Below are 57,671 nucleotides of genomic sequence, written 5' to 3'. Positions count from 1 at the left end.
AAAAACCCGAATGGTCTTATATTAGGAACACCAGGCAGTGGTAAATCTTTCAGTGCAAAGCGAGAGATCACCAATGCCTTTTTAATAACAAATGATGATATTGTTATATCAGATCCTGAAGCTGAGTATTATCCACTGGTAGAGAAATTAGGTGGACAGGTCATTAAGTTATCACCTAACAGTAAAGACTATATCAATCCACTTGATATCAATCTCAATAACGGTGAAGATGATCCAATTAGAGATAAGTCTGATTTCATAATTTCTTTGTGTGAACAAGTTGTTGGAGGTCGATATGGTCTTGATGGTGAGGAAGTTTCTTTAGTAGATCGTTGTGTTAGAAACATGTATGAGAAGTACATGGAAAATCCAACAAAGGAAAACATGCCAGTTCTAGAAGACTTCTATAATATCTTATTAGATCAAAAGAATGAGAAGGCCACTGGTATTGCAACAAGACTAGAGATTTATGTTTTAGGTTCAATGAATGTATTTAATCATAGGACCAATGTAAATATAGATAATAGAATCGTTTGTTTTGATATTAAAGAGCTTGGATCAACATTAAAGATGCTTGGTATGTTAATCGTTCAAGAGACTGTTTGGAGTCGTGTTGCTATTAATAGAAACAATGGTAAGTCAACGAGGTACTACATTGATGAGTTTCATTTACTTTTAAAAGATGAAGCTACTGCAAAGTATTCAGTGGAGATCTGGAAAAGATTTAGAAAATGGGGTGGTATTCCTACTGGTATTACCCAAAATGTTCAAGATTTCTTAGCCAGTAGAGAAGTGAGTAATATTGTCGGAAACTCTGACTTTATCTATATGCTTAATCAAAATGCTGAGGATAGAGCGGTATTAGCTAAACAACTAGATATATCGAAGCATCAATTGTCTTATGTAACCAACTCTAATGAAGGTGAAGGCTTATTGTTCTATGGAAATGTCATAATTCCTTTTATTGATAAGTTTCCAAAAGAGACGATGCTTTATAGTATTATGACAACAAAACCAGAGGAAATATCAGGATAAATAATGTAGAAATTGAAGAATAAAAAGGTGGTGAGTGATTGGCCAATAAAAAGTTTAATACTAGGCATCAGAGGGACTTAAGAGAAGATCATGTTAGAATGTCTAGCCTTGATAGTCAATCACTTAAAAAAGGTGATTCGATTTATAATAAATCATCGAAGAATGATGTTGTTGATAAAGGTGAAAAGAAATCAAAGCAGAATAAATTACAGAAAGAAGGATTTAGAAATCATGATTCTTCAGAAGCTGAAAGCATTTTACCTGATGATGTTCAACAAGAAGATTCACTTGAAAGTACAGCTAATCAAATTCATGAACCTTTAATTAATGTTGAAAAGACAAATGCTAGTCGTGTAAATGAACATATTAACTTCAAGAGTAAGAATAAGACATCTACTAAGCATAAATTTTATCATTCAAAACAAAATAAAAGTCGTAATGAGTCTGTTAGAAGTAATCGGCTAGAGATTAAAGACGATAAAGGATTCTCAGGTAAAAAAAAGGCTTCTTCAAAAAAGGATAATGGTAACAAAGAAACTATTAAGAATAAGTCTAGCAGCAAGTCGAGACAAACAAGTACAAAAGATCCAGGTATTGGACATGAAAAATCAAATAAAAGTTTACCAAAGGACAGACATAATCAAAAGAAAAAGATTGTCAGAGATTTTGATAAGAAACAAACAGCAGAAAAAATAAAGAATACTTCTTCTAGAAGAAGTAAATTGTCTCATGCAAGTAAAGATGTTCACTATAAACTAGCTTATACAAGTCATAAAATGACCCAGTTTGAAAACCGAAAAGAGTCAGAGGATAATGCTGCAGTTATGGCTGCAGATGATAGTGTAGATTTTGTAAGAAATCAAATACAGTTAGGTTCAAAGAAAAGGTCTTCAAAATTACGGTTTGAATCCACAACAAAAGGTATAGAAAGTAACCTCAAAAGCAGAACATCAAATAAAAGAAAAGGTACTAGTAAGACTTCTAAATCAATTCAGAAAAAGAAGATTAAAAGAACGTATAATGTAAAGAACCGATCTCAAGTATCTGGCGTTAAAGCTAGATTAAAAGGTGCTTTAAAAAAAGTAAAAGAATGGGGTATTGGTGCTTTAAAGAAGATTGGTATTTATATGATAGGACCGGTTCTGTTATTAGTTGTAGTAACGATAATGATGCTATCGTTTGTACAAGCTGTATCTGGTGGTATTAGTACAGTGGTAACAACTTCCTATCAGTCTAGTGACGTAAATATCACAAATTCACATTTGATCTATACAGGTCTTGAAGCGGATTTGAAGTATGCCATCCAAAATGTAGAAGAAGATCATCCATCTTACAATGAATTCAGATATAGCCTAGATAACATAAGTCATGATATGCATTTGTTAATGGCATATTTGACTGCAAAGTTTGGAAACTTTGAACCGAATGATGTAAGAACTGAACTCAATAGTATATTTAGCCTTCAATATGAATATACTTTGACAAGAATTGTCGAGGTTAGATATAGAACTGTATGGCAATCATCATATGATCCTGTAACAGGAGCTTCTTACTCATGGTCTACACAAGAGCCATATAATTGGTACGTTTTACAAGTGACGTTGAAGTCTAATGATCTTGAGTCAATTCTACAATCTAAAATGAGTGATGATGAAAAAGAACTTTATACAGTACTTGTAGAAACCAAAGGTAATTTTAGGAGTATGCCTAGTCCCTTTAATGAAACTTGGATAAATAACATTTCAAGTCATTTTGGTTATAGACTAGACCCAGTGTCTGATGAAGTAGCCTTTCATTCAGGTATTGATATTGCAAAGCCAACTGGTACAGAATTAATTTCGATTATCGATGGCATTGTAGCAAAGATTGGATACGATGGGGATGGTCTTGGCCATTACATTATTATAAAAGGTGAAACAGACGAAAGTATTCTATATGGTCATTGTTCTAGTATTCATGTCAGTGAAGGTGATGAGATAATAATAGGAGATAAAGTTGCACTAGTAGGATCGTCAGGTAAATCTACTGGTCCACATGTGCATTTGGAGATTAGGGATTCTAGTGGTAATAAACTAAATCCTTTTTTTTATTTAACAGAGGAGTAAAAATGGATAAGAGATTAGAAAAAACACTTAAAGAAGAAATAAAGTTAAAAGAACAGCTGAAAGCTTTACAGGATAGAATTAATGAAGTTGAAGAAAAGCGTGAAGGTTTTGAGAAAGAAACTCTTTATAAGACATTTAAAGAAACTGAGATTTCTTTAGAAGAATATCAGATGATTGTTAGATCTGCAGTAAATGATTATAAAGGACTTAATGATGTGCAAGTAAAGGGAGAACATTTAGATGAAAAAGACATTTAGCATTTTACTAATAGGTTTGATTCTTACATTGGGATTTGCCTATGGTGAAGAAACTGAGAATAATCCTGTAGACGTAGATAATCAAGAAACTAATGAAACTGATGTAAAAGTTAAGGAAGAATCAGAATCTCAAGATGACTCTGAAGTTGTTCCAGATGATGATGAAGAAAATACAGATGAAGTTATATCTAGTACGGAAGAAGAAATTGAAAATAACTTTGTAAGTAAAGAGTACGAGGTAGATGGTAAAGATAAAGATAATTACTTAGTTGAAGGTGGAAATGAGAAAGCTGTAAATACTTTGGCTACTAAACAGCATAATGCCAATGGTACAGTTATAGAGAGTGTCAACGCTTCAGGTCTTCCTTATGATTTAACCATGTTAACTGAGGAAGAAAAAGAAGCTATGAAGGGACTTGAGCTTAGACAGTTCATTTCTTTTGAGACAAAGTCAGGTAAGGTTTTTCATCTTATAATTGATCATAGTAAATCATCAGATAATGTTCAAATGCTTACAGAAGTTAGTGAACAAGACCTATTAAATCTCATTGAAGAGAATGCGGAAGTAGAATTTATACTAAATGAAACTGCAACCGAAGAAGAACCTAAGTCTACTAGGACAAGAACAGTTACCATTTCAAATGATTCAACAACTCAAATAGAACAAGTTCCACTAAACATTAATCTAATTGTTATGGTAGCAGCTAGTATTATAACTTTTATTGCTGGTTGGTATTTTAAAATCTACAAACCAAGAAAGCAACTAGCTTATGAAGATGATGTGGATGAGGCAGATTATATTGATGAGGAAGATACTATTAATGAAGATGATGAAGAATAACTTATGGTCAAGTTGACCATAAGTATTCAATTATACTCTTTTGAATATAATTGAACTTAATGGGCCGATGGTTTTATTTTCTAAAAATTGAACTGGCACATGCAAAAGGAATTATTTTCTATATACTGTAATATTTATTAGTGGTAAAATTAAATTAGGATATGAGAATGCGATTTATGATAAGTGAGGAATGAGGTTATGATATTAAGTTCGGAAGTTAAGTATTTATCAGCACTTGCATTATTTAAATCATTGTATGAAGCTGATAAAAAAAATATTTATGATGTTATTGAAGAGTTTTGTATTCAGTTAATTATAACAAAAAAGAAAACTACTTTCTCAAGTAGAGACATGAAAATTTTATTATCAAACGAATTTGGCTTTAATATTCCTGAAGCAGTACTTAGAACAGTATTCAAAAGAGCGGAATATATTACATTGGAAAACAGAATATATACTGTTAGTTATGAAACATTAGGTGTTGACATTACTAGTTTTGAGAAGAATTTAAAAGTAGTAGAAAGTGATAATAAGAAGATTGTTGAAAGACTCATATTCTATTGTAAAAAAGAGTTGGGAAATGATGTGGATGAGGAACAGATTACTAAGAACTTGTATACTTTTTTAGTTGAAGGAAAAGAAGCTGGTACAAAGTATTCATCATTAATAAGTAAATATATTGTTTCAAAAGAAAATGATGAGGATTTTATTGAAAAACTTGATCGAGTTAGAGAAGGGGTTATAATTCAAGCTGGTTTATCATATAACTCTGATATAAATCATTTTGGGAGTTTAAAGAAATCGATGAATCTCTATTTGACAACAGAACTGCTTTTCTCTTTAGCAGGTTATAATGGAGAACTATTTAAATCATTAGTAACAGAATTATATGATTTGATTGTTGAGATAAATGTTAAGTCTACAAGTAAGAGAAAAAAAATATCACTATGGTATTTTAGTGAGACGGAAAAAGAGATAGACAGTTTTTTCAGCAAGGCCTGTGATATTGTAGATGGAAAATATATTCTTGATCCATCTAATTTAGCTATGGCTTCAATAGTTAAAGGATGTAGTTTAAGTAGTGAAGTTATCGAGAAAAAAGTTAGATTTAAGAAATTACTTTCTGACAAAAATATATATTTACATGAAAAAACAGATTTTTATAGTCCAGATAATCATAAGTATAATCTTGAATCACCAGAATTACTTAATAAGTTACAGAGGGATTGTTCACGAAATGGAGATTTGAAAAGCTGTGAAACAGGGTTAAAATTCGTAAATTATATAAATATCCTAAATAAGGGAAAAGGCAGTAGAGATTTTGAAAGTGTTATGAACATTTTAATTACAATGAATAGTAATTATCTACGAGTAGGATTTAGTAAGCATTTAAAGAAGAACGGTTGCTTTCCGAATGTAACGGATTTAGGTTTTGTTACAAATCGATTGTGGTTTAAGTTAAACAAAGGTTTTGGAAAGATGAACAAGTTTAAGTCATTTAGTGTAGTCGCTTCAGCGCAAGTGTTGGTAGCTAATATGCTAAATGCATCGGTATCAAATACATTTGAGGATTTAACTGATAAACTTGTTAACGATGAAATCACAGAAGAATCAGCTCAGCAAATAATGATAGAACTTAAAAATGTAAGTGTATTACCTGAGTCTATAGATGCCTCTACTATTGAAAGTGTTTATGAGTTTATCAATGAAAATTCATTAGATAAAATGATAATTCAGATTGAGAATAAGAAAATTGAACTTGAAAACATCAGATGTGCTAATGAAGAGCTTACAAAAATTGCAAAACATGAATCTATGGAAAGAGAAAAAATTGAGAAAAAATTAGAAAATGTTAAAGATTCATTTGAAAAATCAGAAAAAGACAAAAATGTTTTGCAAAATGAGTTAAATGAGACCAAATTAAGGGTGAATCAATTAGAGGACTACTTTAATAACGAAGAAGAAAGAAGAAAAAATAAAAGGAACAAAAAGATTAAAATAAGAAAAGTAATTTTTAATATCTTATTCGTTACTTTTCTAATAGGAATGTTCATGTTATGTGTATGGTCATATGAAAGTGAAAACTTTTATCTGATTGCATTGTTTGTTGTGTTAAGTTTTTTTCCAACCATTAATGTAAAGAAAATAAAAAATAAAATGATAGAATATAACTTAGATTAATCGTGAATGCAGTATTATAGATTTTGTTATAGGATTATTTGAGTTAAATGTATAAGTGAAACAATACTTATTGAGATCAACAGAACATTACGTTTTGTTGATTTTTTTATACAACTTTTGATCAAGTTGACCAAAAGTTAAGAAAGGATGGTTAAATGAATAATATAAAATTTAATAGCGTGGAACATGAAATGTTTTATGGTGAAATGTTAAGTCGTGCTGGTCACGATGATGTTTACTATAGAGCATTTTTTTATTGTATGGGCATGTGTCCCACTACAAGAAAGAACATTGATGATTTGTTTGATTTTAATGAAGGCTGTATTTTACCTGAGAATATTCATCAGCCTTATCAAACTGGGACAAGTTATCAAGTTACCAGGATGGCCTTTAACTTGTGGAATGGCTATATAGAAGAAGGTTATGAGTCTTCTACTACACCTTCATCCTTATTTGCATGTGAGTATGCTAGTGAGTTTACAGAAGCCTTAAGAATCAGATATTCTGTGTATTTTAAGAATCAGGAACTGTATAAATCAAGTTTACGACAGACTATTAATGAACTTAGATCAAACGAAGTAAGAAAGTCTACTGATAAGAAATCAGATCATGAGAGATAAAGAAAGTGGGTTGAAATGAAGTTAGTTATTGCTGAGAAACCAAGTGTTGCAAGGTCTATCGCTGATGTACTTGGTGCATCGAATAAAAAAGATGGCTACATAGAAGGTAATGGTTATATCATAACTTGGTGTGTGGGCCATTTAGTAGGTCTTGCAACACCAGAAATGTATGATGAGATCTATGCTAAATGGAACTATGATCATCTACCTATACTACCGTCACCATGGAAGTATCAAGTAAAAGATAAAACAAAGAAACGGTTTAAAATCATAAAAGATTTGATGCATGATGATCGAGTAACTTCTTTGGTTGAAGCTACTGATTCAGGACGTGAAGGAGAACTGATCTTTAGATTAGTTTATGACAAGGTAGTATGTACAAAGCCATTTGAACGGTTATGGATCAGTTCTATGGAAGATAGTGCAATCAAAGCAGGCTTTAATGATCTAAGAAAAGGTTCGGATTATGAAAACTTGTATCAGTCTGCTTTGGCTAGAAGTCACGCTGATTGGATTGTAGGTTTAAATGCTACACGCTTATTTACTACAAAGTACAATGCAAAATTAAGTGTTGGACGTGTACAAACGCCTACACTAGCTATGATTGTAGAGCATGATATGAAGATTACAAACTTTATTAAAGAAAAGTTTTATCACGTAAACCTTGATTTAGGGACTTTTAGTGTTAAGAGTGACCGCATAGATACCATTGAATTAGCTGATAAGATTATAACTGATTGTAAAGACCGTCAAGCAGTAATATCAGAGGTCATTAAAGATGTAAAGAAAAATAAAGCTCCTAAGTTGTTTGATTTAACGACACTACAAAGAGAAGCCAATAGGTATTATTCATATACCGCAAAACAGACCTTAGACTATGCTCAAAGCTTATACGAGAAAAAGTTGATTACCTATCCAAGGACGGATAGTCGTTTTATTACAACTGATATGAGAGAGTCTGTTAGTGATCTTGTAAGTAGAATGGACTTAGTAGATACGCCTAATGTTGACAGGTTAATCAATGATAGCAAGGTTAGCGATCATCATGCCATTATTCCAACTACGTCTTCATTAAATATGGATGAGACTAAAATACCTGTTAGCGAGTTAAGTATACTAAAGCTTATAAGAATGAAATTAACAACTGCAGTGTCTTTAGACTATGTGTATGAAGAAGTGTCAGTTTCAGTTCTTGTAAATAATCATGACTTTAAGGCTAAAGAAAAGACATGTATAGAAATGGGGTTTAAGGCTGTAGAAGATGAATTTAAGATTAGCATAAATGATAATGATAAGTTAAGAGATAAATCAGATGCAGTTAAACTTATCAAAATAAATCAAGGTGATAAATATAGTATTGTTGATATTAAGCGATCAGAGCATTTTACTTCACCACCAAAGCATTATACAGAAGATACTCTATTATCTGCCATGGAACGTGCAGGTGTAGAAGAATTGGATAATTCTTTAGAAGTTGAGAAAAAAGGTTTAGGGACCCCTGCCACTAGAGCTGGTATCATAGAAAGACTTATCCAAGTTGGATATATAGAAAGAAAAAAGAAAAACATTCTTTCAACCAGTAAAGGTGTTGAACTGATTAAGATTGTACCTGAAAGGATAAAGTCACCAACATTAACTGCAGAGTGGGAAAATCGATTAACTGAAATCTCAAATGGCAGCTTTAACGCTGATCAGTTTATGGGTGAGATTAAGCTGGAAATCAAAGAGCTGGTTAAATCTTATTCTGATATGGCTGTGACTTCTACCTTTGAGTCTACTAAGGAAGTTATAGGTAAATGTCCAAGGTGTGAAAGTGATGTCTATGAAAGTAAAAGTAACTTTTACTGTTCTTCAAAGGATTGCAAGTTTAGTATATGGAAAGAAGATAAGTTCTTTTTATCTAAAAAGAAGAAGGTAACGAAGACAATAGCCAAAGGACTTCTAACTAAGGGCAAAATAAAGGTTAAAGGATTGTATTCTGAAAAGAAAGATAAGACATATGATGCCACAGTGGTACTTAATGATACAGGTACATGGGTGAATTATAAATTAGAGTTTAAATAAGGATGTGATGAGATGGATAACACATATGAAATATATCAAGTTAAGTCTGGTAAAGACTATAGAAATTTTAGATTTGAAAGTATAGATAGTCTAGAACACTTTGGATTAAAAGTAGATTACTCGAATTATGATTTTGTTTATAAAGGCAGCTTAGATGAAATGACTTTAGAAGATATATTCAGGAAGTTTAATCATGAACACCCTGAAGACTATAAAGGCAGATCACTTTCGGTAAGTGATGTGGTTGTACTTAATAAAGATGGTAAGACAACTGCTAACTTTGTCGATAGTTTTGGTTTCAAAGAAGTGAATGAATTTATACTTCAAAGAAATCAAGAATCACATAAGGAGTTTTCTGTGCTGAAAGCTCTAAAAGACAACAAATCGAAAGTAGAATCTAGTGATAAGAAAAAGAATGACATAAAACAAGATATAGGTGAAAGATAGGAGGGTGACATGGCAAGAGCTGAAGATGTATTTTCATTGTTAGTAAAAAAAGAAAATGAGATAAGATCCAGTGGTCAAGCATGGTTGGATTTCCTGAAATCAAGCGCCTATACAGGTAAATATAGTTTTAATGACCAGTTACTTATTTATGCCAATAGACCGGATGCTAGAGCATGTGCTAGTATGGACTTCTGGAATAAGCGTTTTAAACGATGGGTTAATAAGGGGTCTAAAGGTATACCATTAATGGATATAAGACCAGATGGGACCTATAGAATAAAGTATGTATTTGATATTTCTGATACTCATGCAACGAAGAACACTGTACATGATGTAGAATTGTTTTCATTTGATGAAAATATGCACTTGGATGCACTAGGCGAAGTAGAGAGACAAGCTGGTTTAACAGTATCAAATGATTTAGAAACAACTTCACGAATAATGCTATTGGCTGATAAGTATGCATCTTTCTATAATGATGATATGGCAGCAGATATTAGACAGTTAGCTGAAGGAACATATTTAGAAGAATTGGATGAATTAAACATTGATAAGATCTCAAAAGAATTACTAGCGAATTCAGTTGCTTATCAAATAGCTGAAAGATTAAATTTAGAGCCTGCCTCTATCTTCAGTGGCATGGACTTTGGCGATATAACTGACTTTAATGATACAAGTTTAGTATCTGTTTTGGTTACGACCATCAATGAAGCAACAGTTGATTTTATTACTGATTTAGATAGAGAGATCACCAAAATAAAAACTAGACAAAAAAATGTCTTGAATAATATAGAAACTTCAAATGAAATGTTGTACAATGAAGATGTAACAAATAAGACAAAAATGGTGTCTGAATTAAAAGGAGGTCATGATGATGAAAATAGAGACAATGGCAGGGATAGAATATCAAGTGGAGAACGGCATCTACAATCCAGTGATCAAGACATCAACATTCGAGAAGGAGGGGGGAACCTATCTTTTAGACGGGGAAATCCTGATACCCAACTTGAAAGTAGCGATGGATCAGGAGCCAGTCGTGGGAATATACGCAAGAGCGAGGAAGAGATACTTAGAGGAGAACAAGAAGGCTATGTACTCAATCATGATCATCAAGGGAACGCTACAGAGTCATCTACTGGAAGTAGAACAACGAGCACAGAGATTATTGGAGATGGAAACACCAAAAATGATGAAACAACTTCAAGTGACAGAAGACCTGAAGAAACAAGATCAGATGAAGTGGGTGGGTATTATGAACAATATCAAGCAGACTATCGAGGAAGAGATTTACAAGGAAATAGTCTTCAACTAGATAAACCGATACAATTAAGTTTATTTCCAACTGAAGAAGAACAAATAGAAATTATTGAGGAAACAGTAGATGATGAAACTACTGTTTTTTCTTTTGCCCAAATGGAGATTGATGAAGAACTTAAGCGAGGTAGTGGTTTTGAAAATGGGAAACTCAGAATTTATGAGTTCTTTTTGGATGAACCTACGAGAAAAGAAGCTGCAGATTTTCTGAAAAACGAGTATGGTGTTGGTGGTCGTTCAGGATCAAGAGATCCAATGAAAATTACTTCATCTAGTCATGACTCAAAAGGCATTGTTCTGACTAAAGGTGGTTATGGTGAAGATAGGGTTGATAAGCTTATCAAATGGTCCGAAGTAGGTAAACGTATAAGACACTTGATTGACAATGATGATTACTTAACTGATGAACAAATGGCCCAATATGAAGAACAGGAACATAAGAAGCTAATGGATGATCCTACTTTACTAATGAATGATGCCATGAAAGCTGCTACACCAGGTATGTATGAAACTGAAAGTCTAGCATTAAAAGATAAAACTGTTCAAGGTATATACTTTGTGCCTTTTAGAAGTAGTTGGACCTGGTATCTAGTTGAATACGATGATAATACAGGAGATGCTTTTGGTTTAGTTGCTGGTGATGCTGTCGAGTGGGGTTATTTCAATGTTAGAGAACTTCATGCATTAGGCGCACAAAGACTAATCAGTCATAAGCCAAGAACGTTTGAAGAAATCAAGGATACCGAATTAAAGAATCAGTTAACTTCATTTGAACTATTAAATGCGTTTAACGGGGAATTGCGATTTAAGGCAGATGAAATTAAGGTTGATGAAAGTATAGAAATTGTAAATATTCAGTCTGAAGATGAGATGGAAGCTTTAGGTGAAGTGCTAGAAGATACTTCTGGTCAAGTTGACCAAAAGTTGAATATTGAAAAACTGGACTTTAAAATTACAGATTATGATTTAGGCATAGGTACAAGTCTTGAAAAACTAAGAAATAACATTGATGCTATTAAAACACTTAAATATATAGAAAGCCAAGATAGATTGGCAACAAGTGAAGAACAAGAAGTTTTGTCTAAATATATCGGTTGGGGTGGCATGCCTGAAGTATTTGATAAAGATACCAATATCACTTGGGCAAGAACAGGATATTTCTCTCTATTAGAACTTCTGAATGAAGATGAGTATAGATCAGCAAGAGAATCAACATTAAATGCTCATTATACCTCACCAACTATTATAGAAGCCATGTATGATGGTTTAGGTATATTAGGATTTGAAAAGGGGAACATTTTAGAACCCTCTTGTGGTACTGGTAACTTCTTAGGTATGTTACCAGAATATTTTTCTGAGAGTAAGTTTTATGGAGTTGAACTTGATAGCATTTCAGGAAGAATAGCCAATCAGCTCTATCAAAATGCAGATATAAAGATTGATGGCTATGAGAATACGACATACTCAGATAGCTTGTTTGATGTTGCTATCGGCAATGTACCGTTTGGTGATTATAAGGTTTATGATAAAAGATACGAAAAAGAGAACTTCTTAATACATGATTATTTCTTTGCAAAGTCTCTAGATAAGGTAAGAGAAGGTGGTATAGTTGCCTTTATTACTTCAAAAGGAACACTTGATAAGAAAAACTCAAAGGTTAGAAAGTATCTGGCTGAAAGAGCAGAACTTTTGGGTGCTATTAGACTACCTAATACAGCATTTAAAGCCAATGCTGGTACTGAAGTAACCAGTGATATCATATTCTTGAAAAAGCGTGAAAGGCCAATGGCCATTGATGAAGATTGGGTACATCTAAATGTAAATGAAGATGGTATCAGTATGAACCAGTACTTTATTGATCATCCTGAAATGGTCCTTGGTAAGATGGATATGGTCTCTTCAAGGTTTGGTAAGGAGAGTGCTTGTCTAGCGATAGAAGGAAGCAGTTTAAAAGATCAACTAGCTGCTGCTATGAATAACCTATCAGGTTCTATTGGACAATTATCAATAGAGCATCAGATTGAAAATGACAATGATGAAATACTAGCTGATCCAACAGTGAGAAATTATAGCTTTACAATTGTTGATGGTGAAGTTTATTTTAGAGAAAATTCAGTTATGATTAAACCTACAATCAAAGAAAATGATATTCCAAGATTAAAAGGTTTGATTGGTATTAGAGATGCAACAAGAGAGCTTGTAAGACTTCAAATGGAAGATCATTCAGATGAAGAAATTAGAGCTGGGCAATCTACCCTTAATGAGAGATATGATCATTTTACTGAAGGATTTGGGGTAATAAACGATAAGAAAAACGCTAAGTTGTTTAATAATGATGTATCATATGCCTTGATTTGTTCATTAGAAAATATAGAACATGATACTGGTAGAGTTACTAAAGCAGATATGTTTTCAAAACGTACTATCAAAAAGAGAACAGTACCAGAAAAGGTGGATTCACCAATAGAAGCTTTAGCTTTATCTATTACCGAAAAAGCAAAAGTGGATATGGCTTACATGGCTTCTTTAACAGGTTTAACTGCAGATGAAGTCTTTGAAGATTTACAAGGTATAGTATTTAAAAATCCATTGTATTATGAAGGTGGCTATGAAGAAGAATTTATTAATGCTGATGAATATCTTTCTGGTAACGTCAGAGAGAAACATGAAGTAGCTGTTAATGCTGCAGTTGAACAACCAGAAGTTTATAGTATAAATGCCAGTGCTTTAGAACTGGTTATTCCAAAAGATTTAGAAGCTACAGATATAGATGTACGTCTAGGAGCCACATGGCTGCCTGTAAAAGATGTAGAAGACTTTATATTTGAAACATTAGATACACCTGGTTTTGCCAAGTGGGATATCAATGTTAGATACTCATCATTTTCAGCTAATTGGAATGTTGAAGGTAAATCAAAAGATAGAGACAATATCAGAGCAAATATGACATTTGGTACAAGTAGAGTTAGTGCCTATAAGATTATAGAAGATACCTTAAACCTTAAAGATACAAGGGTATATGATCGTGTTACAGATGTCGATGGTAAGGTCAAATCTGTTTTAAATAAGCATGAAACCATGTTAGCTGGTCAGAAACAAGATGCTATAAAAGAAGCTTTTAAATCTTGGATATGGCAAGAACCATCAAGAAGAAATAGACTGGTTAAAATGTATAATAAAAAGTTTAATTCTACACGACCAAGGGAGTTTGATGGCTCACATATTGCCTTTGATGGTATGAATCCCAGTATTTCTTTAAGGGAACATCAACGTAATGCCATTGCTCATACCTTATATGGTGAAAACACGCTACTAGCTCATGCTGTTGGTGCTGGAAAAAGTTTTGAAATGATTGCAAGTGCAATGGAAAGTAAAAGGCTTGGCTTAAGTCAAAAATCACTATTTGTGGTACCTAATCACTTAACAGAACAAATGGGCAGTGAATTCTTAAAACTTTATCCATCAGCTAATATTTTGGTATCAACTAAGAAAGACTTTGAACCTAAGAACCGTAAGAAGTTTTGTGGAAGAATTGCTACAGGTGACTATGATGCTGTAGTTATTGGTCATTCTCAGTTTGAGCGTATACCTATGAGTGTAGAAAGGCAGCAGTCTGAAATTGAAAGACAGATTGATGCTATTTCAGATGGTATAGCAGATCTTAAGGCAAATAACGGTGATAACTTCTCTGTAAAGCAATTAGAGAAGACCAAGAAGTCTTTGTCAACAAGGTTATTAAAACTAAATGATCAGTCACATAAGGATGATGTGGTGACGTTTGAAGAGTTAGGTGTTGACCGTCTAATAGTAGATGAGGCACATAGCTACAAAAATCTCTTTCTTTATACTAAGATGCGTAATGTAGCTGGTATTGGACAAAGTGAAGCTAAGAAGTCTTCTGATATGTTTATGAAGTGTCGGTATATGGATGAGATTACTAATGGCAAGGGCATTATATTTGCAACTGGAACGCCCATAAGCAACTCCATGACTGAACTTTATACCATGCAGAGATATTTACAATATGGTTCACTACAAAAGCAACGATTAGAGCATTTTGATGCATGGGCATCTACATTTGGTGAAACCAATACAACTATAGAATTAAGTCCTGAAGGTACAGGCTATAGACCTAAAACAAGGTTTTCAAAGTTTTATAATCTTCCTGAACTTATGAACATGTTTAAGGAAGTTGCAGATATTAAGACAGCAGATATGTTAGAGCTTCCTGTTCCTGAAGCTGAGTTTGAAACGGTGGTTATTCAACCCAGTGAATTTCAACAAGAAATGGTAGCAAGTCTATCTGAACGAGCAGATGCCGTTAGAAATAAGATAGTTGATCAATCCACTGATAATATGCTATTAATAACAAATGATGGTAGGAAACTAGCTTTAGATCAAAGGCTTATGAACTCAATGTTACCCAGGGATGATCAAGGTAAGGTAGCGACTTGTGCTAATAATGCATTTGATATCTGGCAAGATACAATACCTAAGAAATCAACTCAATTAATCTTCTGTGATTTATCGACACCTAGTGGAAAGAGTGATTTTAATGTTTATGATGATATCAAAGAAATTTTAATTGATAAAGGTGTGCCTAGTTATGAAATAGCATTTATACATGATGCAAAGAATGAAAAACAAAAGGATGAAATGTTTGCTAAGGTTAGATCAGGTGATATTAGAGTACTTTTAGGCTCTACGTTTAAAATGGGAGCTGGTACAAACGTGCAGGATAAGCTTATTGCAACACATGATCTTGATTGCCCATGGAAACCTTCAGATCTGGAGCAACGCGCTGGGCGACTGATTAGACAGGGGAATGAGAATGAAAAAGTGAAAGTGTTTCGTTATGTAACTGAAAATACATTTGATGCGTTTTTATGGCAGCTTGTAGAGAATAAGCAGAAGTTCATCAGTCAAATTATGACTAGTAAATCACCCGTTAGAAGTGCTGATGATGCAGATGAAAATGCTTTATCTTATGCTGAAATAAAAGCTTTAGCTACTGGCAACCCATTAATAAAAGAGAAGATGAATCTAGATGTACAGGTTAGTAAATTGAAGATGCTTCACTCTAATTATTTGAGTAATAAATATGCCTTAGAAGATAAGATTATAAAGTATTATCCTAATGAAATTAAAAGACTTGAAACGCTTATCAGAGGTTATAAAACTGATATTGATCATGTAAGTAAACATACCAAAACCGGTTTAGAAGGTGAGAAGATATTTAATGGTATGACTGTGACAGGAATAACTTACGGTACTTTAGACAAAGAAGCTGCAGGTCATGCGATACTTACTGCTTGTAAGTCAGTTAAAGATAGTAAGGAAAGTGAATTTGGTAGCTACCGAGGGTTTGATTTAGCAATCAAGTATGATGTGTTTTACAACAACTATTATGCACATTTGAAGGGCAGCAGAGATCATAAAGTTGAATTAGGTTCTGATGTATATGGTAATATTGCTAGAATGGACCACGTACTTGATAGTATGGATGCTAAATTAAAAGATGCAGAACTTAAGCTAGATGCAGTTAGAGGACAACTTAAAAATGCAGAAGTTGAAGTAAAGAAACCATTTGATAAGGATAAGGAGATGAAAGAAAAAGTGACCAGACTGTCTGAACTTGATCAAAAACTTAATTTAGCTGAAAACGAAGCTTTACAAGCACCAAGTGAATTGGACCGAGCTAAAAATTTAATACAGGATTATCTAGAAAAAGAGTATGAAGAAGAAAGGGAGCCTTTTGACTTTGATGATCTAGAAAAAGTTGATATAGCCTATACAACCACTGAAGATGAAAAGCATGAAATCCAAGCATCAGTGGACTTGATTAACTTCTCAGTTAACACTTATATAGATGATACATTAGTCAATAAAGAGCAATATGGCACTCTTAAAGAACTTAATGATTATGCCTTAGAACATTTAGATTATGCTTCACTAGTATTTGTGGAAGACGAAGATATAGAACGAATTGAGGATTTAATCATTGATAAAGATACAGATGTAGATGGTGTAATTGATAGATTTGACGTTGATCCTACAGATTCTATTGCTGTAACTAATGCTGATATTGAAGAGAACCCCCTCTCAGATAAAAGACCTTCAATACTAGGACAATTAAGAAAAAATCAAGAACTAATAAAAGGAAATACAATAAAGGATGAAAGAAATAACAATGTGATTAGCATGTAAGTTTCTGAACCTCCCCAACTATCAATTAGAGATATTTGGGGAGGTTTTCTTTTAACGAATTTTAGAATTGCTAAAAGTTTAACTTAGAGATTGTAAAAAATTAGAAATGATATTGTTATCTACTGTTAGTTTGGAGTAAGATAAACTAAGAAGAAGTTGATGAATAAACAACTGAAAGGAGGAAAAATGAGTAAAATAGGTCGTAATGACAAGTGTTATTGTGGTAGTGGTAAGAAGTACAAAAAGTGTTGTCTTGATAAGGAAAAAAATCATATGATAAAAAGTAGTTTTACAGACCAAAATGATGTTTTTCCTAATGTTCAAAATAATGTTGTTAAACTGACTGATATTTTTTTGAAGTATGATCTGAGTGATCTTGTCAAAGCAGTTTTCTGTATTAATATTTGCTCGTTAAATAGGTCTGCTTTAGAAATATCAATATCATTAAATCAATGCTTAATGGGAATTGATAAATCAGGTTCTAAAGAAATTAAATCTTATATGGATTTTGAGTACTTTTTCTCTGAGGTTAGTGAATGTCTTCAGGTAACATCGTTAGATGATTATACTATGCAAGATTTTGGTGAAGTTAGAATAAGTTACAAAAATAAATCATATAGAGTTATACTTGGTAATGGTTACGAAAATGTCTATGGTGTTCTTCAATTTATGGAGCAGGCAGCTGCAGTATGTAAAATGGAACCACTTTTAAATAGTATGTTATATTATTCATCTAATCAGATTGATTATTTCTATGATATTAACAGATTTGATGAGGATTTTAAGGTGAAATTCGTATTACCATCAAATCAGTTGTTTGAGAGAGTTCATCAATATTTTAATGAAGTCTATTCAATAGAGTCAATTATCAACCTAGCAGACGCATTTAAAGAATATAGTAAGGATGCATCAAAGTCTCATTTTACTGAAAAAGAAGGAACTATTTGGCCAATATTTAACACATCTATTTTAGTTGATTTTTATGGCTTAATGGTTCAAAAAATGACTAAAAATGATGCTATTAGTACTGTTGAAAAAACTATCGCATATAAACTACAGAGTTTATCATATTTAGAAGATGATGCAAATCCTTCACTTTTATATCCTGTTGGTCTTGTTGACAGTGCTAAGTTTATATCAAAAGAATATTATTCGTTTATCTTATGTGGCAGGAGGGGAGTCGTTATAGGAATAAATGGAAGTAAATATAGTAGCTCATTAGAACTTGATGAGGAAATAAAAAGAATTAAGGATCTGTATAATAGTAATCAATTGAGCTTGGCTGAAATTGTTCAAAGAAAATCAAATGGATATAAGGGGGTACAGGTACCAAATCATTTAGGCTTAAAGATTTTGGTCTTTGATGATTTATTGAACCTACACCAAAACCAGTTGTTGCTAAAAAATGGTAAAGACGCATATCATAGTTGTACTTCAGCTGATGTTATATACTTTTTATCTTTCATGAAAAATATAGATGAGTTGTATAGATACCTTGAATATGAAGAAGAGGATAAACAAGGCAAACTTCTTTCTTTTGGAGGTGTGGCTACAACTTACTTGATGTGGAAGGAATCAGGTGAAGTAGTTGAAAAGGGAGCTATCGAGTATTCGTTGATGTCAATCGAACATGGGTATGCAGATTCATATGTTAGAGATTATTTTGTAGATAAATTAAGTAGCTACCCATTTGAAGTCAAAACAGAACTTTTTAGCGACTTTTCAAGATGGAACATTCGTCGAATGGATAGAAGTGATTACTATGAGTACTCATATAAGATGAGCAATTCGTATGGTGGTATAGGACGATTATTTTCTAATAACTCATTTGTTTTTTTTGCACATAATATTACAATGTATAGTACTGAAGACTATTCTGATGAGTTAATGAATTTAATTTGCCTTATAGATGATTTAAATATGAGAAACACAAGTTTATATGGTCATTTCTATGAAAAAAACAATTGTTTTAACGGGTTATCTATTCATTATATTCATTTGCCATTTGAATATGCAAAAGAGCATGACATAACTGGATATACACAAGATGCTGAAAAGAAATATGTCTATAGTGAAATTCATGTTGATAGTGATGGGATTGCAATTAGATTTGCTGTAAATAGTGGAAAACTGCTAAGTGATTTAGAAGAAGCTAAAGATAGAGAGGTGGAGACGACATACTTTATGGAGTTGAACTCCACGTTAAAAAAATATTTTAGTGAGGAATACAATGAATTAGTTGATTTAATATCAGATAGTATTCATTTGCCTGGAGGTGTTGGTGTGTTCAGCATGAATTTGAGCTATCTTTATAATGATAAACATCCAGGCTACCGAGTCTCAGATAAATCATATCATAATGTTCGAAAATCAATAGCAATGATTTGTAGTGAAAAAGACATTATAACAGGAAGATATGAAGGGAAAAAAGCAACCAAAATCATTAGAATAATGCAGAGTGAGTTAATATCATATTTTGAAGATTGCATATCAAAATATGATCGTAAATCATTACATCTTCAGCTGTTGGAAATCTATTCTAAAATAGTTCATGAGGTGAATATTCATAGAGCGAGATATAACTCCTTTAATGATATTGAAGAAACGGAAAAGGATTATGTTAAACAACGCATAGTAAACTTAAGAGAGGAAGCTAAACATCACCAGAGATCTATGCAGTATATTTTAGAAACCAATTTAAACTTGGAGAATAATCGTAAAGTATGCCAACCTACTGATGATGAAGTCCAATATTTGTTAGCATTTGCAAACTGGCTTGTTGTTTTACAAGATGCAGCTGATATATGCTTTAATAGTAAACTTGAAAAATCAATTGAAGTAAATCATGACTATGTGGTAGATATAATTGACTCTGAAGATATGATAAAAAGAATTAAAGGATTAAGTAAGAGAATATATGAGAACAAAGATTATTCCGTAAAGATGGATGAGATTGATAAGTCTTTTTATGAAGAATATATTGCAGCTTTTAATGATGATTTCGGATTTGATTTTCAATTATTTATGGCTGTAATGGAAATATTACAACTTGGTCATGAATCGACTTTTGCGACTAATGTTGGTATTAATGTGTATAAGTTTGATTTTGAGGCTTTCAAGCAAGACTTTCTAAATGCATACGATGTTGAATGTTCTGATCAGGAATTAAAGAATGTGATTAATTTTCTGGTGTGTGATGTAAAAGCACTCAAATTTTGGAGAGGTGAGTATCGTACATTTCTGCCTATTAATGAAAGAGTGAATCGGAATGTAAGATTCGAAGTCTGTCCACTCATATTGTTTGAAAATGAATATTATTTTTCACCAGTTGCAATTTTTGATTTAATGAACAAGTGGATAAGTGGTGTTTTAAGTTTTTATCCACCATTTGAGATTGGAATGAAAAAAGTGATGAAAGTCTTAACTAGATGGAAGAAGAGATATGAGGATGACATAGTAAAAGATATAGTTAAAATTTTTAAGGATCATAGTACTCGGTTAGTATGGCCAGAAGCTAAATTACACAAACTTGATAAAACTAGTATTCATCCTGAAGAACTTGGTGATTATGATGTAATTGCATATGATGATAAAAGGAAAGAGTTATGGATAATTGAGTGTAAGGTACTAAGTAAAGTTGGCTCGAATCATGAAGTTTATATGCAACAATTCAACTTTTTTTTAGACAAAAAATATGACGAGAAGTTTCAACGTAGAATTGATTATTTGTCGAAGTACTACAAAGAGTTTCTACATTCACAGGGGGTTGATGATGTTGAGGATTTAATTTTAAAACCTTATATGATAACTAATAAAGTGCTATTTTCTAGATATAAAGATCTAGATTTTGAAATAATATCGATGTATGAGTTTGAACTTCTACTAAATGATTCAAATAAACTTAGTGTAAATAAATCTGTGTAAACCAATAAAATCCTCCACTTAATAATCTATACAATAGTTTATTTATTAAGTGGAGGATTTCATAAATTTTAAAATGCTATTCTAATTAAAAGACTGTTTATTTGATCGTCATTCCATATAGATTGCACAGCTATTTGGGGGGCATTAGGTTTTGCATTTTGAAGTTGCAGGTAGTGCCAGAGCATCATCTAAATATAAGTCTAAGTTATTTTTAAGATCGTTGATTTCTTTAAGCTTATCTTTCTGTTGAGAGAGTATTTTTTTTGCATTAGTAAGATCATCTAGTAAAGATCCGATTTGATTACTTAAGTTATCCAAAGAAATAGATGTACATAGTTCATTTAGCTTCAAGTATTCATCTGCAGCAACAAATAGAATCAGTTTTCTTTCATACTGCTGAAAAAAGAGTTCAGGATCAGCAGCATTACTATAACTCTTATATAACCCTAAATGCTTATTGAAAATATCCAACTGCTTTCTATATTCTTTAATGTTAATCAGCTTTAGTTCAAGTGATTTAACACAGCTTAATTGCAGATTATATTCATCATGAACATTGCTTATAGTTTCATTAAATGAAGTCAAATCAGAAATATTTTCATTGGTAAATGTACTCCAAGTTTTTGCCATATTTTTTAAGTTTTGAAGTTTAAGCCACCTTGCAAATCCTACGGATTGAGAAGCTAGTTTATTACTTTTTATGTCGATAACTTTGTTTTTCGAGAGTCTCTTACTTGAATAGGATATTGTAGATTTTAGTCGTTTTTTTATTCGTTCTTTGATTCTTTCTTCAGTATACTCACTTCCAATCGTTTTAGCTCTGGTATATCTTTCTTGATTGTTTGCTTTAAAAGAAATATGTTTACCCTGCTTGAAGGTATAGCCATAAGAACGCATGATTCCTAAAAAGTCATCATAATCTCTTGCCTTTTTTATTGCAAGATCAATCGAATATTGAAGCTTAGCCTTATAGCTAGTTCCATTTTTCCTTTCCAAGTGTTCTTTATAGGATTGCCCTTTAACAGTGTTCTTTTCTACTTCTGACTTAGTATTGTCTACGATTGATAGTTCATAAAGCTTACATAAATCATCACTATGTTTTCTTATTTGATGGTAACTTTTTTTATTTGATAAGTATGCTTTACCATCAAGAAAACTTACATTATTAAATATAATATGATTGTGAATATGTCCCCGATCAACATGAGTAGTAATGACATATTCGTATTTTCCCTTTAGGTGTTTGTCGCATAGTTCTTGCCCAATTTGATGTGCTAGAGATGGTGTAACTTCATCTGGCATAAAAGATTGAATTAAATGTCTTCCTAAGTTTTTAGCAGAACTATTCATGAGTTCTCTTGTATTAGCAAATTGTAATGCAGCAGTCTTATGGCCACATTTATATGAGCTAATTAATATTTCTTCATCAGTTTTTTCTGAATCACATATATAATCAATACTTAAGTCTAGGGTAGTTTTGATAGGATGGATTTTAGTGATTGCCATATTTCTTCAGTCATCTCCTTAAGTTCTTGGATATCTTCTTTGTATATTGAATCTGTAGAATTCACTCTTTTAGCAATTTGATTTATGTTAGTTGAAGCCTTAGTCATTTTAGAGGAGATGTCTTGTAAGGGTGTATGATCAATTTTAAAAATACGTCCATCTATGGCCATTTTTCTCATGTATGCTCCAGTGTTTTTAAAACCAGCTACTTTTCTATTATGTTCTATTAATTGTTTTTCTTCTTCAGTGACCATGACATGTATGTTAAGTGGTCTTGTTCTTTGTGCCATATTCCCAAAAATTCCTTTCATGAGTTAACCAGGGGGTTTGGGGATTTCCCCAACAAGCTTTCTATCAACCGACTACTTTAAGAGGATGGTAGAATATCGGAAGTGTGGCTACACTTCCTGTGCTTGCTACTAAAGATTTTGAATTATTAGTGAGTGTCGTTCTTGCGACACTTAAAGCCAAAATGCCAAACCATTTTTTATCAATTCCTGGAGTTCTTTAAGTAAAAATGGTATCAATGTAAAAATGATGATTAAGACATATGATATTACAATTGCAGTAAAGGATATATTATCTGTTAAACTTGCTCCTTGCAAGAATATAGATAAAACCAATAGAATGAAGCATAAGGAAATAAATCTAGACAGAATGGCAGTAGAGAATGAGTCAATAATAACAGACAAAATTACACCAACGGTTGTTATTAAATAGGCTACTACTAAAATAAATTTAATAGGGATTAAAATGATATTTCCGATATAACGCATATAAGCACCTCCAAGATCTATACTGTTATTATAAATAAGTCTTTTGAATAAAACAAGACAAATATTATGTCCTATTTTGTTTATGGCATTGTTAACTATGGAAAGTGTACATTTTATTTGTCTTGTATTAAAATAAGATAGATAGGATAGATAAATAAATGAGGTGTATGTATGAGAACAAGCAGAATGATAGAAATGATCTATTTACTGTTGAAGGATAGGCAACAAAAGGCCCAAGTTATTGCTGATCATTTTGGAGTATCAACAAAAACTATTTATAGAGATGTTGAAACATTAGCAAAAGCCGGGATACCAATTACAATGCAGCAAGGTGTATCAGGTGGTATTATTTTAGATGATCGATACATGACAAACGAAAAAAAACTAAGTGATCAAGAAGAAAAAGGTTTGATGAACGCCATTGAGAATATTAAAAGATTGCCTAACGCTCAGTTGGAGTATGCACTTAAGTTGCTTAAACAGTATTTTAATGAAACTGGAACTATGTGGGTTAACACTAATGATATTTCAATTGATATACAAACTAAGTTTCATGAACTCAAAGTGTCTATTATAGAAAAGTGGATAGTTGAGTTAGACTATTATTTGGAGGGAAACTTCTTAAGATTTTTTATTGAGCCATATGAGTTACGTTTTTCTAATGGAGTGTGGTGTCTATTAGCACGTAATATAAAAACTAATATGTTTGAAGAATTATATATTTCAAGAATGCAAAATATTGTATTAGGCAATATGCAATTTGAACGAAGAAGTATTCCAAATGAGTTCAGTAATAAGTACTCAGAAGCAATTATAGATTTAAGTTTTGAAGTTGATGTTATTTCTGATGATTTACTCAATAGATTTCCAATAGAGTGCTTTAAGTTTGGGCAAGAATCGACTGTATTGAATATAAAAGTTAAGGAATCAATAGATTTGAATTTGTTGTTAAGACGATATCCTGCTCTAAAACAAATACAAAAGTGAGTTAACATATTATAGAAATATGCTGTTTATAAGCCAGCATATTTTTGTTTTTAGATTAAAAGTTATTAAGAAAGATATTTACTTAAAGTCTAGGGAGTTCTTATCAATTACTCGGGTAGTAATAGCGTTATTGTCTTTGATTAGAATAAAATTATGTACCAAGCATTAGATTTCTACATCATACTTATCAATTCTTACAAACGTATTTATTCAAAAGTCATATTGAAATAAAATAATACGGTACATTATTAGATTATAAACAATCGATAAACATTATGTTGATTGAAATTAAAATATAATTGGACTCAAAGAGGAGAGATTAAATGCAAAAAAAAATTATGTTAAGATTGATAGGACTAATTGCTAGTGTTGTTATAATAATCGGTTTGATTATAGGAGTTAAATGGTTTACCGGCTTTGAAGATTTATCAGTAGTCGAAGATAAGATGGGAAGATATGAGTTACATGATGAAAGAAAAATGGATTATATTGCAAATGGAAATCAGACAAAACTTGATGATGAAAATATTGAGTTAATTAATAAGGAAGTACATTATGACTCTAATCCAGTTGTACTAGTTAAGAATATATTCGATTGGAAAAACAGAGAATTCAATAAAAGTCATAAGAAAGGTAGTTTTGTTGGAGAACGAACAACAAAAGATATTATTAATGAACGTTTGATTACCGGATGTCACGATGACGCATTGATAGTTTCATCAATTTTACGACACTTTGAAGTACCGTGTGTTGTTGTTGATACTGTTGGTATTCAATGGGTTTCTGATTTTAATGATAAAAGTACAGAAGATTTTAATGGACATGTTTTTGTTGAAATCTATTATGATGATAAATGCTTTCTTTTTGATCCAACTTTAGGAAAAGTTATTCTCGGTTATAATCCTGACCAACAAGCTATACCTACAACTTTTTGGCTAATGGATAAAAAAGGATTCTATGTATTGCATAAAGGGTTAGATCCTGACAATTATGGAATAACTTCATTAAAAGATTTATGTATTTCAATGAAGATGGCGGCTTTAGAACTGAAAGATATAATAGTAGAAATTCCTAGTAATGATGTAATTAGTATTAATCAAATAGTGTTCAGTAAATAAAAATTAGAATGAATATTAGATACTTAATTTTATATTTGATTATAGGGGGAATACATTGGAGAAAAAAAAGTTAAAAATAACTATTGTAATAGTAGTTTTCGTTATATATATGCTTTATAATAATTTTTTGCCAAAGGCTGAGAGTATTGAAATACCTGATGTTGAGACCATTAATTACATTCAGGTGAAGTATAATGAGACGATTAAAACGATTAGAGATAAAAATGAAGTGAACACATTCACTCAAGTTTTACTTAAGGCAAAACCTACTAGAACACTTACAACTCATGATTTACCAGTGGGGGTAGGGAGTGATTATTATTCTGTTCGATTTTCAACTGACCATGATAGAGATTATCGTTCATATATTTATATGAGAAATAATGTGTGGTATGTAGAGCAACCTTATGTTGGTATTTATAAATTAGATAAAAGTATATTGGATTTTTTAGATAATTAATGAGTATAATTTCTGATAACATTGGTTCTTGTCGGATTTGCTATAAGAATTTTACTCTGATTAAGTTGCCGACATTAGAAAAAGTGGATTGTAGTACTTCAAGAATAATAGCAGAAAAGATCTATAGTCATATGGGAATAACTATCACAAAATTTCCTATAGAAAATTTGGAATATATAACATTTTTAAGAGAATTACAAGCCTTGATATATCAATATTAAAACTAGAGACTTTATTTAAAGTAGCGGTAAGGAGAAAATATCTATGCAGTTTTACGTTGTGGATAATGCGCTAACTATATGTTACTATTCATATGTAAATGATGATTTACAAATTTTATGATATCATTATTTGTATGGTTTACTAGAACCAGCGTATATGTTTAGGTGAGAATGAAGAAAGTGTCATTGGTTATAAATCATAGTTGTTAAAATGCAACTTGATTGTCTAGACACAATTTCTTATATAATAAAAGAAAAATTTTGAGGTGACTTGTGAACATTGCGATATGTGATGATGAAAAAGAGATATGTGATTCTCTAAATACTATTATAGAACAGTACCTAGACTGGACTCAAAACAATTATAAAGTTGATATCTATTCTTCAGCAGATTCACTTTTTAGTTCAATGCTAAATAATAAATCTTATGATGTGATATTTTTAGATATAGAGATGAATGGAAAAAGTGGTATTGAGTTAGGACATTTAATCAGAGAAATAATTGAAGACGAAAGGGTAAGAATTATATATATTTCATGGACAACTGGATATGCTTTAGACTTATTTAGTGTTCGACCTTTCGATTTTCTAATAAAACCACTTAATGAGGATAAAATTAGAACAATCCTTAAGAACATTATTAGACTTCAAAACAAAGAAAAAAAATACTTTCGTTTTACATATAAAGGAGAGTGTGTAAAAGTAGTTCTTTCTGATATCATTTTCTTTATGAGTACTAATAGAATAATCACTTTATATACTGTTGATGGAAAGTATGAATTCTATTCTAGATTAGATAATATCTTTAAAGAGCTAGATAATAGAGTATTCTGGCGCATACATAAATCGTTTATCGTAAATTATGATAAAGTTAATAAGTTTGAGTATAGTAAAGTTTACATGATAGACAATCAAGTTCTTCCTATTAGTCAGAAATTTAGATCTTCAATTAGGCAAAAGCAAATGGATATGTTGTAGGAGTGGTTTAATGACTTATAGTTATGTAATTGTGAATTTGATAAGTGGTTTAATTGAGCTATATGCGAGATATAACTTACTTTATGTTTTTGTAAGCAATCCAAGATTAATAAATAAAAGGTTGCTTTATATTGTAATGAGCGTAACATTTATTGTCTCAAAATCAATGTACTTTATTTTCGATATACCACTTTTAAACTTGATGAGCACCTGTATTTCTTTATATTTAATGGGGCGATCAATGGGGCTCATTAGAAGCACTTCTTTAATAGCCATGTTAACAACCACAATTATATCTGTTTCAGTTGATGTAATTACTGCATTCATAGTCGGATACCAGAATAATTCAGTCTTTATAGAAGCAGAATATTTTTCTGTTAGTGGTATCGTTTTAATGAGTCTTATTATACTTTGGATAAGCAAACTTTTTAGAAACTTTAAGCATGTGAAAAACGATGTAGCTTTACCAGGACCCTATTGGATTACTGTACTATTATTCCCGTTTATATCAATAATTTTGGTTCTCATTTTACTTAATTCACAGCAAGGACAGAATACTAAGCTAATCATTGAAATTTCTATTATCTTGATAATGAATCTAATTGTCTTTACGTTATATGATCGCCTTATATATGAATTTGACATAAGATTAAAAGATGAGTCCATGCATCAAATTAATCTAAGCTACAAAAGGCAGCTTGAGATGATGAAGTCATCTTTAAATAGTTTAAGAGCTGTAAAACATGATTTGAATAGACATAATAACTCAATTCAGACTTTGATGGCTGATAAAAGGTATCATGATTTGGACAAATATCTTCAATCTATGCAAAAAAGTAGTTTGATTGATGAAGGTGTTTCATTTAGTGGTAATTTAGTAATTGATAGTATAGTCAACTATGAAGTTTTTACTTCGAACTTTGATACAAGTAGGTTAAGTATAAATTATAAGAATGTTCCTTCTTCTGTTAATATAAAAGATTATGATTTAACAATAGTTATTAGCAATATACTCTCTAATTCTATTAATGGTGCTATGGCAGTTGCAGGTGGGAAAGTAGAAGTGAATATTGAATATCAAAAGGGCGTATTGTTTATAAGACTAATAAATGATTTTAATGGCGTTCTAAGGGTTGTAAATAACAAACTCTGCTCATTATCATCAGATGAGTCACATGGTTATGGAATTTCTAATATAAAGGCCGTACTAAGTAAATATGATGGGAGTCTAGAACTAAATTATACTGATGAAATTTTTACTTCTGAAATAATATTGTATGAATTGTAGACATCGGTATCAAGAGAAGATTAGTCTATCATTAGTGGTAGTTTGTCGTAATTTAAGAAAAACCACTAGTTTATTTGTTGCAAAAATTAGTTTAAGAGGAGAAAAAAGATGCTTAGGAGAATTATATTTATATCATTAATTATTATAGTCATATCTTCGGTTTATTTTATATATAGTCCATTTTTAGATGAGTTAGATTCAACACTGTTAGTTGGAAATGATATTGAAGTGCATGTTTTAGAAGATTCAGTGACAATCGACTCAATTTCAGATGTATTATTTGGAAGTAGTAGAATGCTTGAATATAAAGATATTTCGTTAGATGAAATCGATCTTAGTTTATTGCATGAGAAGTGCTGGATTGATTATAAAACTAATGGTTTTATTAGACATAGCATAAGAGTTTATTATACAGATTCAACAAAATTGGATGATCAAAGCATTGAAATAAATACATTAGATCAATACGATGACAAACATTTCCTATCAGTTTATGAAGTAGATTTTCTTTTTAGAAAAAATAGGAGAGTTCTTAAACTAAATGATAATTTCTATGAAAGCTTGATAAGTCTTATTGAACATAGGACAAATTAGTTAGGGAATAAAGCATGCTAAAAAAATCTTTTAGGGAGTACAAATGAAGATAAATATTGTACTGTCAATAACTTTTTTATGCGAATGCTATTTGTTTGTATTCTAACAAGTTAATACTCATGATTAGATAGATTTGGTGCAGTTGAAATAGAATGGGTAGATTTTGTGAATGTGAATGGTTTGATGACCATAAAGTTATAATAAAACAAGAGATAATAACATTATTAAGATTCAGTAGTAGTTAGGAGAGAATACTATTTATATTCTCTTAACACGAATTAACAAAGACACTAACCTATATTACACAAATGGTGAGAAAGAATAGTGTGATGAAATATTTATTGTATGAAAAATGTACAAGGGAGAACACCGTAAGTCTTGAAGCTGTACCTTTGATGGTAATTTATCATTCATCCTATTTGCCATAAACATGTGGAACGAATGGGAACTAATAATATTCATAGCCAATAAGTTTATTTGAATCTCTCATATGAGAAGTCAGAATAAATCCACAATTTGGAGTTAATTTATGCGCAACACATTTTGATAAAGCAATTATTGACTTAAGGAAGACAGCTTGCCTTATTAGCATACGAGATACATGGAGTAGCATCAATCTAGTGCCTAAGTAAATCGTACGACATTTGGAATGCATTTAAGTAAAATAGGAAGTAAACTCCATAATATTATTTCAAGAGGAGAGTACAACATGAAAAAATATACAATCTTGATGATGATTATTTATATCCTTTCATTTAGTATTAATTTGATACCATCGATAAAACATCCAGATTTAAATCTTACTTTAATGAATCTATTAGTATCTTTGCTGTTTATGATTGCAACCGTCTTGTGGGTAAAAGCAGCAGCTGATTCAAAATGGCTTAAATTTTTAAAATCTATTATGGCAATAGGTACACTGAGTGGTTTGTTTATATTCATCATGTCTTTAGTACAACACATTACAATTGAGTATTTGATTTTAGATGCTATTTCAGGAATACAGTTTCCTTTATATGTATTATTTGTTGCACCATTATTTGGATTAAATTTTATTTTAAACATAGATTTTGGGATGTTTTCCTTAATAATGTCTTTGTACTATATGGCTCTTCTTCTATATTTGCATAGACCATTAGAATAAGAAAAGAATAATGTGGAAGTTAGATTATTACATATTAACTAATGAAAACAAACTTTATTTATATTTGTTCAGAAACAAGGCAAAACGTAAGTTTTAGCTATCTATGTAGGACATAATGGTAATGACGAAGAAGTCTGTCTTTTTAGTGTTGAAAACCACAATTTAGGGACTTATATATTCCAATTAAACATGAATGAGAAAATGCATACTGGAGACTTCGGTTTTGGACAAGACTTTAAATGATACAAAAAACAGCCGAGCTATATCATAATATGGCGATAAATAGATTAAGTGTTGTGAAATAGAGAGATACAAAGTGAAAGTTAGAGATCTGGTTATTAATGACCTGATCTTCAGTAAGAACAGACGACCAAATTCTGATTTCTAGGGAAGATTGCTTTAATCAACTCGAGCATTGGATTCTATCAGGTAACTACATCTAGAAAATTACATATGGTATAATTTGAGAGTGGAGGTTGAAATCTAATGAGAAATATACTAATGATACTACTAATGAGTTTACTCTTGATATCATGTCAGACTGAAGAGGTAAATGAGAAGTCCCTTCCTACAGAAGATATGGTCATAACTCAACACGAAAATGTAGAAAATGATGTAGAGGGGGAATCACTAGTCCAGGTAACTGAACCAGAAGAACTTCAACGGATACAGGTGGTCGTTGATGCACTTAAGATTAGACAGGAAGCAACGACTGATTCAGAACAAGTAGGTACTGTCTTCTATGGCTCTGTCTTTGAGGTTTTGGAAAAAAAGAAAGACATCAATGACGACTATTGGTACAGGATACAAGATGGTGATCAATTTGGTTGGATTGCCAGCTGGTTCTGTGAAGCTACCTTTACTGGTCTTCAAAGCTTTGATAGAGGTGAGTGTTATAGGTTGTCACTATCTAATCTTTACTACCAAGGTTCTAAGTTAGTCAAGTCAGACTTAGTGACGGGTGATGTGGATGTATACATTGATAGTACAAGGATTGAAGATGATTTTATCTTAGATTCAAAAGGCAAACATCTAGTATACACAATGCAGGGAGGAATGAAATCACCGTTATACACTATTGAAGTAATAGGTAAAGATATCTATGGGTTGTTGTATGAATCACCTGATAGTACTCTTAATGCGGTAGACTATGTCAAGTTTAAAGTAGAAGTTGATAAAGTAGAGTCAATTATCCTGTCTTATAGCGATCGTTTAAATATATGGTATGAAATACTAAAGGATAATAAGCAACTTTATCTTCCTGTTAAGTTTGATGACTTTGAAGTCATGACGAGTACTTATCAGGTTAAGGTTGCTGATAAGACTTTTACTTTTGATCGTAAAAGTAGTTTACAAGACGGATTATTAAATGGTCAATATGTACAGTTTACCGGTTATGAAAATACAATAATCAATCTGGATAATGGACACATGTATCAAACGAAGTTTGGCTATCATTTCTTAGATGACAACCACTTAGCTGTTTATCCTACCTCGGAGTACCAACTTTATGGAAAGGCAGTAGGTTTAGGTAAGGTTCAAGTAGTAGATTTATCCAAAGACAACGAGGTTGTCTATGAGTATGATAAATTATGTACAAGACTACGATCTAGAGATGATGATGGTAAATTACTAGATGAGTTGATCATTTACTCACAATCTAAAAACAACTGGCTATATGCTGATAACCAAGAGATGATAGAGCGAGGTGTTTTTGAGAAAATAAATGGCAAGTGGCAGTTAACAAGTTACCCTGAAGATATAAATGAGTTTGTCGACCGAGAGGTGACAGTCTATAAAGATTATTCTGATCGTCAGATAATAGGTAGCTACATGGTTTCTGAACTAAATCTTCGAAATCCAAGTATCATAGACATAATAGATGGTCAGTATGTTTATTGGTTTGAAGCATGGAATGGAGGCGAAGTAGTTGGTTATATCTATAGACCTAAATATGATTATGAGAAAGACAATTTTTTTTACTGGCAGGATTTCTCATTGGTCATGAATAGTGGGTTACTTTACACAGATGAGCAAGTTGGTGATGAAAGCCTTAATCGTAGGTTTCTCTTGAGTATACTTGAATCGCAAGGTTACTATACTTTAGAGTATAGTTATGAAGGTAATTACATAAAGGTTTTAGATAAAGATAATGAGACTGTGTTTGAGAGAATTGACTCTAGAATGCTGGACTTTGATGATCAGAATCGTCTCTTTGTTCTGACCATTCCTTATGGACCAGGCTATGTTGGACTAGAAATAATCAAAATCGAAGAAGGCCAGTTTATCGAGGAGTTCAAGATTGAAGATCCAGAGATATATGTTAGTGATGTTAAGATCATAAGTGACCAAGAAATATCATTTACTATAGAACATAATGACGCCTATCCAGCGCTACTCAAATATATTAATGGAGAATGGCTGATAGAAACAGACTATGAGTTCAAAAGCTTTGACTAGTATTATTCTGGATCTGGGAACTTTCTTTGGACTCAATAAGTGAGAAATCCAATAATGTACTCCCATACATATTGAAAGTTGATAGTCTGATTATTTAGAGATAATTAGACTATTTTTCAGCACTGATTCAGGCAATTAAATTCTGATACTTAGGCAACATGCATTATCCATAAAGTTATGTGATGCTTTTTACTCACGTTAACATATAGTAAAAAACAGTTAAGTTCCTTTTCTTTAATGATATAATATAAGTAGTTGTAAAAAAATGTTTAAAATGTAGGAGGTCAAAATGTTTTACAGATATGAATTAAATTATAAACTATTTGAGTTGTGTGTAGAACTTTCTAATAGTTATAGATGGAATGGTATGATGAATCTTAAAACTATTCTAACAGAAAATGAAGAACATTTAGAAGAAAACTTATTTGATTTTTTAGATTATGGAATTACTTTACTTATTGATGGTAGAAGTCCTGAAAATGTTAAACTTTTTGCTGAATGAAGAAATAGAAGTAAACAATGAATGTTCGAAGCAAAATATTATTCTTAAAGATTTTAGACTAGTAAAACAAGTAATTTCATGGATGCAATTATCTGATAATCACTCAATTCATGAGTTGGTGAACTCAATAGAAAACCAAAATTTAAGGAATCAATATAGAGATTGGTGTGAACTAAATGAGTATCAAAATAATCTTAAATTTTCAGATTCATTAAATATAACCATTGAGCAAAGAATGAAACTTATGGAATCAAATCAGATAGTTTTCAATTTTTATAGTAACAATATGTGATAATACTTAAAGGAGGCATCAGAAATGAATAAAAGTGGAACATTCAAAGTTGTTTTAAATAAATCACTAGGTCCACTGGCTTTGGGAATGAGTAAAACTGAAGTAGAAAAAATAATTGGTAAGGCCTCCGACAATTATCAAAGTACTTTTTATTACTTCAACAACAATCTACAATTAGAGTTTGACATCAATGGGTGTTTAGCATTTATTCAATTATCTAATAATCAGCATTTTATTGCTTCTTTTAAAGATTTAAACCTGTTTGACTTGAAAGATATTGAAATTGATGATTTATTTAGTTGTTATTGTACTGTAGATAGGAATGACCCTGAATATGGATATTCATACAACTATAGAAGTTTACAGTTGATATTTTGGAGAAAGAGTAATCCAGAAAATCTAAGAATTGAATTAAATGAGTTGAAAGAGACAGATGAGGATTACTCTGATCAATTAGAGTTTTACTTAGAAGAGATACAAAGATGTCAGCACTTTGACACAATCGCAATTTACGTTGAGGGGTATTATGATAATTAGATAAGAATTTTGTAACTGTATCATTCTGGGAAATATAGTACAACAGGTTTCTTATAGGAGTAATTCTGAATAAATTCTGATTTGTGTGCTAGTGTAGTATTTTTCTATTAGAAATTTAGAAGTGTAATGCATTATTCTAGCAAAGATGAAGTATGAGAATAATCAGGAAAGATATTACCAAGCGACCCATTATTTAGTCCGATTAAAAATCAAATAGTTATAGAATTTGACTCGAAATATTGGAATCGTGTTATAATACAAAAATGGAGAAAAATAATGAAAAAAATTATAAGGTTTTGCTTAACTATGCTATTCTGCATAGTTTTCATCTCTTGTGAACAAGTTTCAACTCAAAATAATCATGTAGTTGATTCAAATCCTATTAATCAATATGATAATGATGTCGTCATTAATTTTGAAGATTACGCAGGTAAAAAATTTGATTTACATGCTTTGGAAAAAAGTCATCAACATTATATAAAACTAGATGATTTTATTGACTTAGTGAATCAAATAAATAATAAAGTGAAAACTTTAAAAGAAGTTACTGCAGATAATTATCATAATGGCTGTTTTAAGTTTACACTTAGGCATGATATGAATGTCTCTGCTCCCATTATCTATGGTATTACATCTGGTGGTTTACCTTTTGAGGTTAACAATTATGAATCAGTAGGTGAAGATTTAGAGATTAGTTTAGATTTAAACAAAACTTTATTAACATATATATTGAAAGATAATGAAGTATATCTACCTTTAAATATCATAAACTCTGAAATCTTTCGAGAGTATGCAAAGTTTATTAGGATAGATGATAAAAATTATTTGCTGACATACGGATTAGGTTTCGAAGAAATGGAAATCCTCATTAAAGAGTCCGAAGCACCATATGATGATGATTATGATAGAAGTTATAAATCTCTTGTTCAATATTTCAAAGCAACGGCAGGTATAAATAGTGATTTAGGTGAAGTGTCAATTGATGATTATCCTTCCTTTTTAGCAAAATTACACGATTTGAAGGTAATTCTTAAAGATTCTCATTATATCATTTCGAGAATATATTCTTTTAATAGAGATTATTTTTCAGAAGATGATTTAAGCAAAATAGATTCGGCACATTCTGCTATATCATTAGAGAAAAATAAGGAGATTTATGAAAGTATTAGTTTTGAAGAACCGGTTAGGTGGGAAGCCCTTAATGATGAGACTATTTATGTAAGAGTCGATACTTTTATGGTTGATAATGTATTGTTCAAGAGTAGAATGAACCATTTAAAAGTCGAACTAATCGAGCAGGACTATACTAAAATAGTTATTGATTTAAGAGATAACCCCGGTGGCTATGATGCAAATGGCTCTATGCTTTTAGATTCACTTGGTCTTAGCAATTTTGACTTACGTATTGGTTATCTATATGATAACGAAATTTTTACTCAAGCGACCTATAAATTAAGTAGAATAAAAGATAGTAAGAGAGATTATGATTTAGTTATAATTCTCAATGAATATTGCTTTAGCAATTCAGTGTTATTTGCTAATATCATCAAAGACAATGTAGATGTCAAAATCGTTGGTAAAGAACCACTAGATAAAAAAACAGAACAGGTGTCTTACTATCAAACACTAGATGGTACAATAATCAGTAAGTCACAAACAAGTTATACATTGTTGAATAAGAATGGTGTCAGATATAACCACGTTCAGTTAGTAGATGAGGTTATGACAGATGATGAAATTAAGGTATATTTAGAAGAAGTCAGAGTTAGCCAATAAGGTGTACCGATAAAGTGATGTTGTAAGACCTTGATATAATTTGGTGTTTGCCAAGTGTATTAAAATTAAGGGATTGTTACATTTGCATCACACATACATATTGAAATTTACAATGTAATGTTACCAAGAATAAATGATTCTGGTACCTTTTGTGATTCACATAAGGATTTTGATGCTTCAGTGAGATTTAATTATTAATTAATGGTTTAATGTTGAGTAATTTACTATAATGGATATTGTTGTTAGTGGCATTGGTACTTAACATTTTTAACCGGTACATTTGGTTGATAATTGTAATAAAGAATTAGCATTTTTAGTAAAGTGAGTATGGAAGGTAGGTGATATTATGATGCCATTCTATTCAAGCGGAGAAACAGACTTGTTTAAAGGACCTGTATTTGAGTTGTTACTAGGTCTTATATTTATTTGTGCCAGTTTGTTATCTTTTTTTGTTATGCGAAAATATCGTAAGTCAAATAAACTAATAGACCGTATATTTCTTAATAAAGTAGAACTACTATTTACATTAATGGGATTTGGATTAATTGTAAAAGGTATGATTTTTTCATAACTATCAAACGCTGAATTATTTATTAGTGATACTGCCATTAATTAATCAAAACTATAAGAATTTCTAAGTAGAGTAAATAGTCATATATATTGAAAAAGTTTATAACTTGTTCATTAACTAATGATCAAGCTAGTTCCGTGTAGGAGTTCACCACCAACTCTGATATGTAGGGATAAGGTGCGACTAGCACTTGAAATAACAGTACAAGGTACATCTTGGGCTGTCTAAGCGATAGCTTTTGGACTACTCTATCCATATGGAGTAACTCTAACCACAGGTGCGTTGGTGGCAACACTGGGGTGCTAAGCTGTGGTAACAATGCAAATAATCTACTAGCCTAAAGTGGAGATGTTGCTAGAGTAAATATATTACTATGGTTAAATTAAATGAACTTTTGTAAGCTCCGTTAACATTAGGTAGAGAAATAGGCTGAAACTCTATGACCAAAAGGTATGAGTTGAAGATTTCAGGGTCTTGCCTTCTGAAATCATATGGATAAATCGACTCCGGAGTAAAGAAAGAACCTAAGGTAATATGAATTGGCTAAGGTGTACAACTAGGTAAGACCGATGAGCTCCCTCAAGGGTAGGCAATCTGTAAAGAGCGTACAATGTTCAGCGGTTATGGGATGCTAGAGAAAGCGAATGCTATTATGTAATGTAATAGATAGTGGTTCAGAATTTGCCACAACCTGAAAGGGTGCAGACTTCTAGCTGGTCGTTTAAAGCAAGGAAAGGTTAGAAACTTTATGAATGTAGGAAAGCCAAAAAGAGATTGTACTCGGGCATCTACAAACTATAACATTCTGTGGCAAGGTCTTAAATGGCACGAAATAGAACAAAGAGTTAATAAACTTCAATCTAGGATTGCTAAAGCCGTCGAACGAGGACGTTATAACCTCGCTAAGAAATTACAGTATCTACTGACTAATTCATTTACTGCGAAGTTATTAGCAGTAAGAAAAGTAACCACAAACAAAGGGAAGAGAACACCAGGAATAGATGGTGTTATTTTAAATTCTCCTAGTTCTAAGTACCAAACAGCAATTAGCATGACAAACAGAGGTTACAAACCATTGCCTTTAAAAAGAACCTACATTAATAAATCAAATGGAAAGAAAAGACCTTTAGGTATCCCAACTATCATGGATAGAGCTATGCAGGCACTACATCAATTAGGGTTAGATCCTATAGCTGAAACTGTTTTGGATGAATGCAGTTTTGGATTCCGGAAATATCGTGGAACCAAAGATGCATGTGAATATCTATATTAAGTTAGATGATTCGATTAAAGTACCGTTTACAAATAAATACTCCGCAGGTTATAAGAGGTTTCATATAATGATGTACTCAAACTCTATTTATTTTTTATTAGGTATTTCTATATGTATATCACCAATATTTTCTGGTGAGTATACAACTAATGTAGCTCCAATATTATTAGCATCTAGATATGGAAAAAATAAGTTGCCAATTGCAAAAATGATTTCGGTTTATTTGTTTGGATTAGTTGTTGGATTTGGGTTAATAATAATAAGCTATTTTGAGATTATGCTTTTGTGGGGGAGTACTGGAGGACGTGGTCCTTTTCAATTATTGTTTCCATTTGTACCGTATCCAATCACGATTTTTCAGGCAACTATTATCTTAGTGATTTCAATTATGTCAGCTGTTGTACTTACAATTGGGTTTACTACATTTTTGCCTTCAAAATTTAAGTCACCATTTTGGGTAATTATTTTAGTGGCATTTGTTTAATTGCTCCAATGTTTTATTGTATTTCTAATGATCATTTGTTAATAAGACAAATTGATAGCTTATTACCTGCAAATCTAATTGATTCAGAGGAAGTATTTACTATTTATTCATTTAGAATCGGTAATAAGTTTGTCAAACCATATATCTTCAAACCAGCATTCATTATTGCATTGTCTATGGTATCGATCCCTTTAACACTAAGGAACTCTAGAAAGTATAAGGCTTAGAAGATTTATGTTTATTGATGTTACTTGAAAATTTTACAATTTTAAGTAAGGTGCAGCAAAAATACTTATAACTATTCTGGTTAACTCACTCGATATTTTATATATTGAATTCTGTTTGCACATTTTCGGAGTTCAATTAAATTACCTTATATTGCGCACCTAAAGGGTATATCGATGCTGGTACCAAATGTAAAGAAAAATATATACGGAAAACTTAATGTAAATTTATCGTCAGCATATGCAATATGTTGATTTATATTATAATTATTTAATTGAAAGATGTAAACTTAAGCATAGGATTCTAAAACGAATGACTATGCTTTTTTTATTATACTGTTTCAGATAAATGATGATAGAACTCATTAGAATAAGTTAATCTATGTCTGGTGTAATAGGTTAACCCCTTTATTTTCAACATTATTTAAATGTTTTTCTACATACAGTTCAGCAGATGATAATCTTCTGGATATATATAAATAATGTTTTACATTTGGCTAGACTGTAGATTATGTAAAGGTATTTTTTAGTTTTTGTTTGTCTTGTTAATTGATGATAATTGCATATGTATCGAGTCTTACTCAATTAGATAGTTTGAATCTTAAAGCTGTATATGTTGGTGAAAATCAACATTTTTTTATTTTTTTGATGATGGTTCAAAAAAGCATGTTTCGAATTGTTGTAGTTATTGAGGAGATGAAATAAACAATCAAATACAACTTTTTATAATCTAAGCGGAAGGAGGTGATTGTATGAAACTAGCCCCTTCAAATGAGCAAATTGTCTGCATGAAATTTGATCATTATGTAAAAAAATGTTGTAGAAATGAAGCAAGAAATATTAGAAAACATCAGAAGTTTAAACGTAGAGTTGAGGTCTTAATCAAAGATTATTCAATTGTTGAAGTTGCAAGACCAAAAACTGAACTAGAATTCGCTAATTATATTTTAAGAGGACACGAAATTCTAATAATGAATCCTTTACTATTAGATGCTTTAGAATCATTGAACGATAGTGACAGAGAGTTGATATTACTTGTTTACTACCTAGGATATAAACCACGGGAATTGACAACTGAATTTAAAATAGTAGAGCGTTCAATTTATAAACGATGTAAACGAATTCTTGAAGAATTAAAGATGTATATGGAGGAACATAATAATGAGTAAGATAGATTTAACTAAAATAGCTAACAGCCATATTAAACCACTAGATTTTGATGTAATTAAGCTAGCAGTTTCAGGTGATTCTTTAAGTATGAAAAAAATCATTGAGCATTATCAACCATACTTAAAAGCGTTAGCCACAAAGAAGTTGTTTGATGAGTCTGGGAATGAATACCTTTTCATGGATGAAGATATGAAGAAACAGTTGGAGAGCAAGCTAATGTGGTCAGTATATCAATTTAAAATATAAAACCGTGATATAGGGGGCATGGACGCCCTTTATTTATGTGTTGATTGAAGCCAATATAATAATTAGTTTCAATGAGGGCATAAGCCTGGATGATCTTTGATAATTAAATAGTCTAAGCAGAAACGTTTGATAATGCGAGCTTTATAAGTTTGCTATGATGGTTTTACCTGAGCAAGTAATTCTTTGAAAATAGGAGTGGAGTCCTATCGGCCATGAAACATTATCTTATAATGATACTTTTACTTTGTCATAGCTTGAATGGTAATCAATCCATCGTACGTTTTGAGAGTAACTACTGTAGTAGGTAGAGGTGAGATTCCTATGATGCAATTTCCAGTTGCTATCTGTAAGGACATAAAATATGATTTAGGAGGAAAATAGAAGTGGAGAAGAATCTCTTGATATATCAATCTGTAGATAACGAAATATGCTTAAGTGTTGAACTAAGAGATGATATGGTTTGGCTTAATAGAAATCAGTTAGCAGAACTTTTTGGAAGAGATGTGAAGACTATTGGTAAGCATATAAATAATGCTTTGAAAGAGGAACTTAATGGTGATGTTAGCTGTGTCGCAAAATTTGCGACTCAACTAAATAAGTATGATCCTAGAACTGGTAAAGATAGAGTTAGTAATGTAAAAGTAAATTATTATAGTATGGATATGGTTTTGTCAATTGGATATAGAGTTAAATCAAAAGAAGGGATTGCATTTCGTCAATGGGCAAATAGAGTCTTAAAAGAATATATTCTAAATGGGTATGCTTTAAATGAAAAAAGATTAGAACAGCTAAAAACAACTATTGAAATAATGCGTAGGACTCACGAATCTTTGGATGCTCTTCAAGTCCTTAATGTTATTGAAAACTACACAAAAGCCCTAGGTTTGTTAGATGATTATGATCATCAGAGAATACTGAAACCTGAAGATGGTACAAGTGATATTTATAGATTGAGTTATGACGAGTGTAAGCTGCTTGTTGATCAAATGCATCAGGGGATAAATAGTGATCTATTTGGTAGAGAACGGGATGGTGGATTTAAAAGTGCCATTGCAACAATATATTCGACTTGGGATGGAGTTGAACTTTATCCAACATTTGAAGAGAAAGCGGCGAACTTGTTATATCTGTTGGTAAAAAACCATGGGCTTGTTGATGGTAATAAACGTGTAGCATCTGCAGTTTTTTTAGAGTACTTAAACAAGAATAAAAGATTAGTTTTAGATGGTGAAAAGCTTATTGAACCGAATACTTTAGTAGCAATTGTTATTATGATTGCAGAGTCAAATCCAAAAGAGAAAGATTTGATGGTTAATTTAGTGATGAATTTTTTGAATAAGAGGTGTCGAAGTGAGTGTCAGTAAATACGATGATTTACCTGAGAGTGCGAAAAGAATGTTTGATTATTGTCAGGAACTAGTGATGTTGAATTATATATATGAAAAAAAGCTAATTAGTAAGGAGATTATGTTCAAGATAAAAATGGATATTGAAGAAAGCTATAAAAAATAAAAGTATTTAGGATAGATTTCTTGATTTATAGTTTGCAGTGATATAATATTATAGGCGAGAACACTGTAGGTACACAAAGGAGAAGGCATGAAAGTTCAAGAAATCAAAGGTAACAAAACTACGAAACGTATTTCTGGAAAGCTAGTCGATAGAATGCGTGTAGCTGCTTATTGTAGAGTAAGTAAAGATGATGAAGAACAACTTAATAGCTATGATTCACAGATAAAACACTATACAAATCTAATAAATGAAAAAGACGAATGGCAATATGTAGGTATATATGCCGATGCTGCAATTACAGGTACGCAAGTTAATAGACGCGTTGATTTTCAAAGAATGATTAACGATGCTTTGAATGGTGAAATTGATATGATCATTACTAAGTCAATTTCAAGGTTTGCAAGAAATACACTAGATACATTGAAATATGTAAGAATGTTGAAAGAAAAAGGCATTGCAGTGTTCTTTGAAGATGAAAATATTAATACTACATCCATGGATGGAGAATTACTGTTAACAATCTTAAGCTCAGTTGCTCAACAAGAAGTGGCTAACATTTCTGATAATGTAAAAAAGGGTTTAAAAATGAAAATGAAGCGTGGCGAGATGGTAGGTTTTCAAGGGTGTCTTGGTTACGATTATGATAAAGTAAATAAGACTTTAAGTGTTAATATGGAAGAAGCTAAGATTATCAAATATATCTTTGAACGTTACATCCAAGGTATTGGTTGTACCTTAATTGAAAAAGAATTAAACGAAAAAGGTTATAAGACTAAACTAGGTAATGAATGGGCTCATGGTGGGGCTCTTAGAATTATTAAGAACGAAAAATATTGTGGTGATCTTCTATTAGGTAAGACATATACTTTAGATCCGATTACTAAGCGAAGGTTAATGAATTATGGTGAAGAAGATAAATATTATATTAAAGATCATCATGAAGCTATTATAGATAGAGAAACATTTGAAAAAGCTCAGGAAATATTAAATAAGCGTAGTTTCAAGAGGTTACCTAAAGGCTCAAAAGCAAGTAGAGAAAAATATAGTAGAAGGTACGCTTTCAGTAGTATGATAGAATGCGAATTCTGTAAAGATACTTTCTCCAGGAGATCTTGGCATACAGGTAATCAATATAAAAAAATAATCTGGCAATGTACAACCAACTCAAAAAAAGGAAAAACACATTGTCCACATAGTAAGGCAATTCCTGAGTATGTAATTGAAGCAGCATTCATAGAATCATACAAGCTTTTAGTTGGAAGAGATAAAAAACTTGTTGAATCATTTATTGAAAGAGTCGAGACGAGCACTAGTGTACCTGAGTTCGAGAAAATGATTACCACACAAGAGAAAACTTTATCAGGCATATCCACTAAGAAAATGGCTTTATTAGATCTTATGCTTGAAGGCGAGATTGATAAAGAACTAATGGAACTTAAAATGCTTAAGTTATCTCAAAAAGAGGATATTGAGAAAGAGAATTTAAAAAGATTAAAGTTTGAGTTGAGTAATTCTCAAGCCTTGGTTCAAAAGGTGAGAGAGATAAAATCAATATTGAGTAATGATGTTGATTTAAAGGAGTTTAATAGAAAAACATTTGAAACTCTAGTTGAAAAAATAATTGTTGGTAGAATAGATAAAGATGGAAATATAGATCCCTATCATCTTACTTTCATTTATAGAACGGGTTTTGATCACAAGATTGATGCTGAGAAATTCAGAATAGATAAGAGACGAAAAAAGAAGAAGGTATTGCAGTCATGTAGTGGTGACGAGATTAATGTATTGTCTACACAGAGTGGCAACGACACACGTTGAGACTGTTGTGAAACTATCGTTGAAATAACTGGATTATAGAAGGTGTTATAACCAAATAGTAGTAATTTCCGCCAAACTTCCGACGAAAACAAAAATGTCGGAAGTTTTTAGTTTCTTTAGTAGAATTAATGGATTTAAATAACCCTCCATTCAATCAAATGAGAATGGAGGGTTAAAGTTCTTTTAGAAAACTTTTTCAAAGATCATAGTCGCTTGGATTTTGTCGCCGCCTAAAAATCCTTTTGATCCTGAAGAAGTAGTAGAAATTGTATGTAATCTATACCCCTTTGCAGCATGCTCATTAATTGTTGATTGAAGATTTGTAAGACTTGATATTCCTGATCATGTACCCATTAATTTTTCAGTAAGAACAACTTGAATAAACTTATACATATCCCCTTTTTTGCCGCTAGCTTGTCCTTTTTGGCATTTTGATTTGCTTTCTATTATTCTCTATTTCATGTTCTAGTGTAATTTTATTGTTTGACTATATATAAAATTTTCTATATAATTCAATAAACTAGTTGAAAATATAAAAAAATATACAAACTATTTGAGAGGAGATCTAGAGGTGAAAACAAAAATGACCTATGATGCCTTCGACAAGGCATTAAAACTTCTTCAGGATAACTATACGTTGATTGGACCAGTCAGAAAATCAAAACGTGGTACTATGTCTGATACGGATTCTATTCGATATGAAGAAGTGACAAAGTTTGAACAAATTGAGTTTGAAGAAAAGGCTCAGTTCTCGGCTAAAGAAATTTTACAGCCCATTACCCAAGTCTTATTTTACTTTACGGAGGATGAATACAAGGTGCCAACAGCAGGCCAAAAACAAATCTTATTGTTTTTACGTGCTTGTGATGTACATGCGTTAGATAGAGTAGACCAAATTTACTTAGATAATGGTCCGGTGGACCCATATTATAAGCAAATTAGAGAACGTGTGAAAGTAGCCCTAATTGGATGTCAACATTCTTATAGAAATTGCTTCTGTGTGTCTATGGGAACAAATAAGACTGACCAATATGCTATTGGGGTTAAGCCGACTGATGATGGTGCTTATTTAGATATTCAAGACAGTGATTTACTAGAAGCTTTTGCAGGCTTTGACCAAGACCAAAACATTGTATTTGAAATGGACTTCGTTACTACAAATGAAACTATAGTGGATGTGCCTAAGGCATTAGATGGTCAAGATGTGGCGCAACAAGATCTTTGGAGAGAGTATGACAGCAGATGCGTGGCGTGTGGTAAATGTAATTTTGTTTGCCCATCGTGTACATGCTTCGGGATGCAAGATATTTTCTACAAGGACAATGATAATACAGGTGAAAGACGTCGTGTTTGGACTTCATGTCACGTAGATGGTTATACAGATATGGCAGGGGGCTCTGGCTTTAGAAAGAAGCATGGTGACCGTATGCGCTTTAAAACCCTTCATAAGGTACATGATTACAATAAACGATTTGGAAAGCACATGTGTGTTGGTTGTGGCCGTTGTGATGACGCTTGTCCAGAGTACATTTCTTTCTCATCGTGTGTTAATAAGTTATCAGCTATAGAGAAGGAGGGAAAATAATGGGCAACGCATATATGCCATTTGCATCGGAGATTTTAGAAATCATTCAGCATACAGATATTGAATATACATTTAGAATGGCCTACGAGGGAGAGATTGTTCCAGGACAATTTTTTGAAGTATCTATTCCTAAATATGGTGAGTGTCCGATTTCGGTTTCAGGATTTGGTCAAGGTTTTATTGACTTAACCATCCGCCGTGTTGGTCGCGTAACAGATGAATTACACAATTTCAAAACAGGTCAAAAGTTCTTCTTAAGAGGGCCATATGGTAATGGTTTTGAAATGAAAAACTATAAAGACAAGGAAGTGATTATCACAGCAGGTGGCAGTGGTTTAGCCCCAGTTAAGGGCATTATTGACATGATTCATGCAGACCAAAGCCTTGTCAAAGACTTTCACCTATTAGTAGGCTTCAAATCACCTGAAGACGTTCTTTTCAAAAGTGATTTAGCCGCATGGTCAGCAGCTGGCATGGGTCAAACCCTAACTGTTGATGGGGCAGATGAAGGCTATGAAGGTAATGTTGGCCTTGTAACCAAGTATGTACCTGACCTGAAGATTAACAACATGGACCAAGTGGAAGTGGTTATTGTTGGTCCGCCATTGATGATGAAATTCACAGTGGAAGAATATATTAAACGTGGTGTACCAGAAGAAAAAATCTGGGTTTCGTATGAACGTAAAATGCATTGTGGCTTAGGTAAGTGTGGTGGTTGTAAAATGGATGATACCTATATCTGTTTAGATGGTCCTGTATTCAATTACACAGATGCAAAGAAACTATTTGATTAGGAGGTCATAATGGATATTAACAAGAAGAAATTAACCAAAAACGCCTACCGTGTTACAAAAGAGCGTTACAAAACTGCTCTCCGTGTACGTGTACCAGGTGGAAGAATAGAAGCAAAGCATTTATTAGTTTTACAGAAGATCGCAGATGAATATGGCATAGGTGACCTACATCTAACTACACGTCAAGGTTTTGAAATTCCAGGTATTGATATGGATAAGGTAGAGGAAGTCAATGCTATGATTCAACCAGTTATTGAGGGATTAGAAATTAATCAAGTAGAGCCAGGGACTGGTTATCCAGCAGCGGGGACGAGAAATGTTGCTGCTTGTATAGGTAACAGAGTCTGTCCTAAGGCTCAGTTTGAAACAAGTGGATTCGCCAAGCGTATTGAAGATGCTATTTTTCCTAATAATTTGCATGTAAAGATTGCTTTAACAGGCTGTCCAAACGATTGTATTAAGGCAAGAATGCATGACTTTGGTATTATCGGCATGACTCTACCTGAATATGATAGGCAAAAATGCGTCTCATGTAATCGATGTGTCAAGAAGTGTCGATCACTTTCTACAGAGGCCCTTAAAATGGACAACTACAAGATTGAAAGAGACCATTCTAAGTGTATTGGTTGTGGGGAGTGTGTATTACATTGTCCAACAGGTGCATGGACACGTAACGAAAACAAGTACTATAGACTTTCGATTATGGGTAGAACTGGCAAAAGGAATCCTAGATTAGCAGAGGATTTTATTATCTGGGCAGATGAGGAGAGCGTTATTAAGATTATCTTGAATACATACGAGTATGTAGAAGAGTATATTGATAGGTCTTTACCTAAAGAGCATATTGGCTATATCGTAGATAGAACGGGATTCATTGAGTTCAAGAAATGGGCTTTAAGAGGTGTTGTCTTACCACAAATGGCACAAGTTGCTGATTACATTTATTGGAGTGGGATAATTTATCCTAAATCTATAAGATAAGATGAGAAATTACTCGTTTAAAGGGATGAAGTATAGCAAAATAGCTGCGGATAAAAAAATATATATATTGCCAGAAAAGGTCGAAATCAATAAAAAAATATATCGAATTGTTTGACAATGTATAAAATATTATATATAATCACGTTAAACAAAGCTTTGTATAAAAAACTATAGGAGGATTATATATGTGAATTATTTAACTGAAGCATTAAGAATACATGAGAATTCTATAGTTATTAATGCTCATTATGACTTACCAGGAGAAGTTTATCATCGACGTAGGAATTTCAATGAAAGATCTGTGCTGAAAAAAGTTTATCTAAGCAAGCTTAAAGAAGCTGGATATAACATAATTGTAGCTGCGGTATTTCTTGAAAACCAATATTGTGAAGAGAACGCTTACCAATATGCAATAGATCAAATTAATGAATTTTCAAAAGACGTAGAGGAAACAAATGGTCATGCAAAAATTATCAAAAGAATTGATGATTTCGAAGATGTTATAACAAACAATAAAATTGGTTTTATTTTATCACTTGAAGGTGTAGAACCAATTGGGAAGAAGCTTGAGCATTTAGATGAGTTCTATAAGTTAGGCGTAAGAGCTGTAGGATTACTATGGAGTCGTAAAAATGAAGTAGGATATCCTTGTTCTTCAGATTCAGAAGCAAATGAGAAAGGTTTATTATCCTTTGGGAAAACGTTTGTCGAAGAATGTAGTAAAAAAAATGTGCTAATTGATTTAGCACATATTAGTGAAGGTGGCTTTTATGAAGTGATTAATCATTCTGAGAAGCCGATTATTGTGTCACATTCTAATAGTAAAGATGTTCATGATCACCATAGGAATTTATCCATTGATCAAATAAAGGCCATACAGCTTAACGGTGGTGTGATTGGTGTAAATAGTTTAAGAATATTTATTGGTAATGAGGATGAACATTGGGTTATGAAGATTTGTGATCACATAGATTCAATTATAAAACACGGAAGTATCGATAATGTAGGATTTGGTTTTGATTATTGTAATGATTATATAAGATACTCTCCTTTCCTCGATGTATCAATTGAGGAGATGAAACGAAAGTATGACGTTATGGATAGTATAAATGATTCTCTGTTGATTACAGCAGAATTACTTAAACGAGGTTACAGTGAAAATGACTTAAAACAAGTTATTGGTGGAAATTTTGCACGTGTTATAAAAGAATATTTAAAAACCTAGGGGGGACGTATGGAAGCGTTAATTTCGAGTACAAGTGGTATATTGACAGTTTTTATGATTGCAATTGCGAGTTCTTTTCTTTTACAGAAAACAAGACTTAAAAGTCTTGGACCAGCAATTATTTGTATATTAATAGGTATAGGTTTGAGTAATTTTGGAATTTTGCCTTTTAAAAGTGAGTTTTATAAAGTTATATCAAAGTACTTGGTACCACCAGCAATTGCACTGATGTTATTCCAAGTAAACCTGAAAGATTTAATGAAGTTGTCTAAGCAACCTATGTTAGCAATGGGAATTGCATGTTTTAGTGCAGCTGTAGTTACAATTGCATCAGGGCTTGTTTTTGCACCTAATATTGTTGAAGGTTGGAAACTTGGTGGAATGTTTGTAGGAACATATACAGGCGGTAGTAGTAACTTAACAGCTATAGGAGTTGGATTAAACGCCTCTCCAGAAACTTTTGCTTTGGCAAATGCTGCCGATTATGTTATAGGATTACCGTTATTACTAATGTTATTTGCGGTAACACCTCTTTTATCAGTTTCTGAAAAGTTTAGCAAACTATGGCCTTATTCATTAACTGAAAAAGAGTTATCTGGTGATGATTCTGGTGAAGAATTATTTGCTAAGAAGGAATGGGCAATTTCTGAAGTTGCAATTGCATTAGCTTTAGCTTTTGTTGTTGCATTCGTTTCAAAAGGTGTTGCAGGATATTTTGGAGGTAGTTTAAGTGATGCTATTAAAATTCTAGTATTAACTACATTATCACTTGGTTTGGCACAGATTAAAGGTGTAAGAGAAATTAAAGCAAGTATGGACTTAGGATTTTTCATCTTTATGTTTTTCTTTGTTCGTATTGGTATAATGATTGACTTTGCGTCATTCACGGCGTCAGGAGCTGTAAACTTAATGTTATTCTGTGCATTTGTATTAATCGGTTCTATGTTACTACATTTAGTTTTATGTCGTGTATTCAAGATTAAGTATCAATATGTTTTTGTAAGCATGATTGCTGCGATTGGTGCTAGTAGTACTGCTTCTGCATTAGCTGCGAATAACAAGTGGAAAGCTTTAGTTCCAGTTGGTGTAATCTTAGGTGTTGTTGGTTATGCAATAGGAAACTATTTAGGTATTGGTGTTGCGTACGCACTTAAGTTTTTGATCGGCGCTTAAAGAAATCCATTTAATTTGTCTTCTAAATGTCATATAATTGTTTATAGAAACAAACTATAAACTAAAACTTTTGAAAATAATTATATGTGTTAAGGAGAAATCATGGGAAAGAACAAAGCATTAAAAAAATATTATTTAGTAGCGGATTTAATTACTAGAGCTTTTGGGAAGAATTGTGAAGTTGTGATTCATGACTTAACAACGCCCAAAAGCTCGATAGTATATATTTCAAATGGACATGTAACTGGAAAAGAGATAGGTGAAACTTTTAATATATTAATTAAGCAAGTACTTTTATCAAAGAACTTTGAAAATGATATTACAGCTAACTATTTGACAACAACTAAAGATGGCAGACGATTAAAATCATCAACTCTATTCATTAGAAATTCAAAGGACGATGTTATTGGTGCTATGTGCATAAATTATGATATCAGTAAGTTTGAAGAAATAGGGCAAATGATGGAAGCATTCTTAAAAGTAGATGAGACATTAATTGACTCTGATGATGAACCGATTGATAATGTGTTAGAAATAGCAGATTCAATTATTGATAAAATAATCGGTAAGTCAAACCCATTAGGAATGTCAAGAGAAGAAAAGTTAGACTTGATTAGATTTATGGACTCAAAGGGAATTTTCCATATTAAAGGTGGTATCGATAAAGTTGCAGATAAGTTGCATATCTCAAAAGTAACTGTTTACAGTTATCTAGACTCCATTCGAAAAGAATAGATTGATAATAAAGTGTGGAGGCGTTCAAAAATGAATGTTGAAAGTAAATTAGAAAAATTAAAATTAGAATTGCCTGAGGCACCTAAGGCTGCTGCTGTTTATGTACCGGCATTAGTAGCGAACTCTTTTGTTTTTATATCAGGCCAAACGCCTAAAAATGGAAGTGAATTACTTTACAAGGGTAAGTTAGGTGTTGATTTAGGTATTGAAGAGGGAAAAAAGGCAGCAGAGGTTGCGATATTAAGAGCTTTGAGTTTGTTAAAAGAAGAAGTGGGATCTTTGGATAAGATTAAAAGAATTGTGAAAATAACAGGTTATGTTAATTCTGCACCTGACTTTTACAATCAGTCTCAGGTTATTGATGGCGCTTCAGAGCTTCTTGAGAGTGTTTTTGGTGAAATAGGAAAACATACGAGAGTAGCAATTGGTTCTGTAGCTTTACCTGGAAATGCAGCTGTTGAAGTAGATCTTATTGCAGAAATCTAGAAGCGTGGTGAAAGTTTATGATTATAAAAGATATTAAAATAGGTTATCTTAACATTCCTTTATTAAAACCGTTTAAAACTGCACTGAGAACGGTTGAGCATGTTCAAACAATTGTTGTTCAAATTGAGACAGATGAAGGTGTTTGGGGAGTTGGAGATACGGCTCCATCACCTAAGATAACAGGAGAAACACAAGTTTCGATTACGGAGGCAATATTAAAACATATTAAACCAAATATTGTTGGTATGAACATAAGGGATTTTAGCACGATTCTATTAAAGATACAAACGAGCTTAGTTGGAAACTATTTAGCAAAAGCTGCTGTTGATATGGCTTTATATGACTTGCGTTGTAAATCTTTCAACTTACCAATGTATGAATACCTAGGCAGTGAGTCAAATAACCTAAAGACTAATAAAACCATTGGAATTGCAACGACAAAAGAAATGATAGATGCATCACTCTTAGCTGTTGAAGAAGGATTTGATGCACTAAAAATAAAAGTTGGATTGGATTCAGATCAGGATCTTGAAAGATTGATAGCTATACGTCAAGCTATAGGTGAGCAAACCGAGATAAGAATCGATGCTAACCAAGGATGGACAGTGAAAGAGGCTATAAGGAATCTAGATTTATATGAGCAAAAAGGTCTTAAAATAGAGTTGGTAGAGCAACCAGTTGTCGCAAAAGATATTCTTGGTTTAAAAAAAGTAAAAGAAAATACTAGTATAAAAGTAATGGCAGATGAAAGTATCTGTACTACAAAAGATGCGTTTGATGTATTAAGCATGGAAGCAGCAGATATATTAAATGTTAAGGTTATAAAAAATGGTGGTGTAAATAACGCATTACAAATAATTAAGATGGCTGAAGTTTGTAATATTGAATGTATGATAGGCTGTATGTTGGAAAGTAGGATTAGTATATCAGCAGCTGCATCGATTGCAATGGCAAGCAAAAATGTCACAAAATTAGATTTGGATGCTCCATTATTTTATAATGATGATATCATACAAGGTGGCGTAACATACAATAAGTCAGTGATTATTCCTTGTCAGGCAAATGGTCTCGGCATAAAAAAGATAAAAAAAATTAGTTGGATTAGCAATTAAGTAATCTCCCTTTAGAATCAGTAGTAAAAGTTATAGCTATTTTTAATAAAGGGAGTTTTCAATTTTCAATGGACTGGTTAAAGGATGTGTAATAGGTTATAGTTGACGTTTATGAACGATTTTTTTAGGTTATATATTTCAATTGAAAGAAGAGTAAAGTTGAAATCTGTGAAACATGACAAAAAAGTTGACAAGTAGAAGTAATTGAAATTATAAAAAATATAATTAAGGAGAAGGTCATGAAAAAGGAAAGCATAGTTTTTTCAAAACCTTATTTATCGAATGATATAACAATTATGGATGCGAACTTATCTTCATTTAGATATAATTTGCATGCTCATAATGATTACGCTGTAGGTATGACAATAAACGGGGAGCAATGTTTTACTTGTAATGGGGAAGAGTATGTTTCGAAATCAGGTAATATAATTCAGTTTAATCCTGATGAACCCCACAATGGACATTCTAGTGGGGCTTGTGAGTTAACTTATAAGATGGTTTATATTTCGAGAAAAGCAATTGATATTTTTTTGGAGGATACAGATAAAATTCTTCGATTCAAAGAAACAGTTTCGAATAACCAAGAATTGAAAAAATCTTTTCTTAATTTGTCTAGTGACTTGTATGAAAGAGCCAATATTGAAGATTATTCAAATAGTATTGATGAGTTTATTTATAATGTTATAAGATACAACGACTTATCTAATATGAGTTGTAACAGTAATCAAAACGACGATTATGTTAGGAACGCAATAAAATTTATAAATAATAATATAGATTGTAAACTTGAAATTGATGAGATTAGTAAACAAATTGGCGTTTCTAAATATCATTTCATCCGAAGTTTTAAAAAACAAACAAAGTTCACACCATATCAATTCATTTTAAATACGAAAATGGAGTTGGTTAAGAAAGAACTCGAGGCGGGGATCGAACCAATTATAATTGCAAATAAGTTTGGGTTTTATGATTTAAGTCATCTATTTAATAGATTTAAAAAAACGTATGGGGTCACACCGAATCAGTATCAAGAGAATATTTTAAAAACTAGATATATCTAAAAGAGCAATAATTTCCAAAACAATAAATACCTTTAAGTATATAATAATACTAAGGAGTTGATATTGTGTTGGAAATTATTTTGTTTTCATTTGGAATTATTTATGCACCAGGGCCATTAAACATTTTAAGTTTAAATGAGGGCCTAAATAAGAAATTTAAGAGCATGTTAGGTTTTTTCGTAGGAATTGGTATTGCAACATTCATACTTTTTCTTGTGATAGGTTACACTGGTGAGAAAATTATAAAACCTGAACATATGGTCTATATAAGTAGCTTTGGTGCAGCTTATATACTTTATTTAGCCTATAAGGTTTATAGTAGCACGGTAGATATAAATGAAGTAGCTTCTGTGAACTCATTAACTTTTAAAGAGGGGTTTTTAATGCAACTCCTTAATCCTAAAGCGACATTGGTAACATTACCAATCGCAACAATAAGTTTTCCAGCAAATGACATAACAGGTATTAAAGTTGTGATAATGTCTATGGTTTTAGCAACTATTGCTGGAATGGCACCTTGTAGCTATGCTTTTTTAGGAGAAAGATTCAGTAGCTTAATTTTGAACAAAAGTGTTTTAGTTGTATTTAATAAATTGATGGCTCTTTTACTTGTATTTGTTGCATTAACATTATTAAGAGAGCATGTTTTTGTTGCTTATGTGAGTTAGGGAAATTTATTTATGTAGTTTATTATAGTTTGGAGTTAATTATGCTTAAAGAAGTTGATATAGTTTTAAAAGCTAAAGAACTTGGATATGAGCAATGTGGAATAGTTCATATCGAGGAAATGAAAGCTTACGCAAAAAAATTAGATGAAAGGATTGAAAAATTTCCGGAGTTAGCAAATCACTTTGACGATTTTTATGAATTTGCAGATATAAAAGTGAACTATCCATGGGCGAAGTCTATTATAATTTGCTCTCGGTGGTATGGTAAGTATCTAATACCTGATTCCTTGAAGGGGCGTTTCGGAAAATATTATCTAACAGATGGTAGAGTTGATATTAACTCTAAGGACTATCAAGATAGCCTTGAGTTTGAAAGGTACTTAAAAGAAAACGGTATTGAAACAAAGACAGAAAGAAAGTTTGGCGTGACCGCTTTAAGATGGGCCGCTGTGAAGGCTGGTATTGGCATAGTTCGTAAGAATAATTTTATTTATACAGATAATGGTTCATGGAACTATCTAGAAGCATTCCTTATAGATAGAAAACTTGAATATGTTGTCGAGAATTCAATTAAATCATGTCCACCTAATTGTAAACTCTGTATAGATAGTTGCCCAACTAAGTCACTTGCAGAACCATACATGATGAATCGATCTACATGTATCTCATGTTTAACCACATGGGAGGGATGGGATTTAACAAAGGAACCTAATAGTAGAAAAATGGGTGAGTGGGTTTATGGATGTGATATTTGTCAAGATGTTTGTCCGTTTAATCGCAATTCATGGAATGAAATTGAAGAGTTCCCAGAGTTGTCAAAGCTTGAACAAAAACTATCGCTAGAGCAGATTGTTATTGCAGATTATGACGTTTTAAGCGAAATTGTTCAAACTAAGTTATGGTATATACCAGTAGACAAAATATGGCGTTTTAAAACGAATGCTCTTAACGCTATGCTTAACTCATTTAAACCTGACTATCTCCGAATTATACAGGATGCTTCAAAAAAAGATCCTAATAAAAATGTTCGAGATATGGCAAAGTGGGTTCTAACACAACTTAAATTAAATAACGACTAGAATGTGTATAATTATTGTATTTGTCTAGACATTAGGCACTGATTTCTATCATAAAGGTGGTGTTTTCCATGTTAAATCTTATACGTGAACTTTGCACTATTGTAATTGTTGAAACTTCTAGCATGAATGAATTGATGGATGAGTTAGAGATCAACTTTGGTACTAATAGAAAAGTGAGATTCTCAAACGACAATTTATATGGTTTACTTTCTGATGCTCAAAAAGATGAAATAGTTGTTTTATTGACTCAAAAAATGGGTGATGAAGTTAAGCAAATTGATGTAGAGTACATGATGTTAATTCCAACCAACTTAGAGCGGTTTTCTTCAAGACTAATGAATAAACCAATTGCTAAGTCATTTATTACAGAAATAAGGTTCTTACCAAAATTAATTGTAATGAGAGTTGCTGGCAACATGGACGCGACAATAAATAAGATTTCAGAAGACATTGAAGGAACGATTGAAAATACTGTTGGTGCTATCGAAAAAATTAGTAATGGAACAGTCGTTTTTATAACAGACTCTGCTTTACATAGATCTATAGACGTAAATGATATTTTTGAAAAGTGTGTTCGTACAAGCAAGTCATTTTCATCAATTATGGATTATCTTAATGCCCAGGATTTTAGGTATTTAACTGTTGGAAACTCAAAATATGAATGGACTGAATTAACAATAAAAATATATGATTCATATGGTAGATATGATTTACACTACAATCGTCTTCACTTTGTGTTTGAAAAATTAGAAATAGGAATGATTATAGGAGAAGCTTGGGGGACAGACTCAGCTAGTATTTTTCAATCAGTTGATGTCTATCAAGTCCGTTTTTTTACATTTAAGTCGCCTACTGAGATTAAAAGGATTCTAGTTGGGCTAGAGTATTTGCATAATGCAGAGCGCATCTGTGATTATGATCTATTCTATAAACGGAAAAAAATTCATTGGGATAAAGTAAGAATTGATAATGTAAAAGGCAAAGTAGAGCTGGGTGTGTATTGGCGCAGCAAGTTAATTGAAAACTTTTCAGAAAATGAAAAGATTGTTTTTATAGAGCTAGAAAATGAAATTGCTCAAAGCAAACTAAAATGAGATGATGACAATCTTTTTATTGATAAGCCGAAGTTTTTTATGAAACCATGATAGTACAATATATCTACCCCTATTGGAAAATGGCGAAATGACCTGCAAGATAATTTTTTTTTGGGGTCATTTTTTTATTGAAGTTTAAATAATGGTGGTTGTCAATAATACAGAAATGTTGTATTTAAAGGTTTTGCTTGTAATGGAATTTTGTATAACAGGGAGTAGAGAACCTACGTTATTAGATAATTACTTTTAATATCTATGAAGTATAGAGTAAGAGATGTTTATTAAGTAGCGAAAGTAGCATAATGAGACCAAGTTCAACAGGAATTTGGCCTTATCGATTACCGAGAGAGTAATATTTTTACTTATTTTACCATTAATACAATTTTGAGCAAATGATATTCCTTTTAGAAATACAGTTACCTAGAATGAAATTTTAAATTCCGTTTTCAGGGCTTTTTCGGAAGTTACTTATGCACAATGTTTTACATCTAATTTATTTAACTTTATAATTACATTGATATCTATCCTATTTATGTAGAAGGAGAGATCTCATGAAGAATAAAGGTAAGCATTTGAATGAGTTAGACAGACAATATATTGAGCATTCATTAGACAATAAAGCTTCATTAAAAGAAATAGCTACCCATTTAAGTAAAGATCCAACTACTATCTCTAAAGAAATAAAACGTCATAAGTTTATTAGGGAAAGTAGAAGTGATTTTAAAGGTGGCTGTGTAAAACGTAGTAAATGTATAAAACAACATTTATGTGGTAACAGTTATTGTAAACTGCTCTGTAAAAAGTGTAGGACGCATAATTGTTATAAAGTATGTAGAAACTTTGAATTCAAGAATTGTGATATTATCAAGAGGTTTCCTCATACATGTAATGGATGTGAACGTAAGTATACTTGTCGTTTGGATAAGCACTTTTATAGAGCTAAAGCAGCAGATTTAGGCTATAAAGAAGCTTTAAGAGAAACAAGACTTGGGATTAATTTCACTCCAGATGAACTAAAAGTAATTGAAGATATTGTAACTGCAGGCATTAAGAAAGGCCAATCTTTAAAACACATTTATGAGGCAAACATTGATAAGATTCCTTGTTCTTTAAGAACCTTATACAATCTTATAGATGCTTGTATTTTTGAGGATGTTAGAAATATCGATCTTAGACGAAAGGTTAAGTATAAGAAACGTAAGAAAAAGAAACAGAGTGTAGAACCTTCAAGACATCGTGAGAATCGCTCCTATGAGGATTATACAAAATATGTTGAAGAAAACCCAGAACTAAGTATTGTGCAAATGGACACAGTAATAGGCCGACCTGGTGGTAAAGCTTTGATGACTTTGTTCTATTTAAGTTGTCTCGATAATGTTAATCTTTTTACTTGAAAAGAAGACACAAGACTGTGTTTTAGAGGTGTTCGAAAAGCTTAATTTAGAATTGGGTACAGAGCTTTTTAATTCTACTTTCCAAATTATCTTAACGGACAATGGCTCAGAGTTTACAATGCCAGAAGCCTTAGAATCAGACTGTGAAGGCAATAAGAGGACAAAAGTCTTTTACTGTGATCCACTCGCTTCATATCAAAAGGCACATCTTGAAAAGAATCATGAATTTATACGCTATGTATTTCCGAAAGGAACCTCATTTGATAATATTCGAGCTGATATTTTTAAGCACCTTATGGATAATATAAATAGCGTTTACAGAGGTAGTTTAGGAAATAGAACACCGTATGAGGTTGGTAGAACTGTACTAGATGAGCAAGTATATGAAGTATTAGACTTGATTGAAATAGATCCAAATGAAGTGATTCTGAAAGAAGAACTTTATTATGGCCTAGATCAAGTAAAAATGACATTAAAAAAGTCCCTAACTATGAAGGACTTTTAAACCAATAAACTAATAAAAAATAGGATAGATATTAGCTGAATTTACTTCTGCAAATAGATAGACCAACGGAACTTACCTCTGCAATGGAATAACGCTGGTCCGTTTTGCGTGTAAAAAATCACTATTTTTTTATTAATTAAGTATATTATACATCAAAAAACATTGATTTTCTATGCTTATTACAGTCAAAAAAACTGCATTAAGTGTTGCAATCGCATTACTTCAAGAAAAACGGAACTTAGTTTTTCATTCAAGCAGAATTACAGTTACTGAAAAGAAGGAGATAATGAGTAAACTTTAGGGTTGTTATTGCAACTATGAAATTATAAGAAATATAAGTTGTGTTCTGGTAAAGGAAGTTAACTTATTAATTCTGAGATGTAGGGCAGACTGTGACTAGGAATGTTAGGTCGTCAGCAAATTGATACAGCAATGAGGTATGCTATGTAAATCAAAATAATGTTAATAATTCTCTTAGAAAGTATATGAGATAGCCTTTAAAGTATAAATAGGTTGCTCTTGTAGTTTATTATTTTTTTTTGCGTTGCAAAATGGAACGCAAAACGGAACGCAAAATTTTGCGTTGCACTTTTGTATGATTCTGGTAAAAAATATATATGGAGGTGTTTATATGGGCATTAATGAAAGAGTAGACTTAGAGTACAAACAAGAAGTTAATAATACATTCTTAAAAACGGTAAGCGCTTACGCAAATTATGGTGAAGGGGTTATTGTATTTGGTATTACGGATCAAGGAAAAGTCATTGGGATTTATGAGTTAGATCAAACTTGTTTGACGATTGAAAATAAGATTAATGATAGTATAACACCTGTGCCTGATTATGAA

The 57,671-nt window shown here is 31.8% G+C and carries 47 protein-coding genes (1 of these 47 running past the window's edge); 44 read left to right on the top strand and 3 right to left on the bottom strand.

All coding sequences use genetic code 11. The features are described from left to right. From EZV73_RS15320 to EZV73_RS15275, 11 genes are all read left to right on the top strand, one after another. Window positions 1–1,035 carry the end of a VirB4-like conjugal transfer ATPase, CD1110 family gene (locus EZV73_RS15320; RefSeq protein ID WP_369123962.1) on the top strand. It extends 1,278 nt beyond the left edge of the window, so only the last 1,035 of its 2,313 coding nucleotides appear in the window; the start codon falls outside the window, past its left edge; it ends in the stop codon at window positions 1,033–1,035. A 38-nt stretch (window positions 1,036–1,073) separates the two neighbouring features. Continuing rightward, a complete protein-coding gene (locus EZV73_RS15315) occupies window positions 1,074–3,140 on the top strand; it encodes a M23 family metallopeptidase (protein WP_240841274.1) in 2,067 nt (688 codons plus the stop codon). Window positions 3,141–3,142: 2 nt separating this feature from the next. Then, the gene (locus EZV73_RS15310; RefSeq protein ID WP_240841273.1) at window positions 3,143–3,397 is read left to right on the top strand and encodes a hypothetical protein; all 255 of its coding nucleotides are present in this window, start codon (window positions 3,143–3,145) and stop codon (window positions 3,395–3,397) included. Then, a complete protein-coding gene (locus EZV73_RS15305; RefSeq protein WP_240841272.1) occupies window positions 3,381–4,238 on the top strand; it encodes a CD1107 family mobile element protein in 858 nt (285 codons plus the stop codon). The genes EZV73_RS15310 and EZV73_RS15305 overlap by 17 nt, the downstream gene beginning before the upstream one ends. Before the next feature lie 198 nt (window positions 4,239–4,436). Beyond that, on the top strand, window positions 4,437–6,419 hold the full coding sequence (locus tag EZV73_RS15300; protein ID WP_240841271.1) for a hypothetical protein: 1,983 nt from the start codon (window positions 4,437–4,439) through the stop codon (window positions 6,417–6,419). 155 nt (window positions 6,420–6,574) lie between these two features. Next, window positions 6,575–7,039: a DUF6075 family protein gene (locus tag EZV73_RS15295; protein ID WP_240841270.1), complete on the top strand. Its 465-nt coding sequence runs from the start codon at window positions 6,575–6,577 to the stop codon at window positions 7,037–7,039. Between the two features lie 15 nt (window positions 7,040–7,054). Next, a complete protein-coding gene (locus EZV73_RS15290) occupies window positions 7,055–9,103 on the top strand; it encodes a type IA DNA topoisomerase (protein ID WP_240841269.1) in 2,049 nt (682 codons plus the stop codon). A 12-nt stretch (window positions 9,104–9,115) separates the two neighbouring features. After that, window positions 9,116–9,550: a YodL domain-containing protein gene (locus EZV73_RS15285; RefSeq protein WP_240841268.1), complete on the top strand. Its 435-nt coding sequence runs from the start codon at window positions 9,116–9,118 to the stop codon at window positions 9,548–9,550. An 868-nt stretch (window positions 9,551–10,418) separates the two neighbouring features. Next, entirely contained in the window at window positions 10,419–10,862 is a 444-nt protein-coding gene (locus tag EZV73_RS28990) for a TnpV protein (protein ID WP_369123960.1), read from the top strand. A gap of 101 nt (window positions 10,863–10,963) precedes the next feature. After that, window positions 10,964–17,071 (top strand): helicase-related protein, encoded by a 6,108-nt coding sequence (locus EZV73_RS15280; protein ID WP_369123961.1) that lies wholly within the window; start codon window positions 10,964–10,966, stop codon window positions 17,069–17,071. Window positions 17,072–17,257: 186 nt separating this feature from the next. Beyond that, entirely contained in the window at window positions 17,258–20,995 is a 3,738-nt protein-coding gene (locus tag EZV73_RS15275; protein WP_240841266.1) for a YecA family protein, read from the top strand. 144 nt (window positions 20,996–21,139) lie between these two features. On the opposite strand, the gene EZV73_RS15270 is transcribed toward EZV73_RS15275, so the two are convergent. The 3 genes from EZV73_RS15270 to EZV73_RS15260 form a co-directional block, all read right to left on the bottom strand. Continuing rightward, window positions 21,140–22,501, bottom strand: coding sequence for a relaxase/mobilization nuclease domain-containing protein (locus EZV73_RS15270; RefSeq protein WP_240841265.1), 1,362 nt, complete (start codon window positions 22,499–22,501; stop codon window positions 21,140–21,142). After that, window positions 22,462–22,791, bottom strand: a complete 330-nt coding sequence (locus tag EZV73_RS15265; RefSeq protein WP_240841264.1) for a MobC family plasmid mobilization relaxosome protein — start codon at window positions 22,789–22,791, stop codon at window positions 22,462–22,464. Before EZV73_RS15265 ends, EZV73_RS15270 begins: the two co-directional genes overlap by 40 nt. Before the next feature lie 171 nt (window positions 22,792–22,962). Further along, a complete protein-coding gene (locus EZV73_RS15260; protein WP_240841263.1) occupies window positions 22,963–23,277 on the bottom strand; it encodes a hypothetical protein in 315 nt (104 codons plus the stop codon). 171 nt (window positions 23,278–23,448) lie between these two features. On the opposite strand from EZV73_RS15260, the gene EZV73_RS15255 reads away from it, so the two are divergent. The 33 genes from EZV73_RS15255 to EZV73_RS15095 all read left to right on the top strand — a co-directional run. Beyond that, window positions 23,449–24,264, top strand: a complete 816-nt coding sequence (locus EZV73_RS15255) for a YafY family protein (protein WP_240841262.1) — start codon at window positions 23,449–23,451, stop codon at window positions 24,262–24,264. A gap of 323 nt (window positions 24,265–24,587) precedes the next feature. Then, window positions 24,588–25,382, top strand: coding sequence for a hypothetical protein (locus tag EZV73_RS15250; protein ID WP_240841261.1), 795 nt, complete (start codon window positions 24,588–24,590; stop codon window positions 25,380–25,382). Window positions 25,383–25,437: 55 nt separating this feature from the next. After that, a complete protein-coding gene (locus EZV73_RS15245) occupies window positions 25,438–25,842 on the top strand; it encodes a DUF5301 domain-containing protein (RefSeq protein WP_240841260.1) in 405 nt (134 codons plus the stop codon). 494 nt (window positions 25,843–26,336) lie between these two features. Next, entirely contained in the window at window positions 26,337–27,041 is a 705-nt protein-coding gene (locus EZV73_RS15240) for a LytTR family DNA-binding domain-containing protein (protein WP_240841259.1), read from the top strand. A gap of 10 nt (window positions 27,042–27,051) precedes the next feature. Continuing rightward, window positions 27,052–28,329: a GHKL domain-containing protein gene (locus EZV73_RS15235; protein ID WP_240841258.1), complete on the top strand. Its 1,278-nt coding sequence runs from the start codon at window positions 27,052–27,054 to the stop codon at window positions 28,327–28,329. A 108-nt stretch (window positions 28,330–28,437) separates the two neighbouring features. Next, the gene (locus EZV73_RS15230; protein ID WP_240841257.1) at window positions 28,438–28,923 is read left to right on the top strand and encodes a hypothetical protein; all 486 of its coding nucleotides are present in this window, start codon (window positions 28,438–28,440) and stop codon (window positions 28,921–28,923) included. Window positions 28,924–29,632: 709 nt separating this feature from the next. Continuing rightward, on the top strand, window positions 29,633–30,067 hold the full coding sequence (locus EZV73_RS15225) for a hypothetical protein (RefSeq protein WP_240841256.1): 435 nt from the start codon (window positions 29,633–29,635) through the stop codon (window positions 30,065–30,067). A gap of 486 nt (window positions 30,068–30,553) precedes the next feature. Then, window positions 30,554–32,527 carry an SH3 domain-containing protein gene (locus tag EZV73_RS15220; RefSeq protein ID WP_240841255.1) on the top strand — a complete coding sequence of 658 codons (1,974 nt, stop codon included), beginning with the start codon at window positions 30,554–30,556 and terminating at the stop codon, window positions 32,525–32,527. A 289-nt stretch (window positions 32,528–32,816) separates the two neighbouring features. Then, window positions 32,817–33,029 (top strand): hypothetical protein, encoded by a 213-nt coding sequence (locus EZV73_RS15215; RefSeq protein ID WP_240841254.1) that lies wholly within the window; start codon window positions 32,817–32,819, stop codon window positions 33,027–33,029. A 316-nt stretch (window positions 33,030–33,345) separates the two neighbouring features. Continuing rightward, window positions 33,346–33,858: a hypothetical protein gene (locus EZV73_RS15210; RefSeq protein ID WP_240841253.1), complete on the top strand. Its 513-nt coding sequence runs from the start codon at window positions 33,346–33,348 to the stop codon at window positions 33,856–33,858. Between the two features lie 276 nt (window positions 33,859–34,134). Continuing rightward, on the top strand, window positions 34,135–35,634 hold the full coding sequence (locus EZV73_RS15205) for a S41 family peptidase (protein WP_240841252.1): 1,500 nt from the start codon (window positions 34,135–34,137) through the stop codon (window positions 35,632–35,634). Between the two features lie 346 nt (window positions 35,635–35,980). After that, on the top strand, window positions 35,981–36,205 hold the full coding sequence (locus EZV73_RS15200; RefSeq protein WP_240841251.1) for a hypothetical protein: 225 nt from the start codon (window positions 35,981–35,983) through the stop codon (window positions 36,203–36,205). Window positions 36,206–36,953: 748 nt separating this feature from the next. Next, on the top strand, window positions 36,954–37,478 hold the full coding sequence (locus tag EZV73_RS15195) for a reverse transcriptase N-terminal domain-containing protein (protein ID WP_240841250.1): 525 nt from the start codon (window positions 36,954–36,956) through the stop codon (window positions 37,476–37,478). A gap of 67 nt (window positions 37,479–37,545) precedes the next feature. Then, a complete protein-coding gene (locus EZV73_RS15190; protein ID WP_240841249.1) occupies window positions 37,546–37,962 on the top strand; it encodes a hypothetical protein in 417 nt (138 codons plus the stop codon). Window positions 37,963–38,938: 976 nt separating this feature from the next. Further along, window positions 38,939–39,355, top strand: coding sequence for an RNA polymerase sigma factor (locus EZV73_RS15185; protein WP_240841248.1), 417 nt, complete (start codon window positions 38,939–38,941; stop codon window positions 39,353–39,355). Beyond that, window positions 39,348–39,602: a helix-turn-helix domain-containing protein gene (locus EZV73_RS15180; RefSeq protein WP_240841247.1), complete on the top strand. Its 255-nt coding sequence runs from the start codon at window positions 39,348–39,350 to the stop codon at window positions 39,600–39,602. The genes EZV73_RS15185 and EZV73_RS15180 overlap by 8 nt, the downstream gene beginning before the upstream one ends. Before the next feature lie 383 nt (window positions 39,603–39,985). After that, window positions 39,986–40,966, top strand: coding sequence for a RhuM family protein (gene rhuM, locus EZV73_RS15175; RefSeq protein WP_240841246.1), 981 nt, complete (start codon window positions 39,986–39,988; stop codon window positions 40,964–40,966). A gap of 235 nt (window positions 40,967–41,201) precedes the next feature. After that, a complete protein-coding gene (locus tag EZV73_RS15170; RefSeq protein WP_240841245.1) occupies window positions 41,202–42,932 on the top strand; it encodes a recombinase family protein in 1,731 nt (576 codons plus the stop codon). 571 nt (window positions 42,933–43,503) lie between these two features. After that, complete coding sequence (gene asrA, locus EZV73_RS15165) at window positions 43,504–44,517, top strand: anaerobic sulfite reductase subunit AsrA (RefSeq protein WP_240841244.1); 1,014 nt, start codon at window positions 43,504–43,506, stop codon at window positions 44,515–44,517. Beyond that, a complete protein-coding gene (gene asrB, locus EZV73_RS15160; RefSeq protein WP_240841243.1) occupies window positions 44,517–45,311 on the top strand; it encodes an anaerobic sulfite reductase subunit AsrB in 795 nt (264 codons plus the stop codon). The genes asrA and asrB overlap by 1 nt, the downstream gene beginning before the upstream one ends. Window positions 45,312–45,320: 9 nt before the next feature. Beyond that, entirely contained in the window at window positions 45,321–46,292 is a 972-nt protein-coding gene (asrC, locus tag EZV73_RS15155; protein ID WP_240841242.1) for a sulfite reductase subunit C, read from the top strand. A gap of 187 nt (window positions 46,293–46,479) precedes the next feature. Beyond that, window positions 46,480–47,517, top strand: coding sequence for a membrane dipeptidase (locus EZV73_RS15150; RefSeq protein WP_240841241.1), 1,038 nt, complete (start codon window positions 46,480–46,482; stop codon window positions 47,515–47,517). Between the two features lie 9 nt (window positions 47,518–47,526). Beyond that, window positions 47,527–48,690 carry a DUF819 family protein gene (locus tag EZV73_RS15145; protein ID WP_240841240.1) on the top strand — a complete coding sequence of 388 codons (1,164 nt, stop codon included), beginning with the start codon at window positions 47,527–47,529 and terminating at the stop codon, window positions 48,688–48,690. Window positions 48,691–48,792: 102 nt separating this feature from the next. Continuing rightward, window positions 48,793–49,425: a transcriptional regulator gene (locus EZV73_RS15140; RefSeq protein WP_240841239.1), complete on the top strand. Its 633-nt coding sequence runs from the start codon at window positions 48,793–48,795 to the stop codon at window positions 49,423–49,425. A 30-nt stretch (window positions 49,426–49,455) separates the two neighbouring features. Beyond that, on the top strand, window positions 49,456–49,911 hold the full coding sequence (locus EZV73_RS15135; protein WP_240841238.1) for a RidA family protein: 456 nt from the start codon (window positions 49,456–49,458) through the stop codon (window positions 49,909–49,911). Between the two features lie 17 nt (window positions 49,912–49,928). After that, a complete protein-coding gene (locus EZV73_RS15130; protein WP_240841237.1) occupies window positions 49,929–51,023 on the top strand; it encodes a mandelate racemase/muconate lactonizing enzyme family protein in 1,095 nt (364 codons plus the stop codon). Between the two features lie 239 nt (window positions 51,024–51,262). Next, window positions 51,263–52,084, top strand: coding sequence for an AraC family transcriptional regulator (locus tag EZV73_RS15125; protein ID WP_240841236.1), 822 nt, complete (start codon window positions 51,263–51,265; stop codon window positions 52,082–52,084). Window positions 52,085–52,149: 65 nt separating this feature from the next. After that, complete coding sequence (locus EZV73_RS15120) at window positions 52,150–52,752, top strand: LysE family translocator (protein ID WP_240841235.1); 603 nt, start codon at window positions 52,150–52,152, stop codon at window positions 52,750–52,752. Between the two features lie 41 nt (window positions 52,753–52,793). Further along, on the top strand, window positions 52,794–53,831 hold the full coding sequence (locus EZV73_RS15115) for an epoxyqueuosine reductase (protein WP_240841234.1): 1,038 nt from the start codon (window positions 52,794–52,796) through the stop codon (window positions 53,829–53,831). A 68-nt stretch (window positions 53,832–53,899) separates the two neighbouring features. Continuing rightward, a complete protein-coding gene (locus EZV73_RS15110; RefSeq protein WP_240841233.1) occupies window positions 53,900–54,925 on the top strand; it encodes a hypothetical protein in 1,026 nt (341 codons plus the stop codon). Window positions 54,926–55,476: 551 nt separating this feature from the next. Continuing rightward, a complete protein-coding gene (locus EZV73_RS15105) occupies window positions 55,477–56,319 on the top strand; it encodes a helix-turn-helix domain-containing protein (RefSeq protein WP_240841232.1) in 843 nt (280 codons plus the stop codon). Next, the gene (locus EZV73_RS15100) at window positions 56,300–56,824 is read left to right on the top strand and encodes a hypothetical protein (protein WP_240841231.1); all 525 of its coding nucleotides are present in this window, start codon (window positions 56,300–56,302) and stop codon (window positions 56,822–56,824) included. Before EZV73_RS15105 ends, EZV73_RS15100 begins: the two co-directional genes overlap by 20 nt. Before the next feature lie 631 nt (window positions 56,825–57,455). Then, the coding region (locus tag EZV73_RS15095; protein ID WP_240841230.1) for a helix-turn-helix domain-containing protein at window positions 57,456–57,671 on the top strand (216 nt) is incomplete at its 3' end.

Origin of the sequence: Acidaminobacter sp. JC074, from assembly GCF_022496765.1 — a bacterium.
Lineage (GTDB): Bacteria > Bacillota > Clostridia > Peptostreptococcales > Acidaminobacteraceae > JABXKX01.
This window is presented reverse-complemented; position numbering and strand designations above follow the sequence as displayed.

What these genes read in the sequence shown, in the direction of transcription:
- EZV73_RS15310 (WP_240841273.1), top strand. Translation starts at nt 3,143, where the DNA reads ATGGATAAGAGATTAGAAAAAACACTTAAAGAAGAAATAAAGTTAAAA.
- EZV73_RS15305 (WP_240841272.1), top strand. Translation starts at nt 3,381, where the DNA reads ATGAAAAAGACATTTAGCATTTTACTAATAGGTTTGATTCTTACATTG.
- EZV73_RS15300 (WP_240841271.1), top strand. Translation starts at nt 4,437, where the DNA reads ATGATATTAAGTTCGGAAGTTAAGTATTTATCAGCACTTGCATTATTT.
- EZV73_RS15295 (WP_240841270.1), top strand. Translation starts at nt 6,575, where the DNA reads ATGAATAATATAAAATTTAATAGCGTGGAACATGAAATGTTTTATGGT.
- EZV73_RS15290 (WP_240841269.1), top strand. Translation starts at nt 7,055, where the DNA reads ATGAAGTTAGTTATTGCTGAGAAACCAAGTGTTGCAAGGTCTATCGCT.
- EZV73_RS15285 (WP_240841268.1), top strand. Translation starts at nt 9,116, where the DNA reads ATGGATAACACATATGAAATATATCAAGTTAAGTCTGGTAAAGACTAT.
- EZV73_RS28990 (WP_369123960.1), top strand. Translation starts at nt 10,419, where the DNA reads ATGATGATGAAAATAGAGACAATGGCAGGGATAGAATATCAAGTGGAG.
- EZV73_RS15280 (WP_369123961.1), top strand. Translation starts at nt 10,964, where the DNA reads ATGGAGATTGATGAAGAACTTAAGCGAGGTAGTGGTTTTGAAAATGGG.
- EZV73_RS15275 (WP_240841266.1), top strand. Translation starts at nt 17,258, where the DNA reads ATGAGTAAAATAGGTCGTAATGACAAGTGTTATTGTGGTAGTGGTAAG.
- EZV73_RS15270 (WP_240841265.1), bottom strand. Translation starts at nt 22,501, where the DNA reads ATGGCAATCACTAAAATCCATCCTATCAAAACTACCCTAGACTTAAGT.
- EZV73_RS15265 (WP_240841264.1), bottom strand. Translation starts at nt 22,791, where the DNA reads ATGGCACAAAGAACAAGACCACTTAACATACATGTCATGGTCACTGAA.
- EZV73_RS15260 (WP_240841263.1), bottom strand. Translation starts at nt 23,277, where the DNA reads ATGCGTTATATCGGAAATATCATTTTAATCCCTATTAAATTTATTTTA.
- EZV73_RS15255 (WP_240841262.1), top strand. Translation starts at nt 23,449, where the DNA reads ATGAGAACAAGCAGAATGATAGAAATGATCTATTTACTGTTGAAGGAT.
- EZV73_RS15250 (WP_240841261.1), top strand. Translation starts at nt 24,588, where the DNA reads ATGCAAAAAAAAATTATGTTAAGATTGATAGGACTAATTGCTAGTGTT.
- EZV73_RS15235 (WP_240841258.1), top strand. Translation starts at nt 27,052, where the DNA reads ATGACTTATAGTTATGTAATTGTGAATTTGATAAGTGGTTTAATTGAG.
- EZV73_RS15230 (WP_240841257.1), top strand. Translation starts at nt 28,438, where the DNA reads ATGCTTAGGAGAATTATATTTATATCATTAATTATTATAGTCATATCT.
- EZV73_RS15225 (WP_240841256.1), top strand. Translation starts at nt 29,633, where the DNA reads ATGAAAAAATATACAATCTTGATGATGATTATTTATATCCTTTCATTT.
- EZV73_RS15220 (WP_240841255.1), top strand. Translation starts at nt 30,554, where the DNA reads ATGAGAAATATACTAATGATACTACTAATGAGTTTACTCTTGATATCA.
- EZV73_RS15215 (WP_240841254.1), top strand. Translation starts at nt 32,817, where the DNA reads ATGTTTTACAGATATGAATTAAATTATAAACTATTTGAGTTGTGTGTA.
- EZV73_RS15210 (WP_240841253.1), top strand. Translation starts at nt 33,346, where the DNA reads ATGAATAAAAGTGGAACATTCAAAGTTGTTTTAAATAAATCACTAGGT.
- EZV73_RS15205 (WP_240841252.1), top strand. Translation starts at nt 34,135, where the DNA reads ATGAAAAAAATTATAAGGTTTTGCTTAACTATGCTATTCTGCATAGTT.
- EZV73_RS15200 (WP_240841251.1), top strand. Translation starts at nt 35,981, where the DNA reads ATGATGCCATTCTATTCAAGCGGAGAAACAGACTTGTTTAAAGGACCT.
- EZV73_RS15195 (WP_240841250.1), top strand. Translation starts at nt 36,954, where the DNA reads ATGAATGTAGGAAAGCCAAAAAGAGATTGTACTCGGGCATCTACAAAC.
- EZV73_RS15190 (WP_240841249.1), top strand. Translation starts at nt 37,546, where the DNA reads ATGATGTACTCAAACTCTATTTATTTTTTATTAGGTATTTCTATATGT.
- EZV73_RS15185 (WP_240841248.1), top strand. Translation starts at nt 38,939, where the DNA reads ATGAAACTAGCCCCTTCAAATGAGCAAATTGTCTGCATGAAATTTGAT.
- EZV73_RS15180 (WP_240841247.1), top strand. Translation starts at nt 39,348, where the DNA reads ATGAGTAAGATAGATTTAACTAAAATAGCTAACAGCCATATTAAACCA.
- EZV73_RS15170 (WP_240841245.1), top strand. Translation starts at nt 41,202, where the DNA reads ATGAAAGTTCAAGAAATCAAAGGTAACAAAACTACGAAACGTATTTCT.
- asrB (WP_240841243.1), top strand. Translation starts at nt 44,517, where the DNA reads ATGGGCAACGCATATATGCCATTTGCATCGGAGATTTTAGAAATCATT.
- asrC (WP_240841242.1), top strand. Translation starts at nt 45,321, where the DNA reads ATGGATATTAACAAGAAGAAATTAACCAAAAACGCCTACCGTGTTACA.
- EZV73_RS15145 (WP_240841240.1), top strand. Translation starts at nt 47,527, where the DNA reads ATGGAAGCGTTAATTTCGAGTACAAGTGGTATATTGACAGTTTTTATG.
- EZV73_RS15140 (WP_240841239.1), top strand. Translation starts at nt 48,793, where the DNA reads ATGGGAAAGAACAAAGCATTAAAAAAATATTATTTAGTAGCGGATTTA.
- EZV73_RS15135 (WP_240841238.1), top strand. Translation starts at nt 49,456, where the DNA reads ATGAATGTTGAAAGTAAATTAGAAAAATTAAAATTAGAATTGCCTGAG.
- EZV73_RS15130 (WP_240841237.1), top strand. Translation starts at nt 49,929, where the DNA reads ATGATTATAAAAGATATTAAAATAGGTTATCTTAACATTCCTTTATTA.
- EZV73_RS15125 (WP_240841236.1), top strand. Translation starts at nt 51,263, where the DNA reads ATGAAAAAGGAAAGCATAGTTTTTTCAAAACCTTATTTATCGAATGAT.
- EZV73_RS15115 (WP_240841234.1), top strand. Translation starts at nt 52,794, where the DNA reads ATGCTTAAAGAAGTTGATATAGTTTTAAAAGCTAAAGAACTTGGATAT.
- EZV73_RS15110 (WP_240841233.1), top strand. Translation starts at nt 53,900, where the DNA reads ATGTTAAATCTTATACGTGAACTTTGCACTATTGTAATTGTTGAAACT.
- EZV73_RS15105 (WP_240841232.1), top strand. Translation starts at nt 55,477, where the DNA reads ATGAAGAATAAAGGTAAGCATTTGAATGAGTTAGACAGACAATATATT.
- EZV73_RS15100 (WP_240841231.1), top strand. Translation starts at nt 56,300, where the DNA reads ATGTTAATCTTTTTACTTGAAAAGAAGACACAAGACTGTGTTTTAGAG.